40 protein-coding genes (1 of these 40 cut by a window edge) are annotated in these 57,671 nt (G+C 74.1%); 22 read left to right on the top strand and 18 right to left on the bottom strand.

Annotation, left to right across the window (positions count from 1 at the left end; all coding sequences use genetic code 11):
- Together ACIGZJ_RS13870 and ACIGZJ_RS13865 are read left to right on the top strand one after the other, a co-directional pair.
- Positions 1-189: the 3' portion of a right-handed parallel beta-helix repeat-containing protein gene (locus tag ACIGZJ_RS13870; protein WP_396457381.1), read on the top strand. 3,195 nt of this gene lie to the left of the window's left edge; the window shows 189 of its 3,384 coding nt (coding positions 3,196-3,384); its start codon lies beyond the left edge, outside the window; it ends in the stop codon at positions 187-189.
- Entirely contained in the window at positions 186-1,595 is a 1,410-nt protein-coding gene (locus ACIGZJ_RS13865) for a S8 family serine peptidase (RefSeq protein WP_396457380.1), read from the top strand. Before ACIGZJ_RS13870 ends, ACIGZJ_RS13865 begins: the two co-directional genes overlap by 4 nt.
- Positions 1,596-1,813: 218 nt before the next feature.
- On the opposite strand, the gene ACIGZJ_RS13860 is transcribed toward ACIGZJ_RS13865, so the two are convergent.
- The 3 genes from ACIGZJ_RS13860 to ACIGZJ_RS13850 form a co-directional block, all read right to left on the bottom strand.
- Positions 1,814-2,317, bottom strand: coding sequence for an N-acetyltransferase (locus ACIGZJ_RS13860; RefSeq protein WP_396457379.1), 504 nt, complete (start codon positions 2,315-2,317; stop codon positions 1,814-1,816).
- Positions 2,318-2,488: 171 nt separating this feature from the next.
- The gene (locus ACIGZJ_RS13855) at positions 2,489-3,571 is read right to left on the bottom strand and encodes an NlpC/P60 family protein (RefSeq protein ID WP_396457378.1); all 1,083 of its coding nucleotides are present in this window, start codon (positions 3,569-3,571) and stop codon (positions 2,489-2,491) included.
- 159 nt (positions 3,572-3,730) lie between these two features.
- Positions 3,731-5,374 (bottom strand): MinD/ParA family protein, encoded by a 1,644-nt coding sequence (locus ACIGZJ_RS13850; RefSeq protein ID WP_396457377.1) that lies wholly within the window; start codon positions 5,372-5,374, stop codon positions 3,731-3,733.
- A gap of 407 nt (positions 5,375-5,781) precedes the next feature.
- Between ACIGZJ_RS13850 and ACIGZJ_RS13845 the strand changes: the two genes are divergently transcribed.
- Positions 5,782-6,117: a hypothetical protein gene (locus ACIGZJ_RS13845; protein WP_396457376.1), complete on the top strand. Its 336-nt coding sequence runs from the start codon at positions 5,782-5,784 to the stop codon at positions 6,115-6,117.
- Positions 6,118-6,370: 253 nt separating this feature from the next.
- A complete protein-coding gene (locus ACIGZJ_RS13840; protein WP_396457375.1) occupies positions 6,371-7,015 on the top strand; it encodes a sigma-70 family RNA polymerase sigma factor in 645 nt (214 codons plus the stop codon).
- On the opposite strand, the gene ACIGZJ_RS13835 is transcribed toward ACIGZJ_RS13840, so the two are convergent.
- Positions 6,904-9,936: a BTAD domain-containing putative transcriptional regulator gene (locus tag ACIGZJ_RS13835; RefSeq protein ID WP_396457374.1), complete on the bottom strand. Its 3,033-nt coding sequence runs from the start codon at positions 9,934-9,936 to the stop codon at positions 6,904-6,906. The genes ACIGZJ_RS13840 and ACIGZJ_RS13835 overlap by 112 nt on opposite strands.
- Positions 9,937-10,147: 211 nt before the next feature.
- Between ACIGZJ_RS13835 and ACIGZJ_RS13830 the strand changes: the two genes are divergently transcribed.
- Positions 10,148-13,090 carry a BTAD domain-containing putative transcriptional regulator gene (locus ACIGZJ_RS13830; protein WP_396457373.1) on the top strand — a complete coding sequence of 981 codons (2,943 nt, stop codon included), beginning with the start codon at positions 10,148-10,150 and terminating at the stop codon, positions 13,088-13,090.
- A 322-nt stretch (positions 13,091-13,412) separates the two neighbouring features.
- Positions 13,413-15,806 (top strand): ATP-binding protein, encoded by a 2,394-nt coding sequence (locus ACIGZJ_RS13825; RefSeq protein WP_396457372.1) that lies wholly within the window; start codon positions 13,413-13,415, stop codon positions 15,804-15,806.
- Between the two features lie 73 nt (positions 15,807-15,879).
- Here ACIGZJ_RS13825 and ACIGZJ_RS13820 read toward each other — a convergent pair whose 3' ends face one another.
- The 4 genes from ACIGZJ_RS13820 to ACIGZJ_RS13805 all read right to left on the bottom strand — a co-directional run bounded on the left by ACIGZJ_RS13820 (position 15,880) and on the right by ACIGZJ_RS13805 (position 20,456).
- Positions 15,880-17,223: a GH1 family beta-glucosidase gene (locus tag ACIGZJ_RS13820; RefSeq protein WP_396457371.1), complete on the bottom strand. Its 1,344-nt coding sequence runs from the start codon at positions 17,221-17,223 to the stop codon at positions 15,880-15,882.
- Positions 17,224-17,318: 95 nt separating this feature from the next.
- Positions 17,319-18,161 (bottom strand): carbohydrate ABC transporter permease, encoded by an 843-nt coding sequence (locus ACIGZJ_RS13815; RefSeq protein WP_396457370.1) that lies wholly within the window; start codon positions 18,159-18,161, stop codon positions 17,319-17,321.
- Positions 18,158-19,144, bottom strand: coding sequence for a carbohydrate ABC transporter permease (locus tag ACIGZJ_RS13810; RefSeq protein WP_396457369.1), 987 nt, complete (start codon positions 19,142-19,144; stop codon positions 18,158-18,160). Before ACIGZJ_RS13810 ends, ACIGZJ_RS13815 begins: the two co-directional genes overlap by 4 nt.
- Before the next feature lies 1 nt (position 19,145).
- Positions 19,146-20,456: an ABC transporter substrate-binding protein gene (locus ACIGZJ_RS13805; protein WP_396457368.1), complete on the bottom strand. Its 1,311-nt coding sequence runs from the start codon at positions 20,454-20,456 to the stop codon at positions 19,146-19,148.
- A gap of 156 nt (positions 20,457-20,612) precedes the next feature.
- Here ACIGZJ_RS13805 and ACIGZJ_RS13800 point away from each other — a divergent pair, with 156 nt between their 5' ends.
- The 8 genes from ACIGZJ_RS13800 to ACIGZJ_RS13765 all read left to right on the top strand — a co-directional run bounded on the left by ACIGZJ_RS13800 (position 20,613) and on the right by ACIGZJ_RS13765 (position 35,276).
- Positions 20,613-21,869: an ROK family protein gene (locus tag ACIGZJ_RS13800; RefSeq protein WP_396457367.1), complete on the top strand. Its 1,257-nt coding sequence runs from the start codon at positions 20,613-20,615 to the stop codon at positions 21,867-21,869.
- A gap of 341 nt (positions 21,870-22,210) precedes the next feature.
- Entirely contained in the window at positions 22,211-24,778 is a 2,568-nt protein-coding gene (locus ACIGZJ_RS13795; protein WP_396457366.1) for a discoidin domain-containing protein, read from the top strand.
- 274 nt (positions 24,779-25,052) lie between these two features.
- The gene (locus ACIGZJ_RS13790) at positions 25,053-26,834 is read left to right on the top strand and encodes a glycosyltransferase family 2 protein (RefSeq protein ID WP_396457365.1); all 1,782 of its coding nucleotides are present in this window, start codon (positions 25,053-25,055) and stop codon (positions 26,832-26,834) included.
- A 15-nt stretch (positions 26,835-26,849) separates the two neighbouring features.
- The gene (locus ACIGZJ_RS13785; protein WP_396457364.1) at positions 26,850-29,897 is read left to right on the top strand and encodes an acyltransferase family protein; all 3,048 of its coding nucleotides are present in this window, start codon (positions 26,850-26,852) and stop codon (positions 29,895-29,897) included.
- Positions 29,898-30,166: 269 nt separating this feature from the next.
- Entirely contained in the window at positions 30,167-30,688 is a 522-nt protein-coding gene (locus ACIGZJ_RS13780) for a cupredoxin domain-containing protein (protein WP_396457363.1), read from the top strand.
- 322 nt (positions 30,689-31,010) lie between these two features.
- Positions 31,011-32,606, top strand: coding sequence for a hypothetical protein (locus ACIGZJ_RS13775; protein ID WP_396457362.1), 1,596 nt, complete (start codon positions 31,011-31,013; stop codon positions 32,604-32,606).
- A gap of 226 nt (positions 32,607-32,832) precedes the next feature.
- Positions 32,833-33,147 carry a hypothetical protein gene (locus ACIGZJ_RS13770; protein ID WP_396457361.1) on the top strand — a complete coding sequence of 105 codons (315 nt, stop codon included), beginning with the start codon at positions 32,833-32,835 and terminating at the stop codon, positions 33,145-33,147.
- Between the two features lie 5 nt (positions 33,148-33,152).
- A complete protein-coding gene (locus ACIGZJ_RS13765) occupies positions 33,153-35,276 on the top strand; it encodes a DUF6571 family protein (protein ID WP_396457360.1) in 2,124 nt (707 codons plus the stop codon).
- A 67-nt stretch (positions 35,277-35,343) separates the two neighbouring features.
- Here the strand turns inward: ACIGZJ_RS13765 and ACIGZJ_RS13760 are convergent, their stop codons facing one another.
- Positions 35,344-35,853 (bottom strand): hypothetical protein, encoded by a 510-nt coding sequence (locus ACIGZJ_RS13760; RefSeq protein WP_396457359.1) that lies wholly within the window; start codon positions 35,851-35,853, stop codon positions 35,344-35,346.
- Between the two features lie 361 nt (positions 35,854-36,214).
- On the opposite strand from ACIGZJ_RS13760, the gene ACIGZJ_RS13755 reads away from it, so the two are divergent.
- Positions 36,215-36,394, top strand: coding sequence for a hypothetical protein (locus ACIGZJ_RS13755; RefSeq protein WP_392934302.1), 180 nt, complete (start codon positions 36,215-36,217; stop codon positions 36,392-36,394).
- Positions 36,395-36,510: 116 nt separating this feature from the next.
- Complete coding sequence (locus tag ACIGZJ_RS13750; RefSeq protein ID WP_396457358.1) at positions 36,511-39,738, top strand: type 2 lanthipeptide synthetase LanM family protein; 3,228 nt, start codon at positions 36,511-36,513, stop codon at positions 39,736-39,738.
- 93 nt (positions 39,739-39,831) lie between these two features.
- Here the strand turns inward: ACIGZJ_RS13750 and ACIGZJ_RS13745 are convergent, their stop codons facing one another.
- Positions 39,832-42,129, bottom strand: coding sequence for a M9 family metallopeptidase (locus ACIGZJ_RS13745; RefSeq protein WP_396457357.1), 2,298 nt, complete (start codon positions 42,127-42,129; stop codon positions 39,832-39,834).
- 363 nt (positions 42,130-42,492) lie between these two features.
- Here ACIGZJ_RS13745 and ACIGZJ_RS13740 point away from each other — a divergent pair, with 363 nt between their 5' ends.
- On the top strand, positions 42,493-43,095 hold the full coding sequence (locus ACIGZJ_RS13740) for a superoxide dismutase (protein ID WP_392934309.1): 603 nt from the start codon (positions 42,493-42,495) through the stop codon (positions 43,093-43,095).
- A 57-nt stretch (positions 43,096-43,152) separates the two neighbouring features.
- Here ACIGZJ_RS13740 and ACIGZJ_RS13735 read toward each other — a convergent pair whose 3' ends face one another.
- The 3 genes from ACIGZJ_RS13735 to ACIGZJ_RS13725 all read right to left on the bottom strand — a co-directional run bounded on the left by ACIGZJ_RS13735 (position 43,153) and on the right by ACIGZJ_RS13725 (position 45,422).
- Positions 43,153-43,479 (bottom strand): putative quinol monooxygenase, encoded by a 327-nt coding sequence (locus ACIGZJ_RS13735; RefSeq protein WP_396457356.1) that lies wholly within the window; start codon positions 43,477-43,479, stop codon positions 43,153-43,155.
- A 149-nt stretch (positions 43,480-43,628) separates the two neighbouring features.
- Positions 43,629-44,102, bottom strand: coding sequence for a hypothetical protein (locus ACIGZJ_RS13730; RefSeq protein WP_396457355.1), 474 nt, complete (start codon positions 44,100-44,102; stop codon positions 43,629-43,631).
- Between the two features lie 12 nt (positions 44,103-44,114).
- Positions 44,115-45,422, bottom strand: coding sequence for a helix-turn-helix domain-containing protein (locus ACIGZJ_RS13725; RefSeq protein WP_396457354.1), 1,308 nt, complete (start codon positions 45,420-45,422; stop codon positions 44,115-44,117).
- A gap of 159 nt (positions 45,423-45,581) precedes the next feature.
- Here ACIGZJ_RS13725 and ACIGZJ_RS13720 point away from each other — a divergent pair, with 159 nt between their 5' ends.
- On the top strand, positions 45,582-46,277 hold the full coding sequence (locus ACIGZJ_RS13720) for an ATP-binding protein (protein WP_396457353.1): 696 nt from the start codon (positions 45,582-45,584) through the stop codon (positions 46,275-46,277).
- A gap of 79 nt (positions 46,278-46,356) precedes the next feature.
- On the opposite strand, the gene meaB is transcribed toward ACIGZJ_RS13720, so the two are convergent.
- From meaB to ACIGZJ_RS13695, 5 genes are all read right to left on the bottom strand, one after another.
- Positions 46,357-47,352, bottom strand: a complete 996-nt coding sequence (gene meaB / locus ACIGZJ_RS13715) for a methylmalonyl Co-A mutase-associated GTPase MeaB (RefSeq protein ID WP_396457352.1) — start codon at positions 47,350-47,352, stop codon at positions 46,357-46,359.
- 12 nt (positions 47,353-47,364) lie between these two features.
- On the bottom strand, positions 47,365-49,569 hold the full coding sequence (scpA, locus tag ACIGZJ_RS13710) for a methylmalonyl-CoA mutase (RefSeq protein ID WP_396457351.1): 2,205 nt from the start codon (positions 49,567-49,569) through the stop codon (positions 47,365-47,367).
- Positions 49,566-51,575 (bottom strand): methylmalonyl-CoA mutase subunit beta, encoded by a 2,010-nt coding sequence (locus tag ACIGZJ_RS13705; RefSeq protein ID WP_396457350.1) that lies wholly within the window; start codon positions 51,573-51,575, stop codon positions 49,566-49,568. Before ACIGZJ_RS13705 ends, scpA begins: the two co-directional genes overlap by 4 nt.
- 404 nt (positions 51,576-51,979) lie before the next feature.
- Positions 51,980-53,230, bottom strand: coding sequence for an RNA polymerase sigma factor (locus ACIGZJ_RS13700; RefSeq protein ID WP_396457349.1), 1,251 nt, complete (start codon positions 53,228-53,230; stop codon positions 51,980-51,982).
- Between the two features lie 4 nt (positions 53,231-53,234).
- The gene (locus ACIGZJ_RS13695; RefSeq protein ID WP_392934326.1) at positions 53,235-53,597 is read right to left on the bottom strand and encodes a YciI family protein; all 363 of its coding nucleotides are present in this window, start codon (positions 53,595-53,597) and stop codon (positions 53,235-53,237) included.
- A 268-nt stretch (positions 53,598-53,865) separates the two neighbouring features.
- On the opposite strand from ACIGZJ_RS13695, the gene ACIGZJ_RS13690 reads away from it, so the two are divergent.
- From ACIGZJ_RS13690 to ACIGZJ_RS13675, 4 genes are all read left to right on the top strand, one after another.
- The gene (locus ACIGZJ_RS13690) at positions 53,866-54,510 is read left to right on the top strand and encodes a dihydrofolate reductase family protein (protein ID WP_396457348.1); all 645 of its coding nucleotides are present in this window, start codon (positions 53,866-53,868) and stop codon (positions 54,508-54,510) included.
- A gap of 316 nt (positions 54,511-54,826) precedes the next feature.
- Positions 54,827-56,026, top strand: coding sequence for an acyltransferase family protein (locus ACIGZJ_RS13685; protein ID WP_396457347.1), 1,200 nt, complete (start codon positions 54,827-54,829; stop codon positions 56,024-56,026).
- A 25-nt stretch (positions 56,027-56,051) separates the two neighbouring features.
- Entirely contained in the window at positions 56,052-57,266 is a 1,215-nt protein-coding gene (locus ACIGZJ_RS13680) for a cytochrome P450 (protein WP_396457346.1), read from the top strand.
- An 11-nt stretch (positions 57,267-57,277) separates the two neighbouring features.
- The gene (locus tag ACIGZJ_RS13675) at positions 57,278-57,475 is read left to right on the top strand and encodes a ferredoxin (protein WP_392934336.1); all 198 of its coding nucleotides are present in this window, start codon (positions 57,278-57,280) and stop codon (positions 57,473-57,475) included.
- Positions 57,476-57,671 lie beyond the last annotated feature (196 nt).

Genomic DNA, 57,671 nt, shown 5'->3' with positions numbered 1-57,671 from the left:
ACCGAGCTGTGCACCGCCGTCCCCCGGGACCGGACCTTCGGCAACGGCCGGTTCGCCCGCCAGACCCTGGAGGCGATGGTCACCAGGCAGGCCGGCCGACTGGCCCGGCTGGACGTCGGCGACCTGTCCGAACTCAGCCTGCTGCTGCCCCGGGACATCCCGCCGCTGCGGCAGGGGAGCCCGGTGTGAGGGCCGCCCGACCGGCAGCCGCCGCGCTGCTCTGCTGCGCCCTGCTGACCCCGGCCCCGGCGGCGCTGGCCGCCGCGCCGGCCGTCCCCGGAGCCGTCGTCCCGGCCACCCCGGCGGTCCCGGTCGGGCCGGGGACGCCCGCGGTCGGTGCCGCCGGCACGGCGGTGCCGGCGGCACCTGCGGCGGGCGGCGCCCCGGCCGGCGGGGCCGATCCGTCCGCCTCGCTGCCCGTGGTCGGCCAGGGCGTCGCCAAGTCGAGGCAGGAGGGCTGCACCAAGCCCTCCGACAAGGGCACCGAACGGACCCCGTGGGCGCAGACCTTCCTCCGCCCGGAGGCGGCCTGGCAGTTGAGCCGGGGTGCCGGCGTGACGGTCGCCGTGGTCGGGTCCGGTGTGGACGCGGCCTCCGGCGTCCTGGAGGGCCGGCTCGCCCTGGGCCCGCGCGAGTTCGGACCGGGCGGCGCCGGGCGGGACTGCGTCGGCCACGGCACCTTCCTCGCCGGGCTGATCGCCGCCCGGCGGCAGGACGGCGTGGGCTTCGCGGGGATCGCCCCCGAGGCCAGGATCCTCGCGGTGGCCGTCACCGACGAGGTCGGCGTCACCACCCCCGAGCTGCTCGCCAAGGGCATCCGGCACGCCGCCGACGGCGGGGCCCGGGTGATCGCCGTCGCGGTGCCCGTCCCGGTGGGCGGTGAGGACCTGGCGGGCGCGGTGCAGTACGCGCGTGAGCGGGGGGCGCTGGTCGTCGCCCCGGTCGGGCCCGATCAGGGCACCTCCGCCGGATCCGGGGGCCAGGCCTTCCCGGCCGCCTATCCGGACGTCCTGGCGGTCACCGACCTGGCCCCGGACGGAACCGTCGGGAGCGGCGGGAGCGGCGGGAGCGGCGGCTCGGCCGAGGGCGCAGGCCCGGCCGGCCGGGTCGACCTGGTGGCCCCCGGGGACGCGGTGATGAGCGTCGGCCCGGGCGGCAAGGGCTACTTCACCGGCGCCGGGCCGAGCTTCGCCACGGCCATGGTGGCCGGCACCGCCGCGCTGGTCCTCGGCTACCGGCCCGAGCTCACCCCCGCCCAACTGCTCGACCGGCTGAAGGCCACCGCCTACCACCCCGGCACCGCCCTGCCGGACGCCCGGGTCGGCTACGGAATGGTCGACCCGCTGGGCGCCGTCGGCGCGATGCTGCCGGGCGGCCCGGCCGCCGCCACCCCACCGGCCGCCAGGGCCGGCACGGCCGTGGCGGCCGTCCAGCCCCCGGAGCCGCAGCCGGCCCGTGGACAGGCGGCGGCGGTGGCGGGCGGCGCACTCGGGGCGGTGGTCGTGATCGGCGGCCTCGGGTTCGTCCTGACCAACGGCAGGCGCCGGGGCTGGCAGCCCGGCCGCTGGAACGCCCAGGAACAGGAAGGGGCCTGACCCCTCCCCGACGACTCGGGATCCCGGCCGGGATCCCGAGTCGTCGGGGAGCGGTCGGTGCACCTCGATCCCGTCGGCCGGAAAGGTTCTTCCGCCTACCCGTCACGTCCTCCCGCCGGAATTCGTCAGTGAAGCAGCACCGACGGACAGACGGATCTACGAGCGCCGTACCGGCGAAGCGGTCGGCAGCCTTCGAGATCGGTACGGGTAACGACCGCTTACGCGTCGGAGTGCTGCGGCAGCGCGAGCCAGTCCGACCAGGAGATCTCACGGCCGAGGAAGCGCGGCTGCTCGAACGGCCAGTCGGCGGCGATCCACTGCGGCACCAGCGCGTCGAGGGCCTGCTCGACCTTGCCGCCCACCAGCTCGTCCACCACCCACCAGGAGATCTCGCCGTCCGCGCCGGCCCTCTCCGGCGGGTCGATGTAGACACAGCCGAGCAGAACCGTCTCCGCCGCGTCGAACAGCGCGTAGTTGAAGGACTGGTGCGCGGCGATCTCCTTCTCGTGCCGCAACAGGTCGGCCTGGTCGGCCTCGTAGGTCATGGTGGCCGCGGGCCAGCCCCAGGCCGGGCCGAAGATGGTCCACAGCCGCTCGCGCGAACCCATCACCGCCGGATAGTCGAGCGGGGTGTCCGTCTCCCGGATCGGCCGCAGGTGGTGGCCACCGCCCGGCAGCGGTACCAGGACGGGGTGGACGAAGTCATCGGGAAGCCAGCTCATGGTGCCCGACCGTAGCAGCGCGCGGCCGTCCGCTCCCCTGGATTTTCCCCGCGTACCGCCAGGCCCCGCATACCGCCGGGCGCTGCTCTCATGCCGGGCAGGGCCCGTGGCAGCGGCTTCTGACCGGAAACCGCACCCGAGCAGCCGGGCGCCGCCGGTCTCCAGGCCGTCCTACGGCCGGACGCCGCCCATGTAGGGCATCACGCCGATCGGGAGGACCTCGATGTTCTTGCCGGTCCGGGGGGCGTGGATCATCTTGCCGTCGCCGATGTAGATGCCCACGTGGTGCAGGTCAGGGTAGAAGAAGACCAGGTCGCCGGGCTGGAGGTCGGCGCGGGCGATCCGGGTGCCGGCGTTCCACTGGTCCTGGGACAGCCGGGGGAGCTTGATGTCGGCCGCGCGGTAGGCGGCGCCGGTGAGGCCGGAGCAGTCGAAGCTGTTGGGGCCGGTCATGCTCCAGCCGTAGGGCTTGCCGAGCTGCGCGGAGGCGAACTGCACGATGCTGGCGGCGCGTCCACCGGCGGCCGGCGGCGCCGGGGCCTTCAGATCGGGGCGTTCGGCGGCGCGGGAGGCGCGGTCGGCGGCCGCGGCCTGCTGGGCGGCGGCCTTGGCCTTGTCCGCGGACTCCTGGGCGTTGATCTTGGCGCGCTCGGCGGCGCTGAGCTTGTTGAGCAGGGCCTGGGTCTGGGCGAGCTTGGCCTGGATCTGGTTCTTCTGGGCGCCGAGGGAGGCGCCGACGGTGTCGAGTTCGGCGAGGGTGGCGGCGGCCTCGGTGCGGTCCTGGTCGAGCTTGCGCTGTTCGTCCTGGGCCTGCTTGAGCAGGTTCGTCTGGGAGTCGGCGACCTGGTTCTGCACCGAGGCGCGCTGCAGGTAGGCGGACGGGTCGGAGTCGAGCATGAGCTGGATGCCCGGGTCGATGCCGTTGCTGCGGTACTGGTCCGCGGCCACCGAGCCGAGCCGGGTGCGCAGTTCGTTCATCGCCTCCTGGCCGCGGGCGACCTTCTCCTGGATCCGGCCGGCCTCGCCCTGGAGCTTCTGCTGCTTGGCCTGGAAGCCGTTGTAGCGCTCGATGGACTGCTCGGCCTCCTCGTTGAGCCGGTCCACCTGGTCCTTGACGGAGGCGGCGGTGGGCGCGGTGGGCACGGGCTCGGCGTGGGCCGTGCCGGAGGCGAGCACCGCGCTGCCGGCCATGGCCGTGGTGAGGACCGCCAGGCGGGCCCGGTTCGGGGGAGTGGGCTTGCGTCGCTTTCCCATGGCGGTGGGCTCTCCTTCGGGTGACCTGGATGGACACTGGAGAAAACGTCCGGGGGATGTCCGCGGGTTCACCTCGAGGCGCCGGGGGAGTGCGAACGGCCCGGCCCGGGCGGGCCGGGCCGGGTTCGGAGTCCGACCACAGGACGGGTCGGACCGGGCCTACGCCGTGCCCAGGGCGGTCGGCCACGCGGCGATTCCGGCGGGGCCGGGCAGGCCGGCCGGGCCGGGCAGCGGCGCGGCCACCGCCGTCGGAACGCCCTGCACACCGGGCTGCCCGACCGCCATGCCCTCGCCGACCGCGGCCGCGAGGTCCAGGTACGCCCGGCGGGTCTTCGGCCGCAGCTTCGCCGGGTCGAACTCCCCGCCCACGGCCAGGTGGTCGTCGAAGGGCACGACCACCACACTGCGGCAGCGGGACCCGAAGTGGGCCACCAGGTCTGCCTCCCGGATCAGCCGGCCGGGCCCCCGGATGCTGGAGACCACCGTCACGGCGCGCTGCGCCAGGGCGCCGTACCCGTGGGTGTTCAGCCACTCCAGGGTGCTGCTCGCGCTGCTCGCGCCGTCGACGCTGGTGGTGGCGGTGACCACCAGCTGGTCGGCGAGGTCCAGCACGGCGCGCATCGAGCCGTGCAGCAGGCCGGTGCCGGTGTCGCTGAGGATGACCGGGAACTGGTTGCCCAGCACGCCGATCAGCCGGTGGTAGGCCTCGCCGTCGAGACCGCCGGCACCGGCCGGGTCCGGGGCGCCGGCGAGCACCTCCAGACCGCTCGGGGCCTGCGAGGTGAAGCGCCGGATGTCCATGTAGCCGTTGATCGAGGGGGCCGCGGCCAGCAGGTCGCGGACGGTCGCGGTGGTCTCCGCGCGGACTCGCCGGCCCAGGGTGCCCGTGTTCGGGTCGGCGTCGACGGCGATGACCTTGTCGTTGCGGGCCTCGGCGAGGACGGAGCCCAGGGCCATGGTCGTCGAGGTCCGGCCGACCCCGCCCTTGAGGCTGATCACCGCGATCCGGAAGCTGCGGCGCAGCGGCGTGCGGATGGCGGCCTCCGTCCGCCGGCGCTCCCGCTCGCTCTGGCCGAAGGAGAGGCCCAGCCCCCGGCGGCCACGCTGTGGGGCCGGGTGCGGCGGCTGTCCCGGTTCCGGCCCGACCGGGGCGGGGAGCGTGGCTGCGATCGGTACCGGGGCGGTGGGCGGAGCGGTGGGCGGGATGACAGGCGGAAAGGTGGGCGGGCCCGCGGCCGGAAGGGTGGGCGGGATGACAGGCAGAACGGTGGGCGGGCCTGCGACCGGAGCGGTGGGCGGAACGACCGCCTGCGGCAGCGGCAGCGGCAGCGGCAACGGCATCTGCGGAGCCGGTGCCAGGAGCGGTACAGGTGCCGGCGCCGGGGCGGGTGCCGGAGCAGGAACCGCCGGCCGGAGGGCGGCCTGAGGCGGAAGTACGGGGGCCGGAACGGCCGGGGGCGCGACGGTGTAGCCCGGCTCGCCCGGGCGCGCCTCCGGGGGCACCAGGACGGTGCCCATCGCGTCCAGCGGCTGCGACCAGTACGGCAGCTGCACCGGCTCGCCGACGGCCCCCGCCCCACCGGCGACGGCCCCACCGGCGACGGCCCCACCGCCAACGGCCCCACCGCGGGCCCCGGCCGCCGTACCGCCGGGCCCCGCGGGTTCGGCCGCCCCCCGGGGAGCAGCCGCCTGCGGAGCCGCGCCCGGCCAGCTGGCGGGGGTGTAGTCGGGGGCGAGGTCCCGGTCCGGGCCCTTCGCCAGTCGCTGGACCTGTACCACTGCGCTGCTCTCCTCGGCCGCCACGCGCCCGCCTCCTGTCGCCACGTCGGCCCCTTTCCCGCGTACCGGTGACGTGCCGCCTCCCCCAGGGCCGCCGTACGGGCCGTCCGTCCAGGAGAACGGCGCCGCCCGGGGGAGCGGTTCATTTGGTTGCACGGTGAACCGTTGGCGACGGCGGGCCCGTTGACCCGGGCAGGACGGCAACCGCCGGCGATCCACTGGAGGACGACATGCAACAACCGGCGCGGACGACCGGCCCTGGGCTCAGCCCCCGCCATTTGCCTGCCGAAGCGGGCCCCCACTCGGTAGCGTGCCTCCCGGACGGCGCTTCCACCGGGTGGCGTGCCGGTTCGACCGAGCAGACCGGCAGATGAGCGGAAGTCCCGCATGGCGCGGGGAGAGAGGCACCAATGTCACGGGACGGGTCGTCAGTGGATCCGCGTCGACTCATCGAGTCCTTGCTGGCCTGGCAGGCGGACCCGCTCCCCGGTCCGCCGGTGCTCGCCGTCCCCGAGGCCCCCGCGGCCGAGGTGATCGCGGCCGCACGGCGGCTGGTGCTGCCCGACCTGCCGCTGGAGCGGCCGCATCCGGCCCCGCGGCCCGAGCTGCTGCGGGTGGCGACCGCGCTGGTCGTGGACGAGCACCCGTCCGCGCCCTCCTGGTCGGCGGCGGACCGTGAACTGCTGGCCTCCTGGGTCGCCGTGCTGATCGAGCACCGCGGCGAGGACGGGGTCCAGGAGCTGGTCCGGGCGCTCAACCGGACCTGACCGGCCCACCTCGGCGTCGGCCCGGGCGTCGCTCACGGCGTCCGGCCTGTACGGGGGCGCCGACCGGGACGTCGGCCGTCACGGAGCCGCAGGTCGGGACGTTGGCCGGGACGTTGGTGGTTGCTTGGCGCAATCTTGGCGCGGCCCGGGAGCGTATCGGTGCCGGGATCGGAGCCGTCCCCCCGGCTCCCGTCGGGCCGGCCCCCCTGTCCGGCCCACATCTCGACGCCGTCGGATTTCCGAGAGGTAGCGCGTGTCCATCCAGCCCTCCGCCCCGCCCGTGCCCGCAGCCCTGCCGCTCGCCGCGACCGCCCGGACGGCCGCGCGCCCCACCCTCGACCCGGGCACCCTCGCCGAGCTCTACCGCCTGCACGGCGGCTACCTGCTGCGGGCCCTCCAGCGGGTGACCAACGGTGACCGCGGCAAGGCCGAGGACATCCTCCAGGAGACCCTGCTGCGCGCCTGGCAGCACCCCGACGCGATCGCCGCCGGGCCCGAGCAGAGCCGCCCCTGGCTGTTCACCGTGGCCCGCCGGATCGCCATCGACCACTACCGGATGGCCGCCGCCCGGGCGCAGGAGGTGTCCGGCGACATGCTGGAGGACCGGCCGCTCGCCGCCGACCCGTACGAGGAGGTGGTCGCCCTGCGCGACATCGAGCAGGTGCTGGAGCAGCTGCAGCCGCACCACCGCGAGGTGCTGGTCGAGCTGCACCTGAAGGACCGCTCGGTCCTGGAGGCCGCCGAGCGGCTGGGTGTCCCGCCGGGCACCGTCAAGTCGCGCAACTTCTACGCGATCCGGGCGCTGCGCCCGGTCCTGGCGGCCCAGCCCGGGTACGCCCCGGTCGAGTCGTCAGGACCGTCGGGGCCCGCTCCGGCCGCGCTGCCCGGCGCTGCCTGATGGGGCACCGCGGTCGGTCCGGGGATGTCCCGAGGGGCGCCCGCCGGGGCGCCCCGGGCGCGTAGCGAGCGCTCGATCGCCGCGGGCGTCCCGGGGATGGACCCGGCCTGGTGCCCGTGCAGCCGGTAGAGCCCGACGGCCGAGCGCAGGTGCTGCAGCGCCTCCGCCTCCCGGCCCAGGCTCTGCAGGAAGGCGGCGTAGGCCTGTTCGGAGACGGCGTGCAGATGCAGGAACCCGGCCTCCTCGCAGGTCACCAGCAGCCGGGCCCAGGCCAGTTCGGAGGCCTCGGGCAGGCCGAGGGCCTGCAGGGCGTGCGCCTCGGTCAGCATCGACCAGGCGTGGATGGTCGCGGCGGGGTGGTGGGGCAGCAGCGCCCTGGTCTCGCGGGCCCGGCGCAGCGCCCCCTCCAGGTCGCCGGCCACCAGCGAGGCCGAGGCGGCGTAGCCGAGGGTGAAGGAGATCTCGTGCGGATCGCCGGACTCCTCGGCCAGCTCCAGCGCGGCGGCCGCCAGCGCGGCGCCCCCGGCCGGGTCCCCGAGCAGGCCGGTGCTGAGCGACTGGGTGGCCAGGGCACGGGTGTGCGCGAAGCCGTCGGCCGGGGTGGTGTCGTCCACCGCCCGCTGGATCACCGCGGCCGCCTCCTCGCGGCGCTGCAGGCCGAGCAGCGCGTTCGCCGTCGCCTCGCGCAGCAGCGCGACGGCGAGCCGGTCGCCGCACTGCAGGGCGGCGCGCTCGCCCGCGCGCAGGCAGCTCAGCCAGTCGGTCAGCCGGCTGGACCCGTAGTACAGCGCGCTCGACGACATGGCCAGTCGCCAGGCCCGCTCGGGGTCGACCGCGGTGGCGGTGGCGACCAGTGCGCGGATCGTCGACTGCTCGGCCCGGAACCAGCCGAGCGCGCTGCGGGTGTCGGCGGTCAGGGGGAGCACGGCCGGCGGGTGGACGCGCTCCCCGTAGCTGTCCTGGCCCGGTTGCAGGTGGTCGCCGCAGTGCTGGACGGCCGTCACGTAGTAGTCCAGCAGCCGTTCGAGGACGAGTCGGCGGGTCTCGTCGGGCTGCTCGGTGAGGAGCTCGACGCTGAACAGCCGGATCAGGTCGTGTCGGCTGTACCGCCCCGGTGCGCTCTCGCCGAGCAGGTGGTGGGCGGCCAGTTCACCCAGGGCGGCCCGGGCGGCGGCCGGGCCGGCGCCCAGCAGCGCGGCGGCGGCCGGGGTGTCGACGTCCCGGCCGGGGTGCGCGGCCAGCAGGGTGAGCAGGGTGGCGGCCCGGGCCGAGAGGTGGCGGTGGGTCAGCATCAGGGCGGTGCGGATGCTGACCGCCCCGTCGGCCTCCAGGGCGAGCAGCCGGGTGCGCTCGTCGGCCAGCTCGGCGACCAAATCGGCGATCGTCCAGTCCGGTCGGGCGGCCAGCCGGGAGGACGCGATCCGCAGGGCCAGCGGCAGGTGGTCGCAGAGTTCGATGAGCTGCTCGGCGGCGGCCGCCTCGGCCCGGACCCGTTCGGGGGCCAGGCTCCGTTCGAGCAGCCGCAGTGCGTCGCCGTCGGGCAGCGCCCCCAGCCGGAGCATCGCGGCGCCCTCGGTGACCACCAGGTCCTCCAGGGTGCTGCGACTGGTCACCACGGTGGCGCAGTCGGGCCCGGCGGGCAGCAGGTCGGCGATGTGGCCGGCGTTGCGGGCGTTGTCCAGCAGGACCAGCAGGCGCAGGTCGCCGGTCCGGGCGCGGTAGAGGGCGGCGCGGCCGGCCAGGTCCTCGGGGATGGTCGCCTCCGGCACGCCCAGGGCGAGCAGGAACTGGCCGAGCACCTCGGCCGGGTCCACCGGGCCGGCCGGGTCGAAGCCGCGCAGGTCGACGAAGAGCTGGCCGTCCGGGAAGCCCGCGGCCGCCTGGTGGGCCCAGCGGACGACGGTGGCGCTCTTCCCGGTGCCGGCCGGGCCGACCACCACGGCCAGTCCGTCGCCGGTGCGATCGGGGCCGCACTCCTGGTCCAGCCAGCGGGACTCCGGGGCCCGTCCGACGAAGCCCGCGGACTGGCGGGGCAGCTGGCGAGGCGTCGACGGCTCGTCCGGGTCGGGCTCGTGCCGGGGCGCCGGGTCGGCCGCGGCCTCGGGGTGCGCCGCCGCCGTGCCGGACGGCGTTGCGGGGGGCGGCAGGACGTCGGGGCCGGCGGGCTCCTCGGCCAGCACCTGCGTCAGCGCGGCCTGCAGCTCCGCGCCGGGCACCATGCCCAGCTCGCGGTCCAGCAGCTCCCGCGCGTGGTGGTACACCGCCAGCGCGTCGGCCGGCCGGCCGGCCTGGTGCAGACAGCGGATCAGCAGCGCCACCACCTCCTCCCGCAGCCCGTCCGCCCGTACCCGCTGCTCCAGCGCCGGGACGGCCGCCGCCCCGGACCCCTGGCGCAGCCGCAGCCGGGCCCAGCCGATCAGGGCCTTGGTCCGGTTCTCCTCCAGCCGGCCGGCCAGCGCCCGGCGCAGTTCGGTGTCGGGCAGGTCGACCAGCGCGGCGCCCGTCCATAGCCCCAGCGCCTGTTCCAGCAGGCGGATCGCCTCGGCGTCCCCGGCGCGGCCGGGCCGCTCGGCGCCATCCCCGGCGCGGACGGCCAGCGTCTCGAAGCACAGCGCGTCCACCTGCTCGGCCGGTCCGGTGAGCAGATAGCCGGGTGCCCGGGTGCACAGGTCGAACGGGGTGTCGGCGAGCACCTTGCGCAGGGCGGCGATGTGCCCCTGGAGGGCCGCCCTGGCCCGGGCCGGCGGCTCCTCGCCCCAGAGCAGCTCGAAGAAGCGCTCCACCGCGACGACCCGTCCCAGGCGCAGCGCGAGCAGCGCCAGCACCGCACGCCGCTGGGGCCCGGGCAGCGCGACGAACCCGTCGGACGCGGTCCGCAGCTCCACCGGACCGAGGAGTTGGATGCCCACGCGGTCGCCCACAGTCGCCCCCACGGCGGTCGAGCCTGATGTCGGGCTGCAGTGTAGCCGCGTAGTTTGTCCGGCTTGGAATCCCGTCCGCCCGCGTGCTGCCCGAAGGGTCGTCGTACGGTTGCCCCATCGGGCAATCCGCGCTCCGCGGTTCGGTGTTTTCCGGCCGGATCGGCCACTATCCCGATGGCTGACATGCTGACATCTGGGCAAAGGGGGCCGCATGCGGATCGATCTGCTCGGCGCTGTGACCGTGCGCTACGACTGCAGCACAGCGGCCACGCCCTCGGCGCCGAAGCGCCGCGCGCTGCTCGCCGCCCTCGCCGTCGAACTCGACCGGGTGGTGCCGACCGACCGCCTGATCGAGCTCGTCTGGGACGGCAGCCCGCCGGCCACGGCCCGCGCCGCGCTGCAGGGCCACGTCACCGCGCTGCGCCGACTGCTCGACGGCGGCCTGGTGCTGGCCACCCGGGGCGCCGGCTACGTGCTGACCGGCGACCCGGACCAGGTGGACGCGCTGCGCTTCGAGGACCTCTGCGACCGGGCCGGCGTGCTGCTCCCCGGCTGTCCGGACGCCGCCGCGGCGGCGTCGGCGGACCGCCCGACCGGGGACGACGATCCGGCGGTCCCGCTGCTGCGCGCGGCGCTGGACCTCTGGCGCGGCCCGGCCCTGGCCGACTGCGGCTCCGCCCTGCTGCGCGAGCGGGCCGCCCCCCGGCTGACCGATCTGCGGCTGCGCGCCCTGGACCGGCTGGCGGAGGGGCTCTGCCGGCTGGACCGCGGCGCCGAACTGGTCGCCGAACTCGTCGAGGCGGTCCCGGCCCACCCCTCCCACCAGCGGCTGGCCGCCCGGTTGATCGACTGCCTCGACCAGGCCGGGCGCCGGGCCGAGGCGCGGGCCTGGTACGACCGGGTGACGGCGCAGCTGCCCACCGCCCCCGGGCCCGCCCTGCGGCTGGCCGGCGAGCGGCTCGCGGGCGGCCCGACGGCCGTACCCGCCACGGGTGCCGGCGCCGTCGCCGAGCGCGCCACCGCTGGCACTGCCACCGCCGTCGGCACTGCCGCCGCCGCCACCGCCGCACTCGGGCCGACCGTCGCGGCGGCCCGGCGGCCGTCCCCGGCCCCCTCCCAACTACCGCGCGCCAACCGGAGGTTCGTCGGTCGGTCGGCCGAACTCGACCGGCTGGACGGGGCGATCGCCACCGGCCGGGAGGCCCGTCCGATCCTGGTCACCGGACCGGCCGGGGTCGGCAAGACCAGCCTGGTCCAGCACTGGGCCCACCGGGCGGCCGAGCGCTTCCCCGACGGCCGGCTCTACGCCGACCTGCGCGGCTTCGACGAGAGCGGTCCGCGGGAGCCGGCCGAGGTGCTGGCCGGGTTCCTGACCGCCCTCGGGGTCGCCGCGCACGCCCTGCCCGCCTCGCTCGACGGCCGCTCGCGGCGCTTTCGGGAACTGCTGGCGGGCCGCCGGCTGCTGATCGTGCTGGACAACGCGCGCTGCTACGAGCAGCTCGCCCCGCTGCTGCCCGACCCGCCGCCCGAGGCCGCCGCCCACGACACCTGCGCGGCAGGCGGCTGGGCCGGGCCCGTCACCGTCATCACCAGCCGCAGCCGGCTGCGCGACCTGCTGGTCCACGAGGGTGCCACCACGCTCCCGCTGGACCCGCTGTCCCCCGCCGACGCCCGGGAGCTGCTGGCCCGGGTGGTGGACCCGGCCCGGGTCGCCGCCGAACCACAGGCCGCCGCCGAGCTCGCCGAGCAGTGCGACCGCCTTCCGCTGGCGCTGCGCCTGGCGGCCGCCCGGCTGGCCGTCCGCCCGGACTGGGCGCTGAAGGACCTGGTGGCGGAGCTCTCGGCGGAGCGCGCCGGACTCACCGCGCCCGCCCGGGCCGACCTCGGCTCACCCGGCGTCGGGGTGGCCCTCGACCTGACCTGCCGCACCCTGACGCCGGCGGCGACCCGGCTCTTCGCCCTGCTCGGCCTGCACCCCGGCGCGGTGATCGACCCCACGGCGGCCGCGGTCCTCGCCGACGTGTCCCCGGCCGCCGCCCGCGGCCTGCTGGCCCAACTCGACACCGTCCACCTGCTGGAGGAGAGCGCACCCGGCCTCTTCGCCCGGCGCGAGCTGGTCCGCCTGCACAGCGCCCGGCTGGCCGCCGAACTCCCCGCCGACCAGCGGCTGGCGGCCCTGGACCGGCTGATCGAGCACTATCTGACCGCCACCGTCGCCTGTGCCGGTCCGCACACGGCCGCCACCCCTTCCGCCGGCACCCCACCCGTCATCACCCCACCCGTCATCACCCCACCCGTCATCACCCCACCCGTCATCACCCCACCCGCCGGGCACAGCCTGCCGCCGACGGCCACCCCGGGCCAGGCCGCCGACTGGTTCGGCCGCGAGGAGCCCGCGGTGCGCGGCATGGTGCTGCGCGCCGAGCAGCACGGCCGGTTCGCCGCCGCCTGGCGGCTCGCCCACCGGGCCGGGGTCCTCTACGCGAAGGCCAGGCACCGCCGCGCCGAGTGGTGGACCACCGCCGAGTCCGGTCTGCGGGCCGCGCGGGCCTGCGCCGACCCGGCCGCCGTGGCCCGGCTGACCACCGACCTCGCGGTGATCCTGGTCGACCGACGGGACTTCCGCGCCGCCGCCGACCACCTGGACCGGGCCCTGGCCTCGGCCGACGAGGTCAGCGACCCGGTGCTGCGCCACCACTGCCGGGCCCGGACGGCCGACGGCCTGGTCAGGGCCGGTCGGCCCGACCGCGCCGTGCCGCTGATGACGGACATCGTGGCCCGCGCCCGCGCCCTGGCCGACGACCGCCTGCTCGCCCGGGCGCTCAACGACCTGGCCAGCGCCCAGGTGGTCGGCGGCACGCTCGAACCGGCGCTCTCCCACGCCGACGAGGCCGTCCGGATCCTCGCCGCCCACCCGGACGCGGCCGAGACCGTCCGGGCCACCCACACCCGCGCCGAGGCACTGCACGCGCTCGGCCGCCACGGCGACGCCCTCACCACGGCCCGGCTGGCCCTCGCCCTCGGCCGCACCCAGGCTGACCCGGCGCTCGAGGCCCGGTCGCACGCCCTGATCGCCACCGTCCTGCACGCCCTCGGCCGCACCGCCGAGGCCGTGGCGGAGGAGCGCCGGGCCGCCGAGGCCGCGCACCGCTGAGCTCCACCCGCCGGCCCGTGGCGGGACGACCTTGCCCGTCCGACCCTGCCCCGACAGGCGGAACGAGCAGGGTCGCAGCGGGCCGGACAGGCAGAACCACAGGCGGAAGTACCGGGCGGATCCGGGGGTCGGGCAGCTGCACCCGCACCGCGAGCCGCCCCCGCGGCACCGGACCGGACGGACCGTCAGGTTACCGGCGAGTGCGGTGACGGCGAACCGTCCGGCCACCGATCCGTGTCCAGCGTGCGATCTTGACCAGGCATACTGTCTGACCTCGACGTGTTCGGTGAAGAGGCCGACACCGTGGGTGACAGGGGCGGCGATGGGCGCGACAGGCATACCGGCAGGCACACCGACAGGCGATTCCGGCACGGCCGACGACTTCTGCCTCCTGCTCGCCCGCCTCCGGGTGCTGGCCGGTCTGACCCAGGCCGAACTGGCCCAGGCGGCCGGGGTCAGCCTGCGCGCGCTGGGCGACATGGAACGCGGCCGCACCCGCGGACCACAGCGGCGTACCGTGCAGGCCCTGGCCGCCGCACTGCGCCTCGACCAGGCCCAGGCCGCCGCGCTCGACCAGGCCGCCCAGAGCGGACGCCCCCGGCGCACCCCCGTCCGGGCCGAGGCCGCCGTGCTCGCCCAGGCCGCCGCACCCGCGGAGCCCGCGGCCGGTCCCGGCGCCGACCGCCCGGCCGAGGCCGGCCGCCCCGGGGAGGCCGTCTACTCCGCACTCGCGCTGCCCCGGGACATCGCCGACTTCACCGCCCGCGAGGACGCCCTGGACCGGCTGCACCGGCTCGCCCGGGACGCGGACCCGGCGCACCCCCGCATCGTGCTCGCCTACGGGCAGCCCGGCCTGGGCAAGACCGCCTTCGCCCTGCACGCCGCCCACACCCTGGCCCCGCTCTTCCCCGACGGCCAGCTCTCCCTCGACCTGCGCGGCATGGCCCCGGCGCCCCTCGCACCGCGCGAGGCCCTCGCCCAGATCCTCCGCGCCCTGGGCGTCGCCGACCGCTCGGTGCCCGCCGACACCGAGGAGCGCGCCAGCCTGTTCCGCACCCTGGTGCGCGAGCAGCGCCTGGTCCTGATCCTGGACAACGCCGCCGACGAGGCGCAGGTCCGCCCGCTGCTGCCCGGCTCGGGCCCGGCCCTGACCATCATCACCAGCCGGCACGTCCTGCCCGGCCTGGAATCGGTGCACCGGCTGCCGCTGGACGTGCTCGCCCCCGGTGAGTCGGCCGCCCTGCTGGCCCGCATCGCCGGCCCCGACCGGATCGCCGCCGAGCCCGAGGCCACCGGGGAGCTCGCCCGGCTCTGCGGCCACCTGCCGCTCGCCCTGCGGATCGCCGGACAGCGGCTGGTGGCCCGGCCGCGGCAGCCGGTCAGCCACCTGGTCCGCCAGCTCGCCGCCGAGGAGTACCGCCTGGACGTGCTGGAGGCCGGCGACCTGCGGGTGCGCACCGCCTTCGCGCTCTCCTACCGCAAGCTGCCGGCCGCCGCCGGACTGGTGCTGCGCCGCTGCTCGCTGACGGCGGGGGAGGACTTCACCGCCGCCACCGTCGCGCCCTACGCCGGTCTGCCGGTCCAGCAGACCGACCGGTACCTGGAGGAGCTCACCGACGCCGGGCTGCTGCAGCCCGCCGCCACCCCCCAGCGCTACCGCCTGCACGACCTGGTCCGCCTCTACGCGGGCGAGCAGCTCACCGCCGACGACGGTCCGCAGGCCGTGGAGGAGGCCCGCGAGCGGGCCGGCGACTGGCTGCTGCGCCGGGCCGCCGCCGCCGGGCTGCGCTTCGACGTCGAGCGCACCGAGGGCGACATCTCGGGCGACCCGGATCCGGCCGGCGCCCCCGCCACCCTCGCCGACGCCCGGCGCTGGCTGGAGGAGGAGCACCCGGAGTGGCTGTCGGCCCTGCACCACGCGAACGCCACCGGCCGGCACCGGCAGGTCGTGGAGACCGCCGAGGCCATGCACTGGTTCTCCGACAGCCTGTTGCACTGGGACGTGTGGGCGCAGGTGTTCCGGCTCTCGGTGGACTCCGCCCGGGCCGCCGGCGACCGGATCGCCGAGGCCGTCCACCTGAACTACCTGGCCTGGGCCCACATCACCTGCCTGCACCGCTACCAGTCGGGCCTGGACGTCGCCCGGGAGGCCCTGGAGCTGTCCCGCCGGATCGGGGACGCCCAGCAGGAGGCCTGGGCGCTCACCTACTGCGCCACCGCCCTGCGCCGGCTGCTCCGGTCCGAGGAGGCCATCGAGGCGTACCGGCAGGCGGCCGAGGCGTTCGCCACGCTGGAGGGCCGGTCCGCCGAGGTGGGCCGGGTGGTGGCGCTGCGCTGCGTCGGCGCCTGCCTGCGCGAGTCCGGGCGGCCCCGGCAGGCCCTGGAGGCCCACCGGTCTGTCCTGGCCGAGGTCCAGGAGTGGCTGGACGGCTCGCCCTCGCACATGTTCCACCTGATGGCCGGGTTCTCCGTCCACGAGATCGGCCTCGACCAGGCCGCGCTGCAGGACTGGGCCGGGGCGGAGGCCGCGTACCGGCAGGCGCTGGTCCACTTCGAGGCGGCCGGGCAGCCCGACAGCATGACCCAGACCCTCACCGAGCTGGGCACCGCCCTGATCGAGCTGGGCCGCGCCGACGAGGCCCGCGAGCTGCTGACCACCGCGCTGACCGACCTGACCGCGGAGGGCGCCCGGGGCGGCCACCGGCGCGCCGGCTGACGGCGCACCGCCCGGCGGCCGCCGCGGGGCGGTGCGCCGGGCCGGGTGGCCGTCCCGGGCGCGCCGGGCCTGCTCAGCGCGCGCGGTGGGCGGCGATCAGCTCCGCGTAGCGCCGGCCGCTGGTCTTCACCGTCCGCTGCTGGGTGGCGTAGTCGACGTGCACCAGCCCGAAGCGCTTGTCGTAGCCGTAGGCCCACTCGAAGTTGTCCAGCAGCGACCAGGCGAAGTAGCCCGCCAGCGGGGCCCCCTTGGCCACCGCCCGGGCGCAGGCGGCCAGGTGCCGTTCGAGGTAGGCGGTGCGCTCCGGGTCGTGGACGCTGCCGTCCGGCCCGACGGTGTCGCGGTAGGCGGAGCCGTTCTCGGTGACGTAGATCCGCTCCACGCCGTACTCGTCGGTCAGCCGCAGCAGCAGCTCCTCCAGTCCGGGGGCGTGCACCTCCCAGGGCATCGCGGTGTGCTCCGGCCCGGGGCCGGGCACCTGGCGAAAGCGCGGGCCGGGGCCGGCGCCCGGGTCGTCGGCGACGATCTGGCGGAAGTAGTAGTTCAGCCCGAGCCAGTCCAGCGGGGCCGAGATCAGCTCCAGATCGCCGTCGCGGACCGGGAGTTCGACACCGTAGGCGTCGAGCATGTCGGCCGGGTAGCCGCGGCCGAGGACGGGGTCGAGCCACCAGCGGTTGATGTGGCCGTCGGCGCGCACGGCGGCGGCCAGGTCCGCCTCGGAGCCGGAGGCGGGCTCCACGGTGCTCAGGTTGTTGACGATGCCGATCTGCGCGCCCCGGACGGACTCGCGCAGCACCTGGACCGCCAGGCCGTGCGCGAGGTGCAGGTGGTAGGAGGCGCGGACGGCCGCCGTGAGGTCGGTCAGGCCGGGGGCCATCGCGCCGTCCAGGTGGCCGATCCAGGCCGAGCAGAGCGGCTCGTTGAGGGTGGCCCAGTGGGTGACCCGGTCGCCGAGGCGGGCGGCGACCACGGCCGTGTACTCGGCGAAGCGCTCGGCGCTCGCGCGGACGGGCCAGCCGCCGCGGTCCTGCTGGGCCTGCGGGAGGTCCCAGTGGTAGAGGGTGGGGAACGGCGTGATGCCGGCCGCGAGCAGCGCGTCCACCAGGCGGTCGTAGAAGTCCAGCCCGGCCGGGTTGACCCGGTCGTCGGCCAGCGGCACCACCCGGGGCCAGGCGATGGAGAACCGGTAGGCGCCCAGGCCGAGCCGGCGCATCAGGCCGAGGTCCTCGGGCCAGCGCCGGTAGTGGTCGCAGGCGGTGTCGCCGGTGTCGCCGCCGGCCACCCGGCCCGGGGTGTGCGCGAAGGTGTCCCAGATCGAGGGGGCGCGTCCGTCGGCGTCCGCCGATCCCTCGATCTGGTAGGCGGCGGTGGCCGCGCCCCAGAGGAAGTCGTCGGGGAGGGCGCTGAGGTCGTTCACGGGGTGCCTTTCCGTGCGGGGTGCGGTCGAAGGGGCGGCGGGTGCGGTGAGCAGGAGTGCGGCGGGTGCAGTGAGTGGGAGTGCGGCGGGTGCGGTCATTTGACGGCCCCCGCGGTCAGCCCCGCGACCAGGTAGCGCTGCAGCAGGAGGAACCCGGCGACCACCGGCACGCTCACCACGAGCGAGGCGGCCATCACCTGGTTCCAGTACACGTCGTTGAGGGTGGCGTAGCCCTGGAGGCCGACCGCCAGCGTGCGGGTCCGGTCGGTGGTGAGCACGGAGGCGAAGAGGACCTCGCCCCACGCGGTCATGAAGGCGTACACGGCGACCGCGACGATCCCCGGCACCGCCGCGGGGATGATGATCCGCACCAGCGCCCGGACCGGTCCGCAGCCGTCGACCAGGGCGGCCTCGTCGAGGTCGCGCGGGATGGAGTCGAAGTACCCGACCAGCATCCAGACCGAGAACGGGAGCGAGAAGGTGAGGTAGGTGAGGATCAGGCCGCCGCGGCTCCCGTACAGGGCCACGCCGGTCGCGTTGCCGACGTTGACGAAGATCAGGAACAGCGGCAGCAGGAAGAGGATCCCGGGGAACATCTGGGTGGAGAGCACCGTCACGGTGAACAGCCGCCGCCCGCGGAACCGGTAGCGGCTGACCGCGTACGCGGCGAGGATCGCGACCACCACCGAGAGGGCGGTCGACGCACCGGCCACGATCAGCGAGTTGACGAGGTAGCGGCCGAGCGGCACCGTCCGCCAGATGTCCAGGTAGGGGCGGACGGTGAAGGTGCTGGGGATCCACCGGAACGGGCCCTGGACGTCCCGCAGCGGCTTGAGCGAGCTGCTCAGCATCACCAGCACCGGCACCAGGGCGAACACGGTGAGCGCGGCCAGGACGATCCGCCGGATCCATCGGAAGGACGCGGTCGCGCCGATCATCGCGGACTCCTTCGGCGTGAGGCGAGCAGCAGGTAGCCGGCCGTGACCAGCAGCAGGAACAGCAGCAGGAGCACCGACATCGCGGAGCCGGCGCCGAAGTTCCAGGTGATGAAGGAGGACTGGTAGATGTGGATGGACACCAGGTCCGCCGCCTCGGGTGCGGACCGGCCGAACAGCACGTAGGGCGTGTTGAAGTCGTTGAACGTCCAGAGGAACAGCACCAGCAGCAGGACGAGGTTGACCGGGCGCAGCGAGGGCAGGGTGATCCGGCGGATCTGCTGCCAGATCCCGGCGCCGTCCAGGGCGGCGGCCTCGTACAGCTCGCGCGGGATGTTCTGCAGCCCCGCGGTCAGGGTGAGGAAGGCGAACGGCCAGCTGCGCCAGACCGAGACGGTGACCAGCGCGGTGAAGCTGTTGTCGCCGAGCAGCCAGAAGGGCTTGTCGTCGACGAGGTGGAGCTGGTCGTGCAGCACGTGGTTGATCAGGCCGGTGTCCCGCTGGAACATGAACGACCAGGTGATGACGGCCGCGTAGACCGGCAGCGCGTACGGCAGCAGGAAGGCGGCGCGCAGCAGCCCGCGGCCCCGGAAGGCGTCCTGCATCATGATCGCGGCCACGGTGCCGGCCAGCCAGGAGAGGCCGACGGCCAGCACGGTGAACGCGCAGGTGACCCAGAAGGAGTGCAGCAGGGCCTTGCCGACCGGGGCGTTGAAGTCCACCGCCATGCGGTAGTTGGCGAGGCCGGCCCAGGGGGCGGCGGACCAGTCCCGGATGAAGAACTGGGTGAGCTGTTTGAAGCTCATCACGATGCCGACCACCATCGGGGTGAGGTGGACGAGCAGTTCCAGCACCAGGGCGGGGAGCAGCAGCAGATAGGGCAGGGCGGTGCGGCGGCGGCGGGCGCGCCGGGTGCGGACCGGGGGGAGGGCGCGCGGCCGGGGCCGGGGCCGGGGCGGCGCGGGGGCGGGTAGCGTCGGGGTCACCTCAGCCGGCCGGCATCTGCTGCTGGGCGCGGGTGAGTTCGGCCTTCACGGACTCGTCGGTGACCGGCTTCCCGGCGGCGGCCCCGGCGAGCAGGTTCTTCACCGCGGTGCCGACCAGGGTCTCGAACTGGCTCTCGTTGGCGACCTGCGGCAGCGGGGCCGCACCGGTGGCCAGCACCTGGGCCAGGGTGCGCAGTTCGGGGGTGGCGAAGGCGGGGTCGGCCTGGGCGTCCTTGACCGGGGGGATCGAGCCGTAGGTCTTGTTGAGCTTCGTCTGCTCCTCGGTGCCGGTCATGAACTTCACGAACTTCAGGGCGCCGTCGGTGTTGTGGGTGTTGCGGAACACCGCGAGGTTGATGCCGGCCACCATCGAGGTGGTGGCGCGTTCGCCGGTGGCGCCGGCCGGGGCGGGGACGGGGGCGACGGCGTAGTCCTCGGGGTTCATGCCGTGGGACTTGAGGTTGGCGCCGGCGGCCTGCCACATCAGCATGGCGGCCTTGCCGGTGGCGAAGTCGGTGACGGACTGGTTGTTGGCGTACTCGGCGTTGCCGGGGGCGGCGATCCGGTCGGTGCCGAGGAGACCGACGTACTGCTTGACGGCGGCGACGGCGCCCGGGCTGTCGAAGGCGGGCCGGCCGGACGGGTCGAAGAAGTCGGCGCCGTGCTGCTTGGCGAGGACGAAGGCGTGGTGGACGTTCTCGGAGGGGTTGCCGCCCTCGATGGCGAGGCCGTAGCGGTCGCCGCCGGTGAGCCGCCTGCCGTCGGCGACCAGCTCCTCCCAGGTGGCCGGGGGCCGGTCGATCCCGGCCTCGGCGAACAGCCGCTTGTTGTAGTAGAGGCCGTAGGCCATGGAGTAGAGCGGGACGGCCGCCGGGTCCTTGCCGGGGGCGCCGGCCGAGGCCAGCGCGGCGGGCAGGAAGCGCTCCCGGCCGCCGATCCGGTCGAGGGCGGCGGTGTCGAAGGGCAGCAGGGCGCCGGTGGCCTGGAGCGAGGCGGACCAGGTGTTGCCGATGTTGAGGACGTCGGGGCCCTGGCCGGAGGTGGTGGCGGCGAGGATCCGGTTCAGCAGGTCGGACCAGGGGATCACCTCCAGCTTCACCTTGATGCCGGTCTGCTGCTCGAACGCCTTGAGCTCCGGCTCCAGGACCTGGCGGTCGTTCTCCAGGCTGGTGCCCTGGTTGGAGGCCCAGTAGGTGAGCGTGCCGGGGCTGCTGTTGTCGCCGCCGGAGCCGGATCCGCCGGAGCAGGCGGTGGCGGCGAGTACCAGGGTGGCGGCCAGTGCGGTGGCCGCGGTGCGGCGTCTGATGGGCATGCCGGTGACCCTCTCGGGTGGTAATGGGCGTGGATGGGCCGGTTCTGTGGTGAAGTAGCCTGACCAGAGGCTTACTTCAAGGCGTGATTTAACGTCCGAGGAAAGCTTCCGTCAAGGGTTCGGGCAACGGTAGATTCGGGTCAGGAGGGAGGTCCCATGACCGCGCAAGGCAAGAAGACGGTGCGTGACCTGCGCAGAGGAAGCCGGTCGACGCTGCTGCGGCGGCTGTACTTCGACGGGCCGCTGAGCCGCCAGGAACTCGGCACGCTCACGGGGCTGAGCGCCGGATCGGTCAGCAACGTGACGGGCGAGCTGCTCGCGGACGGGCTGATCGAGGAGTGCGGCTCGGTGGAGTCGGACGGCGGCCGGCCCCGGATCATGCTGCAGGTCGCCCCCGGGCGGGCCCATCTGGTCGGGGTGGACGTCGGGGAGACGCAGGTCCGGGTGGCCCTGTTCGACCTGGCCCGCACCGAGCTGGCCGCCAGCGACTGGCCGCTGTCGGACTGCGGGCACGACGCGGACCACGTGGTGGAGCTGATCCTCGCCGGGCTGGCCGAGGTGCTGGAGCGCACCGGCACCGACCCGGCGAGCGTCCTCGGCGTCGGCATCGGCGTGCCGGGCATCGTCGAGCAGGGGGATCCGGCCTCGGACGGCCTCGGCATCGTCGTGCACGGCCAGACCGTCGGCTGGGACGCCGTCCCGCTGGGCCGGCTGCTGCGGGCCGGTACCGACCTGCCGCTGTTCGTGGACAACGGCGCCAAGACGCTCGGCCAGGCCGAGATGTGGTTCGGGGCCGGGCGCGGGGTGCGGCACGCGGTGATCGCCCTGTTCGGCTCCGGGGTCGGCGCCTGCGTGGTCGCCGACGGCGCCCGGTTCCGCGGCGCGACCAGCAGCGCGGGGGAGTGGGGGCACACCAAGGTGCACGTCGGCGGACGCCGCTGCCGGTGCGGGGCCCGCGGCTGCCTGGAGGCGTACGTCGGGGCCGAGGCGCTGCTGGAGCGCTGGGCGGCGGCGCCGTCCGGCGGCGGCGAGAAGGCCGGGATCGCGGCCCTGCTGGCGGCCGCCGAGGCGGGCGAACCCGCCGCCGCCGAGCTGCTCGCCGAGGCCGCGGAGTACCTCGGCGCGGCCATCGCCGACCTGGTCAACCTGTTCAACCCCGAGCGGATCGTGATCGGCGGCTGGGCCGGCCTGCTGCTGGGCCCCCGGCTGCTGCCGGCGATCCGGACGGCGGCCACCGCGTACGCGCTGCGCTTCCCGCGGGAGCAGACCTCGATCGTGCTCGGCACGCTCGGGCCGGAGGCGGTCACGGTGGGTGCCGCGACCCTCCCGCTGACCGAGTTCCTGGAGTCCGGCGGCGAGCCCCCGCGCCGGCCCGCCGACCGCCCGCGGGCCCTGCCCACCGGGCGGTCCTGACCCTCAGGTGTCGCCAACTTGCCTCCACCAGGCCTAGTTCACGGTGTGAGGAAAGTCTGCGCGAAGGGTTGACACTGCGGATCGACAGCCCCGAGACTCCCGGTCGGGGGCGCTCCCCGGGACGGGCCGGGTCAGGCTCTGCCAGGGCCCGGCGGTGATGCCCCGTCACGACTCCGGCACCGCCCCACCCCGGCGGTCCCGCGCCGCGCCGACTCCCCAACCCGTCGGCCGGCGCGGACCGGTGGCTCGTCGTCCCCCCATCACCCGGCGCCTGCGCCGTGCCGGGTGCGGACACGTGGTGCGCCCCCGCTCCCACCCATCCCCCACCGCAGGAGAAGCCCATGAGGCTCGCTTCAGCACGCCCCCGCAGGGCACCGGCCGCACTGCTCGGCCTGGCCCTGCTCTCCGGCACCGCCCTGGCCCTGCCCGGGCCGGCCGCCCACGCCGCCGACACCCTGATCTCCCAGGGCCGGCCGGTCACCGCCTCGTCCACCGAGAACGGCGGCACGCCGGCCGCCGCCGCGGTGGACGGTGACACCGGGACCCGCTGGTCCTCCGCGGCGAACGACCAGCAGTGGCTCCAGGTCGACCTCGGCGCCGCCGCCGACCTCACCAAGGTCGTGCTCGACTGGGAGGCCGCGTACGGGCGTTCGTACCAGATCCAGGTGTCCGACGACGGCGCGAACTGGCGGACGCTGTACACCGCCGCGAACGGCGTCGGCGGCACCGAGACGCTCGCCGTCAGCGGCCGCGGGCGCTACGTCCGGATGAACGGGCTCACCCGGGCCACCGGATACGGCTACTCGCTCTGGGAGTTCCAGGTCTTCGGAGCCTTCGCCCCGGCCGGCTCCGACTGCGGCACCGCGAACGCCGCCCAGGGCCGGCCGGTCGCCGCGTCCTCCACCGAGAACGCCGGTACGCCGGCCGCCGCCGCGGTGGACGGCGACACCGGGACCCGCTGGTCCTCCGCGGCGAGCGACCAGCAGTGGCTCCAGGTGGACCTCGGCGCCGTCCGCCCGCTCTGCCGGGTGGTGCTCGACTGGGAGGCCGCGTACGGGCGTTCGTACCAGATCCAGGCCTCCGACGACGGTGCGAACTGGCGGACGCTGTACACCGCCGCGAACGGCGTCGGCGGCACCGAGACGCTCGCCGTCGGCGGCAGCGGGCGCTACGTACGGATGAACGGCACCGCGCGCGGCACCGCCTGGGGGTACTCGCTCTGGGAGTTCCGGGTGAACACCGCCGACGGGCCGACCGTGCCGCCGGTGCAGGGCGGCGGCGACCTCGGGCCCAACGTCCTGGTCTTCGACCCCGCCACCCCCGGCATCCAGGCCAAGGTCGACGAGGTCTTCGCCAAGCAGGAGTCCAACCAGTTCGGCGACGCCCGCTACGCACTGCTCTTCAAGCCCGGGAGCTACCAGAACCTCAACGTCCAACTCGGCTTCTACACCTCGGTCGCCGGGCTCGGACTGAAGCCCGACGACACCCTCCTCAACGGCGACGTGACGGTCGACGCCGGCTGGTTCAACGGCAACGCCACGCAGAACTTCTGGCGCTCCGCCGAGAACCTGGCACTGAACCCGGTCAGCGGCACCGACCGCTGGGCCGTCGCCCAGGCCGCCCCGTTCCGCCGGATGCACGTCAAGGGCGGGCTCAACCTCGCGCCGGCGGGCTACGGTTGGGCCAGCGGCGGCTACATCGCCGACAGCCGGATCGACGGGAGCGTCGGCAACTACTCCCAGCAGCAGTGGTACACCCGGGACAGCGCCGTCGGCGGCTTCTCCAACGGCGTCTGGAACCAGACCTTCTCCGGCGTCCAGGGCGCCCCGGCGCAGTCCTTCCCCGACCCGCCCTACACCACGCTGGACACCACCCCGGTCTCCCGCGAGAAGCCCTTCCTCTACCTGGACGGCAACGACTACAAGGTGTTCGTCCCGGCCAAGCGGACCAACGCCCGCGGGGTCTCCTGGGACGGCGCCCCGCAGGGCTCCTCGCTGCCGCTCGACCGCTTCTACCTGGTCAAGCCCGGTGCCACCGCGGCGACCATCAACGCGGCCCTCGCCCAGGGCCTCAACCTGCTCTTCACCCCCGGCGTCTACCACGTCGACCGGCCGATCGAGGTCACCCGGCCCGACACCGTGGTGCTCGGCCTGGGCCTGGCGACCGTCGTCCCCGACAACGGGGTGACGGCGATCAGGGTGGCCGACGTGGACGGCGTCAAGCTGGCCGGACTGCTGGTGGACGCCGGCCCGGTCAGGTCCGCCGCCCTGGTGCAGGTCGGCCCGGACGGCTCCGGCGCCGACCACTCCGCCGACCCGACCAGCCTCCAGGACGTCTTCATCCGGGTCGGCGGGGCCGGCCCCGGCTCCACCACCGCGGGCGTCGTGGTCAACAGCGACGACGTGCTGATCGACCACACCTGGATCTGGCGCGCCGACCACGGGGCCGGCGTCGGCTGGGACACCAACCCCGCCGACTACGGCCTGGTGGTGCGCGGGGACGACGTGCTCGGCACCGGCCTGTTCGTCGAGCACTTCAAGAAGTACGACGTCGAGTGGTCCGGCGAGCGCGGCCGGACGGTCTTCTTCCAGAACGAGAAGGCCTACGACGCCCCGAACCAGGCCGCCGTGCAGAACGGCCCGACCAAGGGGTTCGCCGCCTACAAGGTCGACGACTCGGTGACGGTGCACGAGGGGTGGGGCCTGGGCAGCTACTGCTACTTCAACGTGGACCCGACGATCCGGATGGACCACGGGTTCGAGGCCCCCGTCCGGCCGGGCGTGCGGTTCCACGACCTGCTGGTCGTCTCGCTCGGCGGCCAGGGCCAGTATGAACACGTCGTGAACTCCACCGGGGCCGCGACCTCGGGTACCGGCACCACTCCGTCGACGGTGGTCTCCTTCCCCTGACCTCCCCCCGACCCGTCAAAACGCGGCGCGGCCCGGCCCCGACAGGCCGGGCCGCGCCCGGCGGCGAACATGCCCCGTACGGAAGTTGGACGACTGTTGACCCCCGCGCGACCTGCTGATTCACGCCCCGGCCGGGGCAGGGCGGCCAACTGACCACCGGTCGGGCGCGGCCCCGTCGGGAGATGTTCCACCGCTCGGGCAGCGGCGCTAATGGTCTATACCAATGAGGTACTGTGACCGCCGGAGCTGTCAGAAACGCGGCTGTGGGGGCCTCATGACCGTCCAACACCTTCCTCAACCTCCTTCCGATCAGGAGCTCTATTGGTATTTCGGGCCGCAGCGCCGCTGGGTGCTGATCTGCACCTCGCTCGCCTTCGTCTTCACCGCGGCCACCATGTTCACCTTCTCGCTGCGGACCCCGGCCCTGTGGGGCTTCCTCGCCGTCCTCGGCCTCAACGTCGTCGCCCTGGCACTGTCCTCGGTCAACAGCCTGCGCCAGCGCCGGCTGACCAGGCAGTCGCACGAGGTCCTGGTCAACGCCTGGAACCCGGGCACACTGCCGACCGTCGACCTGTACCTGCCGACCTGCGGTGAACCGCTCGACGTCCTGGAGAACGCCTACCGGGCGGTCCGGGAGCTCGACTGGCCGGACGCCCTGACCGTCTGGGTCCTGGACGACGCCGACCGCGCCGAGGTCGCCGAACTGGCGGCCGCGCACGGCTACCGGTACGTCGTCCGCCCCGACCGCGGGCACCTCAAGAAGGCCGGCAACCTCAACCACGCGCTCACCCTGAGCAGCGCGGAGTACATCGCCATCCTGGACGCCGACTTCGCGCCGCGCCGGGACTTCCTGCGCCACCTCGTGCCGTACCTCGCCGATCCCCGGATCGGCATCGTGCAGAGCCCGCAGTGCTTCGACACCGACGAGTCGATGGACTGGATCCAGCGCGCCGCCGGCTCCGCCCAGGAGTGGTTCTTCCGATGGATCCAGCCCTCCCGGGACGCCAGCGACGCGGCCATCTGCTGCGGGAGCAACGCGGTCTACCGGCGCTCGGCCATCGACGCGGCCGGCGGCTTCGCCCGGCTCGACCACAGCGAGGACCTGTTCACCGGCCTCGGCCTCTACGCCCAGGGGTACCGGACGCTCTACGTCCCGGTCCTGGTCGCCAAGGGCACCTCGCCCGACAACCTGGCGTCCTTCGTCAACCAGCAGTACCGCTGGGCGATGGGCAACCTGCACCTGCTCGGCTCGCCCGTGCTCAAGCAGATCCGGGCGCCCTGGCGGATGCGGCTCTGCTTCTACGAGGGCGTCGTCGGCTACCTGGCCGCCTCGGTGAACCTCTTCGTGGCCCCGCTGCCGCCGCTGGTGATGATGTTCTGGTACCCGGAGCAGATCCGGCCCTGGCACGTCCTGCCGCTGCTCGCGCCGCTCTGGCTCTGGCACGTCCTGCTGCCCCGGATCAGCCGGACCCGCTGGCGGATCGAGGTGATCCGCTCGAACGTCCTGATGAGCGTGGCCGCCGCAGCCGCCTTCTGGCACACCCTGCGCGGCCGCAGCGCGGCCTGGGTGCCCACCGGCGCGGGGCGGGCGAAGCCCGGCGGCCTGGCCCGCCGGGTGGTCCTGGTCTCGCTCGGCTGGCTCTGCCTCTCCATCGGCGCGGCCGCCGCCGGGCTCGCCCTGGCCGTCGTCCGCAGCGGCTGGGGGCACACCTGGGGCCTCGGCCTCTACCTCGCCGTCCAGTGCCAGGTCGGCCTCCCGCTGGTCCGCGACCTGATAGGCGAGCTCCGGCCCGCCCGGGCGAACCGCGCCGCCCTCGCGGCCGGCCCGGACGCTGCCACCGGCCCGGACGGCACCGCCCGCCCGGACGGCACCGCCGATCCGAACCGCGCCGCCGTACCGGCCCGACGCCGACTCGGGCTGTCGGCCCTGCGCCCGACCGGCCCCGGCATGCTGCCCAGGCGCTGGCCCGAAGCGCTGGCCGCCACCGCCACACTCGTGCTCACCGCTCTGCTTGCCTCCGGCTGGGTCAGCCCGATGCTGCCCTGGCTGGGGTGAAAGGTCATCACACCGATGTCTTCGACCACGGCGACGGACCTCAGTCCGGAGTCCTACACCATCCCCGGCCCGCCACCCGGCGGCCCCGGCTCCCGAAGGTCCGGCACCCCGGGGCCGACGCCCCGCTCCGCCGGATTCCGCCCCGACATCGAGGGCCTGCGCGCGGTGGCGGTCCTCGCGGTCCTCGCCTTCCACGCCTCCCTCCCCGGCCTGGCCGGCGGATTCGTCGGCGTGGACGTCTTCCTCGTCATCTCCGGCTACCTGATCACCGGACTCCTGGTGCGCGAGGCGGTCACCACCGGCCGGATCCGGCTGGGGGAGTTCTTCTCCCGCCGGGCGCGGCGACTGCTGCCCTCCGCCGCGGTCGTGCTCGGCACGGTCGCCCTGGCCGGCGCATGGCTCACCGTCCCGCTGCGCCGCGCCGACCTGGAGTACGACGTCCTCGCCGCGGCCCTGTCCGTGGCCAACTGGCGCTTCGTCGCCCAGCAGACCGACTACCTCGCGGCCGGCCGGGACCCAAGCCCGCTGCTGCACTTCTGGTCGCTCGCCGTCGAGGAGCAGTTCTACCTGTTCTGGGCGCCGCTACTCGCGGTGCTGGTCTTCCTCGCGGCCCGCGCCGCCCGCCGCGGCGCGGCCGTGCGCTCGGTGGCGGCCGCCGTCGCCGGGGCGGCGACCCTCGGCTCCTTCGCCCTGTCGCTGCACTGGACGCACGGCTCCGTCTCGCTCGCCTACCTCGGCACGCCCTCCCGGGTCTGGCAGTTCGGGGTGGGGGCGCTGCTCGCCCTGCTGCCCTGGCACCGGCTGCCCGGACCGCGCGCCCTGCGGGTACTCACCGGCTGGGCCGGGCTCGGGGCGATCGCCTGGTGCATCCTCCGGTACGACGCCACCACCCCCTACCCCGGGTACGCGGCGCTCGTCCCCACGCTCGGCGCCGCCGCCGTCATCCTGGCGGGCACCCCCGACCGCAGCGGCGCCGGCCGGGCGCCCGGCACCGGCCTCGGCGCGGACCGGCTGCTGGGCCTGCGCGCCCCGCGGGCGATCGGCCGGCTCTCCTACAACCTCTACCTGTGGCACTGGCCGATCCTCGTCCTCGCCGAGGCCCGGCTCGGAGCCCTCGGCTGGCCGGCCAAGGCGGCGCTCACCGTGGCCGCCGCACTGCCCGCCGCGGCGGTGCTGCGCTGGATCGAGCAGCCGCTGCGCCGCAACCGGACGGTCTCCGAACTCCCCAGGCGGGGGCTCTCGTTGGGGATCGCCGCAGTGATCATCCCGGTGGTGCTGGCGCTGGTCGTCGGCACCGGGACCTTGCGTCTGCTCGGCCCGGCCGCCCCCGTCGACCTGCTCGGACTGCCGCCCGGCTCGCCCGACGGCACCTCCCTGCTGGCACGCACCGCCACCCCGCTCAAGGGCGGCCCGGTGGTGCCGGACGCCGTCCAGGCCCGCAAGGACTTCCCGCCCGACGGCGAGTGCGAGGTGGCGCCGAGCGCCACCACCAGCCCGGCCTGTCTGTTCGGCGAGACCGGCAGCCTGGACCGGATCGTCCTGCTCGGCGACTCGCACGCCGGGCAGTGGTTCTCGCCGCTGCTGGCCATCGCGGCCGGCCGCCACTGGGCCTTGGAGGAGCTGGTCAAGCAGGGCTGCCCGCTGCCCGAACTCACCGTGGTCAACCCGCAGTTGGGTCGCACCTACCGGGAGTGCGACAGCTGGCGGGCGAACAGCCTGGCCCGGCTCCAGCAGGGGCCGAAGCCCAAGCTGATCGTGGTCTCCTCGCTCAACCGCTACACGGACGACCAGGACCTCCTGCTCCAGGCCTGGGAGAAGACCCTGGCGCCGCTGCGCGCGATGGGCGTGCCGATCGTCTACCTCCAGGACACCCCGATCCCGGGGACGGACATCCCGGCCTGCGTCTCGGGACACACCGACGACCCGGCGGCCTGCGCGTTCGCCCGGGACGGCGCCCGGTGGCCGGACCCGCTCGCCGAGGCGATCGCGGCCGACCGGGTGCCCGGCGTCCGGTCCGTCGAGGTGAACTCGGTGCTCTGCCCGGGGGCGGGGCGCACCTGCCCGGCGGTCCTGGAGCGGATCCTGCTCTACCGCGACGACGCGCACCTGACCAACGTGGCGGCCGTCGTCCTCACCCCGAGGCTCGAACGGCTGCTCACCGAGGCCGGGCTGGTGCCCGCCGTCGCACCGGCCGGCTCGCCCGCGGGCGCGGCTGCGGGCGGTGTCCCGGCGGGGCCGGACGGCTGGACGCCCGTGCTGCGGGACGACTTCGACGGTCCCGGCGGCAGCCGGCCCTCCGCCGCGCACTGGCAGTACGACCTGGGCACCTGCTACCCGGGCTGCCCGGCCGCCCAGTGGGGCACCGGGGAGGTCGAGACGATGACCGACTCGACCGCCAACGTCCGCCTCGACGGCAAGGGCGCGCTGGAGATCGTGCCCACCCTGGAGAACGGCCGCTGGAGCTCGGGCCGGATCGAGTCCCGCCGGTCGGACCTCGCGCCCCCGCCGGGCGGCGTGATGCGGATCGAGGCCTCGATCGCCCTGCCCGACGTCACCGGGCCGGCGGCCGCGGGCTACTGGCCGGCCTTCTGGACCCTCGGGTCCGGGCTGCGCGACGGCTACACCGGGTGGCCGGCGATCGGCGAGCTCGACGTGATGGAGAACGTCAACGGCCGCGACTCCGTCTTCGGCACGATGCACTGCGGCACGCTGGACGGCGGCCCCTGCCAGGAGCCCAAGGGCCTCGGCTCGGGAGAGCGGGCGTGCCAGGACTGCCGGACGGGCTTCCACTCCTACGCGGTGGAGGTCGACCTGACGGCCGGCGCCGAGCAGGTGCGCTGGTACCTCGACGGGCGCGAGTACCACCGGGTGACGGCGGCCCAGATGGACGCCGCGACCTGGGACCGGGCCGTGCACCACGGGCTGTTCCTGATCCTGAACGTGGCCGTGGGCGGCAACCTGCCCGCCGCGCTCGGCGGCGTCCCGGGCCCGGCCACCGAGCCCGGGCACCCGATGCGGGTCGACTACGTCGCGGTCTCGACCCGGGGAGGCGGCCGCTCCTGACGCCGACGGCTGCCGGTGCCGGCCGGTCGCGGTGCCGTCCGATCGTGGTGGCCTCCGGGCCCGGGAGCGCAGTCCGCTCCCGGGCCCGGAGGCGTTCCGGGGTGTTCCGGTGCCGGGAGCGGCTGCACCCGGATCCGGCGTTCGGGTGGCCCGCGGCCGGTCGGACGGGTCGCCACGGCCGTGCCTGCGCCCTGTCGTTGCGGCAGGGCCTAGCGTGGGCGGGTTGCCGCAGACCGAGTTGCCGCAGGCAGAGAGACTGGAGCCGCCCGATGACCCTCCGTTCTTCCCGTTCATGGCGGACCGCTCTCGCGGTCGGCGCGGCGGCCGGGCTGCTGCTCGGCGCCACCGGCTGTTCCAGCGGCGGGGGCGGATCGTCCGCCTCCTCCGGGGCCGCGGCCGTCTCGTCCCTCGCGTCGGCCGCTTCGTCCCTCGCCTCGTCCGCGGCCTCGGCCGCCTCGTCGGCCGCTTCCTCCGCGGCCTCGGCCGGGGCCTCCGCCTCGGCCTCCGCGTCGGGATCCGCCTCCCCCTCCTCCGGCAAGGTGGTGGTGACGATCAAGAACTTCGCCTTCCACCCCGACACCTTCACGGTGGCGCCGGGGACGACCATCACCGTCACCAACCAGGACGACACCGGGCACACGCTGACCGCCACCACGCCCGGCCGCGAGTTCGACACCGGCCTGCTCTCGGCGGGGGAGTCGACGACGATCACCGCACCGTCCGGCCCCGGCCCGTACGCGTACCACTGCGACGTCCACCCGAACATGACGGGGACGCTCGTGGTGGCGTGACCGGACCGGACCGGACCGGACCTGCCACCGGGCCGCACCCCTGCCGAACGGCGGGGGTGCGGCCCTGCCGTTCGAGGGGGGAGCGGGGCGTCGACTCCCGCCGAAGGCCGGGCTTGGCGGGCGCCTGGATTCGCCTGATGCTCCATCAATTCATGCAACTTAACGGTGAGTTGATGCACATTGGTCATCGCTCAGGCTGTTTGCATGTCTTCGACAAACTAATTCCTCATCAGTAACATGACGCCCGCGGCCACTCGCGCCGCCTTCGCGTCCCCTGATCACGAGCGGTCGTGTCCTCGTCCGCCGCTCCGGAAGAGTCTTGTTGAAGAGCTCCATAGGCACGGCCGTCCGCCCTGCCCTCGTCTCCCTGCTGCTGCTCGGCGCCGCCGCCTGCGGGCCGGACTCCGCTGCTCCGCAGGCTGCTTCGGCCGCCGTCGAAGCGGTCGCCCCGGCCGTCCCGGCCGCCGCCTCCCCGGCGGGGGCCCCGACGGCCCGGTCGGGAGCCGGTGCGCCGCGCGCCGCCTCGACGCCGACCACCGCCCCGCCCGCCTCCCAGCGTCCCGCGGCGGGCACCCTGCCGGTGGCGGCGGCCCAGCCCGGCGTCCAGCAGGTCGCCATCGGGACCCCGGGGAAGGAGGGTGCCGCCGTCTCCGCCGCGGCGAGCACCCTGCAGCTGGCCGCCTACGACCCGGTCAAGGGCACGGCGGTGCTGTCCGGGGCCCCGGCGTCCCCGGCGCAGGCCTCCTCGCCCGCGACGGTGCCCACCGCGTCGCCCGCGGCGGTGCCCACGACGCCGCCCGCACCGGCACCGGCGTCGCCGTCCGCGCCGTCCTCCGGCGCCCCGGCCACGCCCCCGCCGGCCGGGCAGGTCGCGGCCGTCAAACCCGGCCAGCTGATCGCCAGCCCGCCGACGGCCGCCGCCCCCCAGGGCGCGCTGGTCGCGGTGACCGAGGTGCGCCCCGGCGCCGGCGACACCGTCGGCATCTCGACCCGGCCGGCGACCCTGGCCGAGCTGCTGGGCGGCGCCGAGGCGGACGGCCAGGTCGCCGTCGACCCGCAGGCCATCAAGGTGACGCCGCTGGTCAAGGACCTCAAGGCGACCGTGGGCCGGGAGAACGGCACCACCCGGGCCGACGCCTCCGGCACCCTGGAGGTCGACGTCAAGGCGCCGATCCCGCTGCCCGACGGCGCGAGCGCCGACGCGTCCGGATCCCTGCAGCTGCACCCGGCCGTCCACTTCGCCTACCACGGCGCCGGTGTCGGCAGCCCGCGCACCGCGTCGATCGGCTTCGACCTCGGCGCCCACGCCCAGTGGAAGGTCACCGGCGACCTCGGCCGCGCCACCGGCACCCCGGTGCGCCTGCCGTTCGCCAAGCTCCAGGCGAGCCCCGTCCTCACGGTCGCGGGACTGCCGGTCGTGGTCAACCTCGGGCTGACCTGCTACCTGGAGATCAGCGCCGACGGCAAGGTCCACCTGGAGGCCGAACAGGAGGTCACCGGCGCCTGGAGCGTCCGGGCCGACTACGCGGGCGACCGCGGCTGGAGCCCGGTCACCGACGCGGGCAACACCACGGTCTCCCCGGTCCGGCTGCGGCTCTCGGGCAAGGCGGCGGTACGCGCCGGCCTGGGCGCCGAGGTGAGCGTCGGCCTGTACGACACGGTCGGCGTGGAGGCGACGCTGGCGCCGTACCTGCGCGGCCAGGTCGACGGTTCGCTCGCGGTCGACACCTCAGGCAACCCGCCTCAGGTGCAGGGGAGTTGGGGTCTCTTCGGAGGAATCGACCTGAACGGCTCGCTGCTGGCGCACCTGAAGGTCTTCGGGACGCCGATCGTGGAGGGAAGGCTCCCGCTGCCGTCGTTCCACCGGGAGTGGCCGCTGCTGACCGGCGCACTGCCCTCGCCCCGACCGACGGGCTGATCCGCGGCGGCACATGCGGCACGAACCCCGGGCCGGCTCCACCGGCCCGGGGTTCGCTGCGCTCGCCCCCCGGTCCCCCCGGGCGTCGTTCGCTTTCGATGAGTTGGTAACAACCCGTCAAGGCCTCTTGCTGGCAGTAGCGGTGGCCAGTTGAGTGGAGCCCGTCACGCGGGGTCCGTGCGTGACATTCGACCGGTTGTTTTCCGATGGGGGAGGAGTTCCGGACATGACCGCACCGGGACCGAACGGCGGGTTCAGCGTGAACACGCAGGCGCTCAACAGCGCCCAGGCGGCACTGAACGGCATGGCGCTCGACAGCGCGAACATCGGTGCGCTCGCGAACGAGTCCACCGAGACCGCGGCCCAGGGGCACCGGGGGTGGGACACCGCGGCGGCGCTGCGCGCCTCCCTGACCGAGTGGCACGAACAGGTGGAGGCACTGACCGCGCGGCTGCACAAGAACAGTGCGGCCATGCAGCAGACCTCGCTCAACTACCAGTCCACCGACGGCTTCCTGGCCGACCCCTTCAAGGCGAGGTGAGCACCGTGCTCGGATACGAGGACATCCTCAACGCAAAGCCCGAAACCCTCTCCGCCGCCGCCGTGCAGTGGCGCGCCATGGCCGAGCGCTTCCACGCCATGGAGGGGACGATGGACCGCGACGTGCTCGCGGTGACCGGCACAGGGTGGAACGGGCCGGTGTCCTATCTGGCCTCTATCCAACTGCAGGGCACCAAGGACCAGATCGTCGCCGCGCAGGTCGAGGCGAGGGCCATGGCCTCCCTGCTCGACGACGCGGCCGCGGACTTCGCGGCCGCGCAGAAGCAGGTCCGGGACGCCGCCGACGGCGCCGTGAAGGCGGACCTCAAGGTCACCGGTACGGGCGTCGTGGTGTTCGACATCGGCATGTTCGACCCGCAGACCCGGAACGCGATCCAGCACGACCCCGGGGCGTCGCGGGAGTACCAGGAGGCCGCCGCCAAGTGGAGCGCCGCCATCCAGGCCGGGATGCAGCGCGCCACCGACGCCGACCAGCGGGCGTCACGCGCCCTGCGCAGCGCCTCCAAGGCCGGCAGTGTCGAGAACTCCTTCAACAAGGACGCCATCGGCGGCGGCGACGCGGCCGACGCCCAGCGGGCCGCGGCCCTCGCCACCCGGATCGACGGCCTCAACGCGGACGAGCTGCAGCAGCTGCAGAACCTGATGCGGGCCAACGCCGACAGCCCGCAGTTCTCGCAGACGCTGCTCGACAAGCTCGGCACCGACGGCACCCTCAAACTCGCCGAGCACCTGAACGACCCCGGCAAGGACGGCGCCAAGAAGGCCGCGTACGCCGCTCTGCAGACCGACCTGACCCGCTCGTTGGCCTCCGCCACCCAGGACACCAACAGCGAGTTCTACCGCAGGTGGCGGGAGGAGATGAAGAAGGCCGGGACGAAGAACTTCGGCCCCAACACCGACCCGGTCTACGGCTACCAGATCCTCGGCACCCTGATGAGCAAGGGAGACGCCAAGTACTCGACCGGCTTCCTCACCAACCTCGCCGACGACATCGTCGAGGTCGAGAAGCACGACAAGAACCCGTGGGGCTACAAGGCCTCCCACGACGGCACTTCGCTGGGCGCCGACCCGCTGGACGAGGTGCTCGGGGTGATGGGCCGCCAGCCCGAGGCGGCGACGTCCTACCTGGACCCGGGCCCGGACGGTTCCAACAAGCGGCTGAACTACCTGCTGAAGGACCGGGACTGGCCCGAGGGCTGGCTCTCCGCCTACGGCCCTGTCAAGGTGCCGGACCCGCTCGCCCGGAGCGGTCTGGCCGCCGCCCTGGAGGCCGCCTCCACCGGAGAGCGGGCCGGCGCTCCCCACGACGGGAGGCACACCGAGGCCGAGGCCCGCATCATGCACAACACCATCGTCACCCTGGACGAGGGACACAGCGGCGACGACCTCAAGGGCCCGCTGCGCCGGCCGCTGGCCAACGCACTCGCCGACTACGTCGGTGACACCCACGAGCTGCTCACCGGCCGCAACGACCTCTACAACGGCCACACCGGGCACGACTCGGTCTGGAAGGACGGCGACACCGTCCGGATGGCCGTCGGCCAGGACAGCCTGGTGCGCCTCATGCGCGGAGTCTCCGAGGACCCGGACGGCTACGGCACCCTGCACCAGGCCGAGACGGCGAAGGTCGCCCAGGAGTTCTCGGCCCTCGGGCCCAACCCCACCAGTGACCAGCTGAAGGACGTGATGGGCAAGGGGGCGGCCGGGCTCGGCGCCTACGACGCGATCCGGGCCGACGTCGAGATGGACAAGCGCGACGACAAGAACGCCCAGGCGGACTGGAAGGCCAAGGCGCTCTACCATGCCATCGGTGCCCCGGTCACCCTGGTGCCGTGGGCCGGGGACAGCGCCCAGCGCATGGTCGACACCTGGACGTACGCGGTCAGCCTTGACGTCAAGGACCACAACAACAGCGAGGCCAACGCCAAGATCTCGGACTCCTACCTGAGTGCCAACCGCGAGATGTCCGACCTGGTCGGGATCTGGGCCCGGGACCACGGCCGGAGCCCGGACAGCGCGGAGATCAACGCGCTCCAGGACGACATGCTCAACAGTCGCAACCGCAGCAACGACGTCGCCAGCCGCTACCTCGGGCGGGGCAACGCCTGACACCGGCAGGGTGCCGCTCCCGCCACCGGCCTCCCGGTGGCGGGAGCGGCGTCAACCGGCGTCCTCGTCAGCCGGCCTCCTCGGAGGACTGCTCGGCCCGGCGCTCCGCGGCCCGGACCTGTTCGGCGAACTCCTCGGCCACGAGGCGCTCCACCGTCGCCCCGAAGCGCGCGGCCAGCCGGTCGGCCGGCTCCGGGGAGGACTCCCTGATGTCCAGGACCAGCAGCGACGCCCCGTCCGGCACCCGGGCCGACAGCACGATCAGCCCGGCCCCGTCGGCCGTCGTCCGGCCCTCCTCGGCGGCATTGCCGAGGGCGGCCCCGGCGGCGAAGCCCAGCAGCATCCCGAGCGGGCCGCCCAGCAGCCCGACCAGGCCGCCGACCACGCCGGAGCCCACCGTGGCCACGCCCGCCCCCCGGGTGTAGCCCTCCCGCACCTCCAGCAGGCCGTCGGCGGATCGCTCCAGTACGGCGCTCTGCCGGATGCCCGGCAGGTGCTCGGCCTCCTCGAAGGCGCGGTGGCAGTCCTCGCCGCCCTCGAAGGTGAGCAGAACGACATGGTGCTGGTGGTCGGTCATCGCACTCCGATCGGGTCGGGCTCGCCGTGGACCTTCATCCTGGTCGCGGCCGAGCGGGGGTGCCACTCAGAGCCGCCCCCCGGCTGCCCCGGGAGGAGCGTCCGAAACCTTCCGTCCTGTTCGACCGGTCGGCGCCGTCCGGATTCCGGTCGCATGCGTCCCGGCGGCCGCGCAGCCCGCCCGGCGGCCGAGGCGCAGGCCCGGGGCCGGTCGGCAGGTCGCGGGAGCCCCGGACCGGGCCGGGCCGGCGGCCGGATCCTGGCCGGAACCCGGCCGCGGCCGCGGCACGACCCTGGTGTGGCGGATGGTGCGCTGGGAGGATCCGCACGTTCATGTCGGATTCGACTCCTCAGGAGGCACCATGCTGCCCACGGCAGACCAGGTCCGCGCGCTCAAGGACGAGGACTTCCGCCTGACCCTCGGCCAGGGCCACCAGCTGCACCCGGCCGGCGACCCGGCGGGCGAGGTCTACGTCACGGCCGCGATCCAGAACAGCACCTGCGGCTCGCAGTCCAGCTGCGGCCGGCTCTGTAGCTTCTGAGCCGCCACCGCCGCTGACCACGCGGTGTGTCCCCGGGCGCCTCGGCCCGGGGGCGCACCGCGCCCGGGCCCGCCCGTCCCGGCCGGGTCCACGAAACGAAAGAGGTGGCACCGGCCGTGCTCGACGCGTCCGAATTCCGGCGGGCCTCGGCCCGGGCCGTACCGCTCGGCCGACGCGGCCGGGCCGCGCAGGGCGCCGCGCCCGACCCCGCCGGTGCGGAGCGGGGCGAGCGCGTCCTGCACCGCTGGCGGGGCCAGGCGCCGTTCGACCAGGACGACTGGTTCGAGCGCCGGCTCGCCGCCGACGGCCTCACCGCCGACGCCCTGCGCGCCCTGCTCGCCGAACCGCCCGAGGCACTGGCCGAACGCCTCGGCGCGCCCGAGCCCTGGGCCGAACGGCTCGCCGCCGCCTACGAGGCGCCCACCGCCGCGGACGGGCTGGAGCTCGGCGCGGAGAACGCCTTCGCCGCGATCGCCGCCCCGCTGCTGGCCGCCGCCCGGGACGGCCTGCGGGCCGGACTCACGGAACTCCACGCCGCCGACCCGGGCGCCGCCGCCCTGGGCACCCCCGAGGAGCTCACCGCCCTGCTCGTCCCGGCGCTCACCGCCGCCGCGCACACGCTGGCCGTCCGCACCGTGATCACCGAGCTCCACATCGACCGCCTCACCGGCCGGCTGGTCGGCGACACCCCCGAACAGCGCTACCAGTCCTTCCTGGACCGGATCAGCGCACCCGAGCAGGCGCTCCGCCTCCTCACCGAGTACCCGGTCCTGGCCCGCCGCCTCGCCGTGGCCGCCGAGCAGTGGACCGCCACCAACCTCACCCTGCTGCGCCGCCTCGCCGCCGACCTCCCCGAGCTCTCCCGGGTCTTCGCCGCCGGCCGCCCGCTCGGCCGGATCACCGAACTCGCCACCGGCCTCGGCGACTCCCACCGCGGCGGCGCCACCGTCTGCGGCCTGCGCTTCGAGTACGGCACCCGGATCGTCTACAAGCCCCGCCCGTTCGGCGTCGAACTCCACTACCGCCGACTGCTGCAGTGGCTCAACGCCCGACTGCGGCTGCCCCTGCTCGACCCGGACCACCTGGCCGGCGACGGCTACGGCTGGGCCGCCCACATCACCGCCGAACCAGCCCGCGAACAGGGCGAGTTGCGAGACTTCCATCACCGGGCCGGCTCGCTCGCGGCGCTCCTGTACGTCCTGGACGCGGTCGACTGCCACGCCCAGAACCTGCTCGCCGTCCGCGACCAGCCCGTCCTGATCGACCTGGAGGCGCTGCTCCACCCGGACCTGCGCGAACCCTCCAAGGACCTCTCCGAGTCCGAACGCCTGGCCCGCCACCAGGCCCGCCACTCGGTGCTCCGCTCCGGCCTGCTCCCCGAACGGATGTGGGACGAGGAGGGCAACGGCGGCACCGACCTGTCGGCGCTCGGCTGGGACCCGGACAGCCTGCCGCCGCGCGCCGCGCCGGTCCTGGTCGGCCTGGGCACCGACGAACTGCGCATCGAGTACCGGCGGATGCCCGTCGAGGTGGCCGGCAGCCGGCCCGTCCCGCCGGGGCAGCCGCTGCGGACCGCCGACTACGCGGCCGAGTTGGAGGCCGGGTTCACCGAGGCCTACCGGTTGCTCGCGGACGGGAAGGACGAAGTACGCGCTCTGCTAAGGGACTTCGAGGGGGACGAGACCAGGCTGCTGCGCCGCGACACCCTGGAGTACCGCAGCCTGCTCGCCACCGGCTGCCACCCCGACCTGCTGCGCGACGCCCTCGACCAGGACCGCCATCTGGACCGCCTCTGGGCCCTCGCCCGCTGGGAGGGGGACGCCCGCGCCTTCCTCGACCACGAGCGCGCGGACCTGTGGCTCGGCGACGTCCCCGTGTTCACCATCCGCCCCGACGGCGTCGACGCCCGGGCGGCGAGCGGCGCCGTCATCCCCGGCGTCGCCGACCGCCCCGCGCTGGACCTCGCCCTGGAGAAGCTGGCCGGCCTCGGCCCGGCGGACCTCGCCCGCCAGGTGCAGCTGCTGCGGCTCTCCGTCACCACGGCCGACGGCGCCCGGGAGCCGCGCCGGACGGCTGCGGCGCCGGCCTCGCCTGCTGCGGTGTCCGACGTGTCGGAGCCCGCGATCGCCGGGGCCGAGCTGCGCTCGCGGGCCCTGGCCAAGGCGGTCGAGGCCGGCGAACAGCTGCTGCGCGAGGCGTACCGGGGCCGCGCCGACCTCGCCTGGGCCGGGCCGAACTGGGCGCCCCCAGGGCGCTGGGCCCCGGCCGAGCTCGGACCGGACCTGTACAGCGGCACCGCCGGAGTCGCCCTCTTCCTCGACCGCCTCGCCCGGGTCACCGGCGAGCGCGAGCACCACGATTCCGCCCGCGCAGCCGAACTGACGCTCCGTCATCAGATCCGCCGCAAGGCCGACCGGCTCGGCGGCGGCCTGACCGGAACCGGCGGACTGCTCTACACCCTCGCCCAGCTCGCCGCCCACCGACCGGACCGCGAACTCGACGCCCTCGCCGATCTGTTGGTCCGACGGGCGGCCGACACGGCGGGCGAGGACACCGCGTACGACGTGATCGCCGGCGGGGCCGGCACCATCGGCGGGCTGGCCGCCTGGGGGGCGGTGCGCCCCGGCGCGGCCGTCACCGACGCGCTGGCCCGCTGCGCCGACCGGCTGGTCCAGCAGGCCCGCCCGCACCCCGAGGGCGGCGCGGGCTGGCTGCCCGCCGCGCTGGCCGGCACCGCGGAGCGGCCACTCGCCGGGTTCGCCCACGGCGCCTCCGGCATCGCCTGGGCGCTGGCCCGGGCCGGCCGGCTGCTCGGCGACGAGCGGCTGCCCGAACTGGCCCTTGCCGCCCTGGCCTGCGAGGACACCCTGTTCGACCCGGGGGAGGCCAACTGGCGGGACGTCCGTGAGGACGGCGGGTCGCTCGGGCCGTCGTACCCGGTGCTCTGGTGCCATGGCGCCGCGGGCGCCGCGCTGGCCCGGGTAGAGCTGTCCGGGCTGCTGGACGGCCACCGGGCCGAGCCGCTCCGCAAGGGGCGGGAGGCGGCCCTGGAGACCGTGGCCGGCCACGGGTTCGGGCTCAACTTCTCGCTCTGCCACGGGGACTTCGGCAACCTGGAGCCGCTGCTGCTGGCCGGCGGCCCCTGGCGCGCCGCCGGGCTGCGGCAGGCCGCCGCCACCCTGGACGCCCTCGACGACCGCGGCTGGGTCTGCGGGCTGCCACACGGGGTGCACAGCCCCTCGCTGATGGTCGGCCTGGCGGGCATCGGGTACGGCCTGCTCCGGTTGGCCGCGCCCGGGCTGGTCCCCTCGGTGCTCGCCCTCCACCCGCCAGTCGAGGGCTGACGGCCGGCCGGACCCGTGCCCGTGTGCGGGCAGACGGAAGACGGGCCCCGCGGAGGAGTCTCCGCGGGGCCCGCTGCGAGGTGACGGCGGGCGTCAGCTCGTGGTGTACGTGGTGGTGACGGTCGCGCCGCTGAAGCCCTGCTGGGCGTAGAGGCTGAAGTAGACCCAGCCGGCGGGCGGGTTGGTGATGGTGAGGCTCTCGCCGTTGCCCTGGTTGGTGGACTTCGCGAGGTACGAGCTGTTGGTGGCCCAGCTGCCGCCGTTGTAGTACAGGTCGGCGTTGCCGGTGCCGCCGGCGCTGGTGATGGTCAGCGACTTCACCCCGGCCGGCAGGTACAGGAAGCTGTAGCTGAGGTTGCCGGTGGTGGCCGCGGCGTTGTCGCGGCGGCAGTTCTTGTCGAACTGCCGGGTGTCGGGCAGCGTGCAGAGCGGAGTGCTCTGGACCGGCGGCAGGGTGCCGCAGTTGTCGGCCGCGCAGGCGGTCAGCCAGGTGGCGAAGTCGGCGTCGTACTTGGTGCCGATGGTGGCCTTGAGCAGGGTGCGGGCGCCGTTCCAGTCACCGGTGCGGTACTTGGCGAGCACCGCCTTCACGTCGTCCGGGTGCGACTGGAGCATGTAGCGCACGGCCAGGTAGCCCCAGGCGTAGACCCGGGTGGAGTTGACGGTGGCGTCCGGGGTCTGGTCGTAGACCGTGTCGAACAGCTCGCTCAGCTTGTAGGTCTTCTTGGCGGCCTGGGCGATGGCGTTGGCGTTGCGCTCGTTGCGGTAGCTGTACGAGATGTACTCCGCGATGCCCTCGACCCACCAGATGGTCGGGGTGACCATGCCGGCGTCGAAGTCGCCGTACATGTTGTAGCGACCGTCGAGGTAGTGGGTGTACTCGTGGTTGAGGTTCCAGATCTGGAAGTCCGGGCGCAGCCAGCTGGCCTCGTGGGCGATGAACCGGGCCTGGTTGCCGGCCTTGGTCGGGTTGCCCTCCTCGTACATGCCGCCGTTGTCGACCGCGATGCCGTACATCGCCCCCGCGTAGAGGCTGTACTCGTAGTAGTCGTCGAAGACGACGACCTCGAGGTTGGTGTTGACGTCACCGGGGATCGCGCCGTTGTCCTGGATCACCTTGTGGAACAGGGCGTCCTCGTTGATCAGGCTGGTGCAGGTGTCCGCCAGCTGCTGCTCGGTCATCTCCTGTGCGCGGACGCGCAGGTTGGCGTTGCAGGTCCTGGTGTTGGTGAGCACCAGCGGGGGGAGCCGGGTGGGCAGGTCACAGAGGCCGTAGACGGAGCAGTTGCCCTTGTCCTTGTTCTCCGTGAACCAGACCAGGTTCATGGTGAGCGGCGCGGTGGCGCCGACCAGCGGGTAGCGGGTGACCAGGTCCTTGATGATCGGACGGCCCTGGGCCTTGAGCTCGTCGTGGGCGACGAGGTTGCCGATCACGATGCCGATCGAGGTGACCATGTCGCCGCCGTTGATCAGCGAGGCGTTCCGCGTCACGAACGAGGACATGGTGGTGGCGAAGCCCGGGTCGGCCTGGAGGGCGGGGATGAAGCCGTCCCGGTCGAAGCCGTTCTCGATGACCGTCTTGGTGTTGGCGACGGCGTCGGTCATCGAGCCGGGCCAGCTGGTCGTGTAGTCGGCGAGCAGCCGCTTCACCGGGGCGGTGTACCGGCCGTTCTCGTAGGCGCTGTCGATCAGGGTGACGGCCTCGGCCAGGGTCTCGCCGTTGGCCTGGGTGACGTCCTTGCTGTGCGGGGCGGCGTAGAAGGCGTCGAGTCCGCCGCGGATCGAGGTCTGCAGCGTGCTGCCGTACGTGCCGACGTCGTTCGGGTACTTCCACTGCACGTAGTAGCCGGCGCGCAGGAAGAGCACCAGCTGCCCGACGGAGGTGGAGTTGTCACCCGGGTAGGTGGCGGAGGCGTCGCGCAGGCCGTCGGCGACGGAGACCATCTGGGCCTCGCGGAACGCCTTCGTCGCGTCGGTGCCGCTGATGTTGAAGAGCGTGCCGACGCAGTCCAGGCTCGCGGCCTTGACGTTCCGCACCAGGGTGGCGCCGGTGGCGCCGGTGAAGGCGGAGAGGTCGCAGCCGGTGGCCGACGGGGCGGCCGAGAACTTCTTGGCGGTCCTGGCCGGGGAGGCGGCCGCGGCCTGCGGGGTGGCGGACTTCTTGCTGGTGTCCGAGGCGAGCGGGCGGCCGTCGAGGGTCGCGTCGGGGGACTTGGGAACCGGGATCGCCCGCGGGGCGCCGGTCGCGGCGGCCGAGGGGGCGGTGGCCGCCGCCTGGTTCACGGGGGCGGCGAAGCTCTGCGGGGCGAACAGGCCGAGCGCGATGAAGAAGGCGGCGCCGAGCGCCGGCACCCTTCGCGCCTGGGCCTTGGATATCCGGAAGGGACGCATCTGTGGGGGCCTCCGGGGCCGTTCGGGGCCGCGTGTTGGGGGGCGCGACCGCTCGATGTGTGACATGTAAAATGGCACATGTCGCATCGTGACGGGAAGGCCCTGGGCGGGATTGATCCCCACCGCAACCGAAACGTTGTCAGGGACCCGTAGACCGGCGTGCGCCGCCAGCCCCCTCCGCCGGGTCGCGCAGCCCCCGCAGCCCCCGCAGCGCCCGCGGCGCGCGGAGGGGTCGGGCCGGACGGAGCCCTCGGAGTGCCAGGAATACGCGGGCGCATATGCTTCGTTCTTGCAACTAATACGCAATAGTGTGTACCCGGCACGATCATCACAGCTGAACTCGCCGAAAGGGGCCGTGTCCTGATGGGCACCTACTCGCTTCCCGACCTGCCGTACGACTACTCCGCGCTCGAGCGGGCGATGTCCGCCGAGATCCTGGAGCTGCACCACTCCAAGCACCACGCGGCGTACGTCAAGGGCGCCAACGACACCCTGGAGCAGCTCGCCGAGGCGCGCGACAAGGAGCAGTTCGGCGGCCTCGTCGGCCTGCAGAAGACCTTCGCCTTCCACCTGTCCGGCCACGTGCTGCACTCGCTGTTCTGGGAGAACCTCTCCCCGGAGGGCGGCGACCGCCCCGACGGCGAGCTGGCCGATGCGATCACCGAGCACTTCGGCAGCTTCGAGGCCTTCAAGAAGCAGCTCACCACCGCCACCACCGGCGTCCAGGGCTCCGGTTGGGGCATCCTCTCCTGGGAGCCGCTCGGCCAGCGCCTGATCGTCGAGCAGGTCTACGACCACCACGGCAACGTCGGCCAGGGCACCACCCCGCTGCTCGCCTTCGACGCCTGGGAGCACGCCTACTACCTGCAGTACCGCAACGTCCGCCCGGACTACGTCACCAAGCTCTGGGACGTCGTCAACTGGCAGGACGTCTCCACCCGGTTCGCCGCCGCCACCTCCGCCTGACCCTGGTCACGCGAACGGCCCCGGACCGCGCTCGCGGCCCGGGGCTGTCCCGCTACCTCACCGGGCTGTCCTGCCGGTGGACGAGCGCTTGCCGGAGATCTCGTCCAGGAACGTGACCTCGAACGATTCGAGGTACTGGCCGCGTTCGGCCAGGAACCGCCGGACGTGCGGCTGACGTTCGTGCTCCTCGAAAGCCGCACGGTCCGCGTAGAGTTCGTAGAACACGCGGACGTGCGGCTCCTCCGGCACGGTGTGGTTGACGTAGACGAGCGTGCCGGGCTCCTGCGAGCGGATTCCTTCGAGTGCTTCCTCTGCCAGTTCGTCGAAGGCGCGAGCTGCCGCCGCGTCACGGGCGACGAAGCGCACGACAAGTCCGAATCCCATGGTTCTCCCCTTCCTGCAGAACGAGGTACCGAAAAGAGGCGCCCGAGCCCTCCGCGAGGTAGGCGTTCCAGGCGGCAGGGTCGGCGGGCGTCGGCCTCACGATGTTCCTCCCCGAGAAGGCGGCTGCTGCATCGGCCTCACGCCGGCTCTCACCGGCGCGCGCCCTGCGGCCACAGCACTTCAACGGCTACACCCCGCTGCTGCGCATAGGCGACCACGTCCGCCGTCCCGCCGAAGCCGCGGGCCGGCAGGCCGTCCCAGACGGCGAGGAGCTTGTCGACCTGCTGCACGAGGAGCTCGCTCGCCGCCATGTGAGCCGCCTCGTCGGACTCCACCCGCCCGGTCTGGTGAACCGCGACCGCGCCGTTCAGCAGCCGGTCGTAGACGGGGTGATGCCACTCCGGCAGCCCGTCCCGGTACTGCTCCGCCGGGATGACCACTTCCAGTCGCCCGCCTCGCCCGAGCGCGATCTCCGCCAGCCATGCATCCGGTCCGTCGGCGATGCAGGAGACGACGGTGAGCAGACTCGAATCCTCGCCCGCGAGCGCTCCTTCGAGCAGCTGCCGGACCTGCTCCTCCACCTTGGGTGCCAGCCCTCTGTGGCCCGTGATCCCGATCCGCATCGCATTCCCCTCCTAGAGATGGACGCCGTGCAGGCGCTCGTCGAACTCCCGCACGACCTTTGGCGGCGAGGAGGTCCTGAACGATCGCCGAAGCGCACGGCTCCCCTCGACGATTCGCCCTGAACGGTACTGGAGGCCGATCTCCACGGCCTGGCAAGCGAGTGTGAACGCGGCCTCGATCCGGCCTGCGGCAAGATGGCCCGCCGCGAGGTCCAACAGCAGGAGCGCGCGCTGCTTCGCGTGGCTGGTGGCGAGTACCTGGCCCGCAGCATCCGAGATCCATCCGGGGCGCCCGAGCTTGGCGCCGCAGGTCACCCTGAATGCGGCGACCTTCGACTCGTCGAAGTTGAACACCCAGGGCCACGGAGGCGGTTCATCTCCCGTGCCAGCCTCGACAGCCGCTCGGCTGCGTGTCAGAGCGAGGTCGGCACTGCCGTGATCGCCGGCGGACGCGTGGCCGAGGGCCTCCACCGATGACAGCCATGCGTCAGCCACCAGGGGGGATCCGTCCTCCAGGAAGCCGCGCGCCTTCCGGACCAGGCTGAGCGACTGGACCGCGTTGCCGGTGTGCGCCTCGAACTGTGCGAGGCTTCCGGCTTGGTAGGCGGCGAGGAGGGGACTTGACCCCGATCGGGCGGCCTTGATCGCGGCCCCGTAGAAAGACCGTGCGGACCCGTGGTCTCCCATGTCCCACGCCAGCCAGGCGGAGAGGCTCGCCGCCTCGCTCGCGACGGCGGCGAGCCTCGCGCGATGGGCATCTGCTGTCGCCCTGCCGGCCAGTACCTGGACGAGTCGCAGGTGGGAGCGGACGGCATCGGTGAGATCCCGGGAGGGCGTCGATCCGTCCAGGCGGCGATAGGAGGTTGTGGCAAGCCGGAGCGCGAAAGCCTGTTGCTCGGCCTCGCCCTCGGGGCCTGTGACGGCTGCGAGCACGGGAGTTGCAGCGATCGTCGCAGCTGCGCCCAGAAATTGACGTCTTTCCACGTTCTCGGGTCCGATTCGTTGCTGAATCGTCGGGTCGGCCAGGCCCAGCAGAGTGGCCGGGATGCCCAGGTGTTGCGACACCCGCAGGAGCACGTCCATGGCGTACGTATCACTGCCCCGCTTCTCCAATCGAGAGATGGCCGATTGAGACAGCCCGCACGCCTCCCCCAACTGCGCCTGAGTCATGCGTCGGTAGGTTCGAGCCAGCTCAATGATCTTGCCGTAGTTCCTCGCCCGGGACGCGTCCCGGACCACTGCCGAATTCCAGTTCAACAGCCAACCCAACGCTACGAGTTCCGACAGGCCACACGATGCAGTCCGATGCGGTGCCCGCATATTCGTATGCGGGCACCGCATCTTCGATGGTCTCACGGGTGTGACGACTTGTTGACTGACGGTGAGATATCGACCGATCTGCGCGTCGGTGTCTCGGCAACTGCCGAGACACCGACGTAGGCCCCGTGTCGGCAGTTGTCTTGCCGGCTGGTTTGGAGGGTGTTCGTGGTGATCAGCCCACTGGATAATGCGCGGTTTCCGGTGCCGCTGGAGTGGGGGGTGCCGCCGGGGGTGGGGGCGGTGCCGGGGGCGCGGCGGTTGGTGATGGCGATCGTGCGGGACTGGGGCGTGGTGCTCTCGGAGGACGTGCTTCAGGACCTGGAGCTGTGTGCGAGTGAGCTGATCGCCAATGCGCTGGTGCACACCGGGGAGCGCTGCACGGTGACGGTCCGGCGCCGCGTCGGGCGGTTGCGGGTGGAGGTCGCCGACCGGTGTCCGGAGCTTCCCCGGCGGGAGCGCGATGCCGAATCGACGGGAGGGCGTGGGTTGTTGCTGGTGGAGGCGCTGGCGCAGGCGTGGGGCTGGTATCCGTCGGGAGCGGGCAAAGTCGTCTGGTTCGACTTTTTGGAGAGCACTGAAGCGCCGTGGCCCCCCCCCCCGGGGGGGGCCGCGCCCCCCCCCGGGGGGGGGGGCGGGGGGGGGGGCGGGGGGGCCGCGGGCGGCGCGGGGGGGGGGGTGTGGGGGGCGGCCCCGGGGGGGGTGGGGGGGGGGCGGGGGGCGCGGGGGGGGGGGGGGTCGCGGGGGGGGGGGGGCAAGGGGGGGGTGTGCTCTTTTGGGGGGCCCCGCGCGGGGGGGGCCCCCCCCCGGGGGGGGGCCACGGCGCACGACCTTCGCGGTTTGCGCGAGGCGGCGTAGTGGCTACCCTCGGACGCCTCGTGTGGTGGGTGCTGTTCTCCGCCACTGTGGCGGCAGGGTTCGCGGCCGGTTGCGCTCGTCAGGACGAGGTGCCGAAGAAGGCGTCCAGGATGCGTTGGGCGGCCAGGCCGGCCGGTAGGGTGCCGGTGCGGACCTGGGTCTCCAGGTCGGGGGCGAGGCGCTGTACTTCGGGGTGTTCGTGCAGGCGGGCGTAGAGCTGGTCGTGGACCATCGCCCAGGTCCACTCCACCTGCTGGTCGCGGCGCTTGGCCGCCAGGGCGCCGGTCGCGTCGAGCACCTTGCGGTGCTGCTGGAGGCGCTCCCAGAGGGTGTCCAGTCCGCTGCCGTCGCGGCCGCTGCAGGTGAGCACCGGCGGCGTCCACGGGGCGTCCGGTGCCTGCAACAGCCGCAGTGCGCCCGCCAGTTCGCGGGCGGCGCCCTTGGCGTCGGTCTCGTGCGGGCCGTCCGCCTTGTTGACCGCGATCACGTCGGCGAGCTCCAGCACGCCCTTCTTGATGCCCTGCAGCTGGTCCCCGGTGCGGGCCAGGCTGAGCAGCAGGAAGGAGTCCACCATGCCGGCCACCGCGGTCTCCGACTGCCCGACGCCGACCGTCTCGATCAGCACCACGTCGTAGCCGGCCGCCTCCATCACCACCATCGACTCGCGGGTGGCCCGGGCCACGCCGCCGAGCGTCCCCGAGGTGGGGGAGGGGCGGACGAAGGCGTTCGGGTCGACCGCCAGCCGCTCCATCCGGGTCTTGTCGCCCAGGATGGAGCCGCCGGTCCGGCTGGACGTCGGGTCGACGGCGAGCACCGCGACCCGGTGGTCGAGCCCGGTGAGCATGGTGCCGAAGGCGTCGATGAAAGTCGACTTGCCGACACCGGGCACACCGGTGATGCCCACCCGGATCGCCCCGCCCGCGTGCGGCAGCAGCATGGTGAGCAGCTGCTGCGCGAGCGCGCGGTGGTCGGGCCGGGTGGACTCGACGAGGGTGATGGCCCGCGCGATGTGCGCGCGCGAACCGGCCAGCACCCCCTGCGCGTACTGGTCGAGGTCGATCGTCCGGGGCGCCATCGGTTCAGCGGCTCACAGCTCGTGGCCGAGGTCCGCGGCGAGCGCCCTCAGCAGGTCGTAGGCCGCGTCCGGGATCACCGTGCCGGGCGGGAAGACCGCCGCGGCGCCCGCCTCGTACAGGGCGTCGAAGTCCTGCGGGGGGATGACCCCGCCGACCACGATGGTGATGTCCTCCCGGCCCGCCTCGGCGAGTTCGGCGCGCAGCGCGGGCACCAGGGTGAGGTGTCCGGCGGCCAGCGAGGAGACGCCGACGATGTGCACGTCCGCCTCGACGGCCTGCCGGGCGACCTCCTGCGGGGTCTGGAACAGCGGCCCGACGTCCACCGTGAAGCCGAGGTCGGCGAAGGCCGTGGCGATCACCTTCTGGCCGCGGTCGTGGCCGTCCTGGCCCATCTTGGCGACCAGGATGCGCGGGCGCCGGCCCTCGGCCTGCTCGAACCGCTCGACCAGGTCGCGGGTGCGCTGCACGGGGGCCGACGGCCCGGCTTCGTCTCGGTACACACCCGAGATGGTACGGATCTGACCGGAGTGTCGGCCGTACACCTTCTCCAGGGCGTCGGAGATCTCGCCGACCGTGGCCTTGGCCCGGGCCGCGTTCACCGCGAGTGCGAGCAGGTTGCCGTCCAGCGAGCCGCCGCGCTGCGGGCCGGCCTCGGCGGCCCGGGTCAGCGCGTGCAGGGCGTCCTGGCAGACCGCCTCGTCGCGCTCGTCGCGCAGCCGGCGCAGCTTCTCGATCTGGCGGCTGCGCACCGAGGAGTTGTCGACCTTGAGCACGTCGATCTGCTCGTCGCTCTCCACCCGGTACTTGTTGACGCCGATCACCGGCTGGCGGCCGGAGTCGATCCGGGCCTGGGTGCGGGCCGCGGCCTCCTCGACGCGCAGCTTGGGGATGCCGGCGTCGATCGCCTTGGCCATGCCGCCGGCCGCCTCGACCTCCTGGATGTGCTGCCAGGCGCGGCGGGCCAGGTCGTGCGTGAGCTTCTCGACGTACGCGCTGCCGCCCCACGGGTCGATCGACCGGCAGGTGCCGGACTCCTGCTGGAGCAGCAGCTGGGTGTTGCGGGCGATCCGGGCCGAGAAGTCGGTCGGCAGCGCCAGCGCCTCGTCGAGGGCGTTGGTGTGCAGCGACTGGGTGTGGCCCTGGGTGGCGGCCATCGCCTCGACACAGGTGCGGGTGACGTTGTTGAACACGTCCTGGGCGGTGAGCGACCAGCCGGAGGTCTGCGAATGGGTGCGCAGCGACAGCGACTTGGCGTTCTTCGGATCGAACTGCTTGACCAGCTTGGCCCAGAGCAGCCGGGCCGCGCGGAGCTTGGCGACCTCCATGAAGAAGTTCATGCCGATCGCCCAGAAGAACGACAGCCGCGGCGCGAAGGCGTCCACGTCCAGCCCGACGTCCAGGCCCGCCCGCAGGTACTCCACCCCGTCGGCCAGGGTGTACGCCAGCTCCAGGTCGGCCGTCGCCCCGGCCTCCTGGATGTGGTACCCGGAGATGGAGATCGAGTTGTACCGCGGCATCTTCTGCGAGGTGTACGCGAAGATGTCCGAGATGATCCGCATCGAGGGCTGCGGCGGGTAGATGTAGGTGTTGCGGACCATGAACTCCTTGAGGATGTCGTTCTGGATGGTCCCCGCCAGCTTCTCCGGCGGCACCCCCTGCTCCTCGGCCGCCACGATGTACAGCGCCAGCACCGGAAGCACGGCGCCGTTCATGGTCATCGACACCGACATCCGGTCCAGCGGGATGCCGTCGAAGAGCTGGCGCATGTCGTAGATGGAGTCGATGGCCACGCCGGCCATGCCGACGTCGCCGGTGACGCGCGGGTGGTCGCTGTCGTAGCCGCGGTGGGTCGGCAGGTCGAAGGCGACCGAGAGGCCCTTCTGGCCGGCCGCCAGGTTGCGGCGGTAGAAGGCGTTGGACTCCTCGGCGGTGGAGAAGCCCGCGTACTGGCGGACCGTCCAGGGCTGGTTGACGTACATGCTCGGGTAGGGCCCGCGCAGGTACGGGGCGATGCCCGGGTAGGTGCCCAGGAAGTCCAGGCCGGCCAGGTCGGCCGAGGTGTACAGCGGCTTGACGCCGATGCCCTCGGGGGTGTCCCAGACCAGCTCGTCGACGTCCTTGCCGGTGGCCTGCCGCCAGGCGGAGCGCCACTGGCCGTCGCCGACCTCTGCTGCGGCTGCGCCGTCCAGCCCGATTGCGGTGAAGTCGGGGATCATCGCGCCACTCCGTCCGTGTCGAGGACCCCGGCCGGGATCGCGTCAGGGCTCTCGTTCAGGCTCTCGCCAGGGGTCGGGCTCCCGCCAGGGGTCGGCGCCGCAGCCTCGCCAGGGGTCGGCGCCGGGGCCTCGCCGAGGATCCGGTCCAGCAGCGAGGTCAGGACGGCGACCGCGTCGCCGCCCGCGAAGACGAAGTCGTCCACGCCCGCCCGCTCGTACGCCTCGCGCTGCTCACCGGGACGCCCGGCCAGCAGCACCCGCGCGGCGCCCGCCGCCTTGAGCGCGCTCGCGACGGCCTCGGCGTGCTCGCCGTAGAGCTGGTCGCTGGAGCACAGGCAGGCCACGGTGGCGCCGCTCGCGGCGAACGCCTCGGCGAACGCCGCCGCCTCGGTGCCCGCCACGGAGCTGGTCGCGATGCCGCCGGCCTGGAAGAGGTTGGCGGCGTAGGTGGTCCGGGCGGTGTGCGCGGCGGCCGTGCCGATGGAGGCCAGGAAGAGCCGGGGGCGCTCGCCGGTGGCGGCGAGGTGCGCGTCCGAGCGGGTGCGCAGCGCCTCGTACGCCTGGGAGCGGCGCACCCGGGGCAGTCCGCCGCCGGGCCGGGCCGGGGCCGGGGTGCGGACCAGCGGCTGCTCGTCCAGGTTCGGGAACTCGCTGACGCCGGTGATCGGTTCGCGGCGCTTGGCCAGCGCCTTGGTGCGCTCGGCCCAGGTGGCGGCGATCCGCTCGCCGACCAGCCCGGAGGCCAGGGCGGCGCGCTGGCCGCCGGCCCCCTCGATCTCCTGGAACCAGGCCCAGGCGGCCCGGGCCAGTTCGTCGGTGAGCTGCTCCACGTACCAGGAGCCGCCGGCCGGGTCGACGACCCGGGCCAGGTGCGACTCCTCCAGCAGGATCGACTGGGTGTTGCGGGCGATCCGGCGGGCGAAGGCGTCCGGCAGGCCGAGCGCGCTGTCGAAGGGCAGCACGCTGACCGCGTCCGCGCCGCCGACCCCGGCGGCCAGGCAGGCCACCGTGGTGCGCAGCATGTTCACCCACGGGTCGCGCTCGGTCATCATCACGGTGGAGGTGACGGCGTGCTGACGCTGCGCCGACGCCTCCGCGGTGGCGCCGGAGGCCTCGGCGACCCGGGCCCAGAGACGGCGCGCCGCACGGAACTTCGCGATCGTCAGGAACTGGTCGGCGTCGGCCGCGTAGCGGAAGTCCAGCTGGCCGAGCGCCGCGTCGACGGTCAGGCCGGCGGCGGTCAGCGTCCGCAGGTAGGCGACGCCGGTGGCCAGCGAGCAGCCGAGCTCCTGCGCGGGGGAGCCGCCGGCCTCGTGGTAGGGGAGGGCGTCGACGGTCAGCGCCCGGATGCCCGGGTACTCGGCGGCGCAGCGGGCCGTGAGCGCGGCGGCGTCGGCGAGCAGGGCGTCGGTGGGCTCGTCGTCCCCGGTGCGGGCCAGCAGGCCCAGCGGGTCGGCGCCGAGGTTGCCGGTGGCGGCGGCGGGGGAGACCTCGCGCTCGCGCAGCAGCGTGAACAACTGCTCGGCGGCGTCCACGGATTCGGGGCCCGCGTCGAGCACGACGGCGGCCAGGTCGAGGTAGACGCCGGCCAGCGCGGCGGGCAGTTCGGTGACCGGCAGGCCGTTGCCGCCCAGCTCCAGCCAGATCGAGCCGCCGCCGTTCTCCAGGTCGGCGAGGACCGCCTCGTTGGTGCGGCGCGGGTCGGGGTCGGCGTGCCGCTGGCGCAGGTCCCAGCCGGAGACGGCCGCGCCCTGGGGCCGCCCGCCCCGTACGAAGGGCGGGAAGCCGGGGTAGCCGGCGTCGGCCGAGGTGTCCTCGGCGGTGTACAGCGGGCGGGCGCGCAGCCCGTCCTGGAGCGCGGTGGTGAGCGCCTCCTCGGCGGCCGCGCCGTCCGCGGGCGCCGCACCCGACTTGCGCAGCACACCCTCGACGAGGTGCTGCCACTGCTCACGGGTGCCGGCCGGGAACTCGGCGGCCAGGGGAAGCCCTTCGGGCGGGACCGTCATGCCCCGCAGGTTAGCGGTCGTCGGCGGGAGCGCAGCAGAGGCGGAGGGTGTGACCTTTCCCTCCCTTTGCACTCCGTTGCACTCCTGGTCACACGCCTGGGGGGTGGGAGGAGGCACGGAGGGGGGTGGGCAGCCGGGGGGAGGGGGCTGCGGGCGCGCCGGGAGGGGGCAGGGTGGCGCGCGAGGAGGGGGCCGGGCGGGGAAGGAGAGGGGGGTGAAGAGGGGGGTCGCGGCCGGAGGGGCGTCTGCTGCCGGGGTGCCCGGGAGTGGGGTGGTGGCCGGGCGCGCTCCCCCCTCTTCACCCCCCTGCCTTTCCTCGCCCGCGCAGCCCGCCCGCCTGGCGGCCCGGTCCGGCCCGGCCTGTTGCGGGCGGGGGCTTCAGGGTCTGCCGGCCCGGCGGCCCGTCACCGGTCGTCCAGCGCGTCGGCCCGGCTCTCCAGGTACCGGCGCTCGGGAATACTGCCGGTCCGCCGGGCGGCCTCCCGGAAGCTGTTCCGGGCCGCCGCCCGGTCCCCGCTCATCTCCAGCAGGTGGGCGCGGACGGCGGCGAGTCGGTGGTGGCCCTCGAGGCGGCCGTCGGCCTCCAGGGTCGCGAGCAGTTCGAGCCCGGCCGCCGGGCCCTGGACCATCGCGCGGGCGACGGCGTGGTTGAGGGTCACCACCGGGCCGGGGGCCATCTGCTCCAGCACCTCGTACAGGGCCATGATCTGCGGCCAGTCGGTGTCCTCGGCGTGCGCGGCCTCGCCGTGCACGGCCGCGATGGCCGCCTGCACCTGGTAGGGCCCCGCCACCATCCGCGGGAGGGTCTCGGCGATCAGCGCCAGACCCTCCTTGAGCGCGGTCTGGTCCCAGCGGGAGCGGTCCTGCTCGGCGAGCGGGATGAGGCTGCCGTCGGGCCGGGTGCGGGCCGGCCGGCGGGCGTCGGTCAGCAGCATCAGCGCCAGCAGGCCCGCGACCTCGCCCTCCTCGGGCAGTAACCGGTGCAGCTCGCGGTTCAGGCGGATCGCCTCGCGGGCGAGCTCGGGCTGCTGGAGGTCGGGGCCGCTGGTGGTGGTGTAGCCCTCGTTGAAGACCAGGTAGAGCACCTGGAGCACGACCGCCAGCCGCTCCGTGCGCTCGCTCTGCGGCGGCATCCGGAACGGCAGCCCGGTGGCCTTGATCCGCTGCTTGGCCCGGCTGATCCGCTGGGCCATGGTCGACTCGGGGACGAGGAACGCGTGTGCGATCTGTGCGGTGGTCAGACCGCCGACGGCCCGCAGGGTGAGCGCGACCTGCGAGCCGGGGGTGAGCGAGGGGTGGCAGCACAGGAAGAGCAGGGTGAGCATGTCGTCCTGCTCGGCCGCCTTGGGTTCCTCACCCGGGCCCGGGGTCACCGTCTCGTCGGCCGGGGTGAGCGCGGCGGCGGTGGCCTCACGGCGCTGGCGGGCCTGCTCGCTGCGCAGCCCGTCGATCACCCGGCGGGCGGCCACGGTGATCAGCCACGCCCGGGGGTTGTTGGGGACGCCCTGGTCGGGCCACTGGACGGCGGCGGCCAGCAGGGCGTCCTGGACCGCCTCCTCGCAGGCGTCGAAGTGCCCGTAGCGGCGGACGACCGCGCCGAGGACCTGCGGTGCCAGCGATCGGAGCAGATCCTCGACCCGGGCGTCACGGTTCATCGGCTCAACTCTCCGTATCGGCTTCGAAGACGACCTGGCGGACCTCGATGCCGGTGTACCGGGCCTCGGGGATCAGACCGGCCAGTTCGACCGCGCGCTCCCTGGAGGCGCAGTCGACCAGGTAGTAGCCGGCCAGGAACTCCTTGGCGTCCAGGTACGGGCCGTCGGTGACCGCGGGCCGGCCACCGCGGACTCTCACCGTGGCGCTGCTGGACGGGTCGGCGAGGGCCTGGGTCATCACCATCTCACCGGAGTCGAGGATGTCCTGTTGGAAGGTGGCGTGTTCGGAGAAGACGGCGTTCCGCTCTCTCTCGGACAGGCCGTCCCAGACTACCGGGTTCATGTGGATCAGCAGCATGTACTTCATCTCATCATTCCTTGATCCCTTGTACGGCCGACTGGTGCTCTGTACCTGAGACGTCGCCGCAGGCGGGCCGCCCTCGACATCCAAGCCGAGCCCACTGCGTTTCGCCCGGGTTTCCGTCCGAGACATCGGGCCGCTGTCTCCCGGTCCGACGGCGTGCTCACCCGGACGGCCCACGACGCCGTGCCCCCGCCCGCGCGACGGTCGTTGGGAGGCGCGGGCGCCGGGCCGTACGGAGGGCCCCGACCGCCCCCGAGGAAAGGTGCAAGGCATGTCGCAGCTGGTGAGGGTGCAGTGCTTCAACGTGTCGCAGGACGGGTTCGGCACCGGTGAGGGGCAGTCCCTGGAACGGCCCTTCGGCCACGCCGACCCGGGCCCCCTGTTCTCCTGGGCCGGTGCCACCGCGAGCTGGGTCAACCGCACCGACCCCGGCGGCACCCGCGGCCTGGACGACTACCTGACGCGCGACCACGCCCGCACGCCGGGCGCGGTGATCATGGGACGCAACAAGTTCGGCCCCCAGCGCGGGCCCTGGGAGAACCACGAGTGGCAGGGCTGGTGGGGGCAGAACCCGCCGTTCCACGCGCCGGTCTTCGTGCTCACCCACTACGAGCGCCCCTCCTTCACCCTGTCCGACACCACCTTCCACTTCATCGACGCGAAGCCGGCCGAGGCGCTGGAGGAGGCGCGGAAGGTCGCCGGGGACCGGGACGTGCGGATCAGCGGCGGCGTCACCACCGTCCGCGAGTTCCTCGACGCCGACCTGGTCGACACGATGCACTTCGCCGTCGCGCCCGTCGACATCGGCCGGGGCGAGCGGCTCTGGCGGAGCCACACCGAGCTGCTCGACCGCTTCCACCTCGACACGGTGCCCAGCTCCAGCGGGGTCACCCACCTGCTGTTCTGGCGGCGGTGACCACCGGCCCCCGCCGGTCGGAGAACCCTCGCAACAACCGCTGGTCCGTGGCCGGGGCGTCCGCCCCGGCCACAGCCGTAGGCCCGTCAGGAACGCTCCGGCCACGGCCGTAGGCCCGTCAGGAACGCTCCGGCCACAGCCGTCAGACACGCCCCACCCCGCCTTCGAACCGCAGCAAGGGAGAAGAAATCACGATGTCGAATCCGGCTGTCCGGTTCCGACTCAGCTACGAGTGGCGCCGCGTGGCGCCGCCGCGCCCAACGAAAGACCGGATGCCACCGCCCGACCGTTCCCCACCCGGGAGAAAGAGGTTCCCATGACCCCGCCGAACTCGCCGTTACCCGCCCGTGCGGCAACCCTGCCGTCGTTGGAGGGCCTGCGGGCCATCGCCGTCATCTTCGTCTTCGCCAGCCACGCGCTCGTCCTCGGGGCGTTCAAGGACCCGCACCCCCTCTCCGTCTTCAACACCCTGACGGGCAACGGGCGCATCGGATTCCTCGCGGTCTCGTTCTTCTTCGTCCTCAGCGGGTTCGTGCTCACCTGGTCGGCCAAGCCGGGCCAGACGGCGGTCGGCTTCTGGCGGCGCAGAATGGTGCGCATCGGCCCCGCCCACGTCCTGATCGCGGTCATCGCCCTGAGCCAGTTCGCCGCCGCGGGCGAGACGATCCGCTGGGGGCCGGCGTTCGCCAACCTCTTCCTGGTGCAGAACTGGTGGCCCTCGCAGAGCCTGATCATGTACCAGTTCAACGGCGCGACCTGGACCCTCGCGGTGGAACTGCTCTGCTACGCGATGTTCCCGCTGCTGCTCCGGTTCGTCCGCAGGCTCAGCTACCGGGCGCTGTGGTCCTGGATCATCGGCCTCGGCGCGACCGCCATCCTGCTCCCGGTGATCAGCTACCCGCTGCTGTCGGGGTTCCCGCCGAGCCAGTTCTACCCGGCCGGCTCCTGGCCCCAGCTGTGGGCGCTGTACTTCTTCCCGCCCGTCCGGTCGATCGACTTCGTGATCGGCATGTTCCTCGCCCGGATCATCGCCTCCGGGCGGTGGCCGAAGATCCGGATCATGCCGGCCGTCCTGCTCAACCTCGCCGCCTTCCTGCTGCTGTACCACCTGCCCATCCCGTTCGGGATCGCGGCGTTCTACCCCGTCCCCGCCGCGCTGCTGATCGGCGCCCTGGCCGTCCGGGACCAGTCCGGCCGCCGGACGATCCTCAGCACGCCGTTCATGGTGTGGCTCGGGGAACTGTCCTTCGCCTTCTACATCATCCACATCACCGTGATGTTCGCGGTCCACGCGGCGTTCGCGGGTGACCTGGTGGGCTACGCGCACTCGTACACCCCGACGGCGTTCAGCACGCCCGTCGCCATCCTGTTCATCATCGGCCTCTACGCGCTCTGCGTCGCGCTCGCCTGGGTGCTTCACAAGACCGTCGAAGTGCCCGCCATGCGCCGCTGGAGCCGCCCCGCGGCCCGGCGTGCGCCCAACCACCCGAAGCCGGAGCCGCAGCCCCAGACCTGACAACACGTCACCATCGGAGGAAGTCATGGCCGACGCGGCCGACATAACCGAGCACCCCGAGCCCCCGTCCTATCCGATGCCCCGCACCTGCCCCTACGCCCTGCCGGAGGGGTACCGCCAACTCCGCGACCGGCCGACCCTCGGCAAGATCAGGCTGCCCAGCGGAAAGCTCGCCTGGGCCGCGACGCGCTACGAGGACGTCAAGGCGATGCTGGGCGACGACCGGTTCAGCTCCGACCTGCGCCGCCCTGGGTACCCGCTGATGATGGACCACCAGGCCCCCCCGCCCGAGTTCTCCACCTCGCTGGTCGGGATGGACCCGCCCGAGCACACGGCCGCCCGCCGCGCGGTGGCCGCCGACTTCACCCCCCGCAGCATCGACCGGATGCGGCCGCGGATCCAGGAGATCACCGACGAGTACGTCGACCGGCTGCTGGCCGGGCCGCGTACCGTCGACCTCATCGACGCCTTCGCCAACCCGGTGCCGCTGCTGGTGATCTGCGAGCTGATCGGCGTCCCCTTCGCCGACCGCGCGTTCTTCCTGGAGACCTCGTTCACCCTGATGAACGCCGGCACCCCCGAGGCCGGCGCCCGCGCCACCGCGGACCTCATGGGCTACATGGACAAGCTCGTCACCGACAAGGAGCGGGTGCCGACCGACGACCTGATCGGCCGGCTGGCGGCCCGGCGCGGCGAGCCGGGCGTGCCCGACCACCGCGACCTCGTGGGCATGGCCTTCATGCTGCTGATGGCGGGCCACGAGACCATCGCGAACGTCATCGGCCTGGGCGCCATGCTGCTCCTCGACCGCCCGGTGCTGCGCAAGTCGCTGCTCGCCGACCCGTCGCGCTGGCCGGCGGCGGTCGACGAGCTGCTGCGGTACTTCACCATCGCCGAGATCGCCAACTCCCGGGTGGCCCTGGAGGACGTCGAGCTCGGCGGGGTCCGGATCGCGGCCGGCGAGGGCGTGCTCGGCCTGACGGTGGGGGCCAACCGGGACGCGAGGCGGTTCCCGGACCCGGACACCTTCGACATCGACCGTGCCGAGCGCAGCCTGGCCTTCGGGTTCGGCGCGCACCAGTGCCTCGGCCAGCACCTGGCGCGGACCGAACTGGAGGTCACCCTGACCACCCTGTTCGAACGCGTCCCCGAGCTGCGGCTGGCCGAGTCCGTCGAGGCCCTGCGGTTCAAGGAGCAGCACGTCAACTACGGCCTGCACGCGCTGCCGGTCACCTGGTGAGGGGGGACGCCGTGGAGATCCGCACCGAGCGGGACCGGTGCATCGGCGCGGGCCGGTGCTTCCTCGCCGCGCCCGAGCTGTTCGACCAGAACGACCACGACGGGACGGTCGTGGTGCTGGTCGACCGCGTCGCGGGCGCCCAGTTGGAGGGCGCGCGGGCGGCGGTCGACGACTGCCCGACGCGCACGCTGTCCCTGATCGAGCACTGACCGGGCGCGACTGACCGGAGCGACTGACCGGGATCGACCGGTCGGGAACGACCAGCCGGAAGCGAGGAGGCCGGGGCGGGGCCCCCCCCGGCCCCCCCCCCCCCCGCCCCCCCCGGGGCCCCGGGGGCGCACGCGGGGGGCGGGGGGCCCCCGGCGCCAGCCCCCCCCCGCGGCCCCGCCGCCGCGCGCCGGGCGC

The sequence above is a fragment of the Kitasatospora sp. NPDC052868 genome (assembly GCF_044547105.1).
In the GTDB taxonomy this organism is placed as follows: Bacteria; Actinomycetota; Actinomycetes; order Streptomycetales; family Streptomycetaceae; genus Kitasatospora.
The sequence above is the reverse complement of the archived record's forward strand: the minus strand, read 5'-3'. Positions and strand labels throughout refer to the sequence as shown.

Coding starts and splice junctions, on each gene's coding strand:
- ACIGZJ_RS13860 (WP_396457379.1), bottom strand. CDS start 2,317: ATGAGCTGGCTTCCCGATGACTTCGTCCACCCCGTCCTGGTACCGCTG.
- ACIGZJ_RS13855 (WP_396457378.1), bottom strand. CDS start 3,571: ATGGGAAAGCGACGCAAGCCCACTCCCCCGAACCGGGCCCGCCTGGCG.
- ACIGZJ_RS13830 (WP_396457373.1), top strand. CDS start 10,148: ATGCGGATCGATCTGCTCGGCGCTGTGACCGTGCGCTACGACTGCAGC.
- ACIGZJ_RS13825 (WP_396457372.1), top strand. CDS start 13,413: ATGGGCGCGACAGGCATACCGGCAGGCACACCGACAGGCGATTCCGGC.
- ACIGZJ_RS13815 (WP_396457370.1), bottom strand. CDS start 18,161: ATGATCGGCGCGACCGCGTCCTTCCGATGGATCCGGCGGATCGTCCTG.
- ACIGZJ_RS13805 (WP_396457368.1), bottom strand. CDS start 20,456: ATGCCCATCAGACGCCGCACCGCGGCCACCGCACTGGCCGCCACCCTG.
- ACIGZJ_RS13800 (WP_396457367.1), top strand. CDS start 20,613: ATGACCGCGCAAGGCAAGAAGACGGTGCGTGACCTGCGCAGAGGAAGC.
- ACIGZJ_RS13795 (WP_396457366.1), top strand. CDS start 22,211: ATGAGGCTCGCTTCAGCACGCCCCCGCAGGGCACCGGCCGCACTGCTC.
- ACIGZJ_RS13790 (WP_396457365.1), top strand. CDS start 25,053: ATGACCGTCCAACACCTTCCTCAACCTCCTTCCGATCAGGAGCTCTAT.
- ACIGZJ_RS13785 (WP_396457364.1), top strand. CDS start 26,850: ATGTCTTCGACCACGGCGACGGACCTCAGTCCGGAGTCCTACACCATC.
- ACIGZJ_RS13780 (WP_396457363.1), top strand. CDS start 30,167: ATGACCCTCCGTTCTTCCCGTTCATGGCGGACCGCTCTCGCGGTCGGC.
- ACIGZJ_RS13770 (WP_396457361.1), top strand. CDS start 32,833: ATGACCGCACCGGGACCGAACGGCGGGTTCAGCGTGAACACGCAGGCG.
- ACIGZJ_RS13760 (WP_396457359.1), bottom strand. CDS start 35,853: ATGACCGACCACCAGCACCATGTCGTTCTGCTCACCTTCGAGGGCGGC.
- ACIGZJ_RS13755 (WP_392934302.1), top strand. CDS start 36,215: ATGCTGCCCACGGCAGACCAGGTCCGCGCGCTCAAGGACGAGGACTTC.
- ACIGZJ_RS13745 (WP_396457357.1), bottom strand. CDS start 42,129: ATGCGTCCCTTCCGGATATCCAAGGCCCAGGCGCGAAGGGTGCCGGCG.
- ACIGZJ_RS13740 (WP_392934309.1), top strand. CDS start 42,493: ATGGGCACCTACTCGCTTCCCGACCTGCCGTACGACTACTCCGCGCTC.
- ACIGZJ_RS13735 (WP_396457356.1), bottom strand. CDS start 43,479: ATGGGATTCGGACTTGTCGTGCGCTTCGTCGCCCGTGACGCGGCGGCA.
- ACIGZJ_RS13730 (WP_396457355.1), bottom strand. CDS start 44,102: ATGCGGATCGGGATCACGGGCCACAGAGGGCTGGCACCCAAGGTGGAG.
- ACIGZJ_RS13725 (WP_396457354.1), bottom strand. CDS start 45,422: ATGCGGGCACCGCATCGGACTGCATCGTGTGGCCTGTCGGAACTCGTA.
- meaB (WP_396457352.1), bottom strand. CDS start 47,352: ATGGCGCCCCGGACGATCGACCTCGACCAGTACGCGCAGGGGGTGCTG.
- scpA (WP_396457351.1), bottom strand. CDS start 49,569: ATGATCCCCGACTTCACCGCAATCGGGCTGGACGGCGCAGCCGCAGCA.
- ACIGZJ_RS13705 (WP_396457350.1), bottom strand. CDS start 51,575: ATGACGGTCCCGCCCGAAGGGCTTCCCCTGGCCGCCGAGTTCCCGGCC.
- ACIGZJ_RS13700 (WP_396457349.1), bottom strand. CDS start 53,230: ATGAACCGTGACGCCCGGGTCGAGGATCTGCTCCGATCGCTGGCACCG.
- ACIGZJ_RS13695 (WP_392934326.1), bottom strand. CDS start 53,597: ATGAAGTACATGCTGCTGATCCACATGAACCCGGTAGTCTGGGACGGC.
- ACIGZJ_RS13690 (WP_396457348.1), top strand. CDS start 53,866: ATGTCGCAGCTGGTGAGGGTGCAGTGCTTCAACGTGTCGCAGGACGGG.
- ACIGZJ_RS13685 (WP_396457347.1), top strand. CDS start 54,827: ATGACCCCGCCGAACTCGCCGTTACCCGCCCGTGCGGCAACCCTGCCG.
- ACIGZJ_RS13680 (WP_396457346.1), top strand. CDS start 56,052: ATGGCCGACGCGGCCGACATAACCGAGCACCCCGAGCCCCCGTCCTAT.